General features: G+C 71.0%; 34 protein-coding genes and 1 pseudogene (2 of these 35 running past the window's edge). 10 read left to right on the forward strand and 25 right to left on the reverse strand.

Annotated elements, in window-relative coordinates:
- Positions 1–644, reverse strand: the 5' end (the start) of a protein-coding gene (locus tag V1227_RS11810) for a multicopper oxidase family protein (RefSeq protein WP_329792556.1). 838 nt of this gene lie to the left of the window's left edge; only the first 644 of its 1,482 coding nucleotides appear in the window; the start codon lies at positions 642–644; the stop codon falls past the left edge of the window.
- A 41-nt stretch (positions 645–685) separates the two neighbouring features.
- Here V1227_RS11810 and V1227_RS11815 point away from each other — a divergent pair, with 41 nt between their 5' ends.
- Positions 686–1,069: a hypothetical protein gene (locus V1227_RS11815; protein WP_329792557.1), complete on the forward strand. Its 384-nt coding sequence runs from the start codon at positions 686–688 to the stop codon at positions 1,067–1,069.
- A 162-nt stretch (positions 1,070–1,231) separates the two neighbouring features.
- Here V1227_RS11815 and V1227_RS11820 read toward each other — a convergent pair whose 3' ends face one another.
- The 8 genes and pseudogenes from V1227_RS11820 to V1227_RS11860 all read right to left on the reverse strand — a co-directional run bounded on the left by V1227_RS11820 (position 1,232) and on the right by V1227_RS11860 (position 11,342).
- Positions 1,232–2,137 carry a nuclear transport factor 2 family protein gene (locus tag V1227_RS11820; protein ID WP_329792558.1) on the reverse strand — a complete coding sequence of 302 codons (906 nt, stop codon included), beginning with the start codon at positions 2,135–2,137 and terminating at the stop codon, positions 1,232–1,234.
- A gap of 111 nt (positions 2,138–2,248) precedes the next feature.
- Positions 2,249–3,283 (reverse strand): zinc-binding dehydrogenase, encoded by a 1,035-nt coding sequence (locus tag V1227_RS11825; RefSeq protein ID WP_329792559.1) that lies wholly within the window; start codon positions 3,281–3,283, stop codon positions 2,249–2,251.
- A complete protein-coding gene (locus tag V1227_RS11830; protein WP_329792560.1) occupies positions 3,280–5,541 on the reverse strand; it encodes an SDR family NAD(P)-dependent oxidoreductase in 2,262 nt (753 codons plus the stop codon). The genes V1227_RS11825 and V1227_RS11830 overlap by 4 nt, the downstream gene beginning before the upstream one ends.
- Positions 5,542–5,578: 37 nt before the next feature.
- Positions 5,579–6,265: an O-methyltransferase gene (locus tag V1227_RS11835; protein ID WP_236225011.1), complete on the reverse strand. Its 687-nt coding sequence runs from the start codon at positions 6,263–6,265 to the stop codon at positions 5,579–5,581.
- The gene (locus tag V1227_RS11840; RefSeq protein ID WP_329794006.1) at positions 6,262–7,026 is read right to left on the reverse strand and encodes an L-tyrosine 3-hydroxylase; all 765 of its coding nucleotides are present in this window, start codon (positions 7,024–7,026) and stop codon (positions 6,262–6,264) included. Before V1227_RS11840 ends, V1227_RS11835 begins: the two co-directional genes overlap by 4 nt.
- A pseudogene (locus V1227_RS40635) lies at positions 7,023–8,532 on the reverse strand (HAL/PAL/TAL family ammonia-lyase). The gene V1227_RS11840 and the pseudogene V1227_RS40635 overlap by 4 nt, the downstream one beginning before the upstream one ends.
- Before the next feature lie 677 nt (positions 8,533–9,209).
- Positions 9,210–10,139, reverse strand: a complete 930-nt coding sequence (locus tag V1227_RS11855) for a LysR family transcriptional regulator (protein ID WP_329792561.1) — start codon at positions 10,137–10,139, stop codon at positions 9,210–9,212.
- Positions 10,140–10,448: 309 nt separating this feature from the next.
- The gene (locus V1227_RS11860) at positions 10,449–11,342 is read right to left on the reverse strand and encodes a LysR family transcriptional regulator (RefSeq protein WP_329792562.1); all 894 of its coding nucleotides are present in this window, start codon (positions 11,340–11,342) and stop codon (positions 10,449–10,451) included.
- Between the two features lie 496 nt (positions 11,343–11,838).
- On the opposite strand from V1227_RS11860, the gene V1227_RS11865 reads away from it, so the two are divergent.
- Positions 11,839–12,450 (forward strand): TetR/AcrR family transcriptional regulator, encoded by a 612-nt coding sequence (locus V1227_RS11865; RefSeq protein ID WP_329792563.1) that lies wholly within the window; start codon positions 11,839–11,841, stop codon positions 12,448–12,450.
- Between the two features lie 12 nt (positions 12,451–12,462).
- On the opposite strand, the gene V1227_RS11870 is transcribed toward V1227_RS11865, so the two are convergent.
- A complete protein-coding gene (locus V1227_RS11870; RefSeq protein ID WP_329792564.1) occupies positions 12,463–13,167 on the reverse strand; it encodes a helix-turn-helix domain-containing protein in 705 nt (234 codons plus the stop codon).
- Positions 13,168–13,724: 557 nt separating this feature from the next.
- On the opposite strand from V1227_RS11870, the gene V1227_RS11875 reads away from it, so the two are divergent.
- The 3 genes from V1227_RS11875 to V1227_RS11885 all read left to right on the forward strand — a co-directional run bounded on the left by V1227_RS11875 (position 13,725) and on the right by V1227_RS11885 (position 17,964).
- Complete coding sequence (locus V1227_RS11875; protein WP_329792565.1) at positions 13,725–14,315, forward strand: aromatic amino acid lyase; 591 nt, start codon at positions 13,725–13,727, stop codon at positions 14,313–14,315.
- Positions 14,316–14,461: 146 nt separating this feature from the next.
- The gene (locus V1227_RS11880; protein WP_329792566.1) at positions 14,462–16,960 is read left to right on the forward strand and encodes an AMP-binding protein; all 2,499 of its coding nucleotides are present in this window, start codon (positions 14,462–14,464) and stop codon (positions 16,958–16,960) included.
- Positions 16,961–16,962: 2 nt separating this feature from the next.
- Positions 16,963–17,964, forward strand: coding sequence for an aldo/keto reductase (locus tag V1227_RS11885; RefSeq protein WP_329794008.1), 1,002 nt, complete (start codon positions 16,963–16,965; stop codon positions 17,962–17,964).
- A 165-nt stretch (positions 17,965–18,129) separates the two neighbouring features.
- Here the strand turns inward: V1227_RS11885 and V1227_RS11890 are convergent, their stop codons facing one another.
- The 6 genes from V1227_RS11890 to V1227_RS11915 form a co-directional block, all read right to left on the reverse strand.
- Positions 18,130–19,080, reverse strand: coding sequence for an LLM class F420-dependent oxidoreductase (locus V1227_RS11890; protein WP_329792567.1), 951 nt, complete (start codon positions 19,078–19,080; stop codon positions 18,130–18,132).
- A 48-nt stretch (positions 19,081–19,128) separates the two neighbouring features.
- Positions 19,129–19,740: a hypothetical protein gene (locus V1227_RS11895; protein WP_329792568.1), complete on the reverse strand. Its 612-nt coding sequence runs from the start codon at positions 19,738–19,740 to the stop codon at positions 19,129–19,131.
- A 49-nt stretch (positions 19,741–19,789) separates the two neighbouring features.
- Positions 19,790–20,626: a polysaccharide deacetylase family protein gene (locus tag V1227_RS11900; RefSeq protein ID WP_329792569.1), complete on the reverse strand. Its 837-nt coding sequence runs from the start codon at positions 20,624–20,626 to the stop codon at positions 19,790–19,792.
- An 816-nt stretch (positions 20,627–21,442) separates the two neighbouring features.
- A complete protein-coding gene (locus tag V1227_RS11905) occupies positions 21,443–26,644 on the reverse strand; it encodes a type I polyketide synthase (RefSeq protein WP_329792570.1) in 5,202 nt (1,733 codons plus the stop codon).
- 213 nt (positions 26,645–26,857) lie between these two features.
- Positions 26,858–32,437, reverse strand: a complete 5,580-nt coding sequence (locus V1227_RS11910) for an SDR family oxidoreductase (RefSeq protein ID WP_329792571.1) — start codon at positions 32,435–32,437, stop codon at positions 26,858–26,860.
- A complete protein-coding gene (locus V1227_RS11915; RefSeq protein WP_329792572.1) occupies positions 32,434–33,882 on the reverse strand; it encodes an acyltransferase domain-containing protein in 1,449 nt (482 codons plus the stop codon). Before V1227_RS11915 ends, V1227_RS11910 begins: the two co-directional genes overlap by 4 nt.
- Before the next feature lie 1,363 nt (positions 33,883–35,245).
- Here V1227_RS11915 and V1227_RS11920 point away from each other — a divergent pair.
- Complete coding sequence (locus tag V1227_RS11920) at positions 35,246–38,137, forward strand: helix-turn-helix transcriptional regulator (protein WP_329792573.1); 2,892 nt, start codon at positions 35,246–35,248, stop codon at positions 38,135–38,137.
- 127 nt (positions 38,138–38,264) lie between these two features.
- On the opposite strand, the gene V1227_RS11925 is transcribed toward V1227_RS11920, so the two are convergent.
- From V1227_RS11925 to V1227_RS11940, 4 genes are all read right to left on the reverse strand, one after another.
- Positions 38,265–39,038 (reverse strand): thioesterase II family protein, encoded by a 774-nt coding sequence (locus V1227_RS11925; RefSeq protein WP_329792574.1) that lies wholly within the window; start codon positions 39,036–39,038, stop codon positions 38,265–38,267.
- A 121-nt stretch (positions 39,039–39,159) separates the two neighbouring features.
- Positions 39,160–48,240, reverse strand: a complete 9,081-nt coding sequence (locus V1227_RS11930) for an SDR family NAD(P)-dependent oxidoreductase (protein ID WP_329792575.1) — start codon at positions 48,238–48,240, stop codon at positions 39,160–39,162.
- A 97-nt stretch (positions 48,241–48,337) separates the two neighbouring features.
- Positions 48,338–48,982, reverse strand: coding sequence for a hypothetical protein (locus V1227_RS11935; RefSeq protein WP_329792576.1), 645 nt, complete (start codon positions 48,980–48,982; stop codon positions 48,338–48,340).
- Complete coding sequence (locus V1227_RS11940; RefSeq protein ID WP_329792577.1) at positions 48,979–50,205, reverse strand: 2-isopropylmalate synthase; 1,227 nt, start codon at positions 50,203–50,205, stop codon at positions 48,979–48,981. Before V1227_RS11940 ends, V1227_RS11935 begins: the two co-directional genes overlap by 4 nt.
- A gap of 998 nt (positions 50,206–51,203) precedes the next feature.
- On the opposite strand from V1227_RS11940, the gene V1227_RS11945 reads away from it, so the two are divergent.
- Together V1227_RS11945 and V1227_RS11950 are read left to right on the forward strand one after the other, a co-directional pair.
- Positions 51,204–52,625 (forward strand): class II 3-deoxy-7-phosphoheptulonate synthase, encoded by a 1,422-nt coding sequence (locus tag V1227_RS11945; RefSeq protein WP_329792578.1) that lies wholly within the window; start codon positions 51,204–51,206, stop codon positions 52,623–52,625.
- Positions 52,626–52,681: 56 nt separating this feature from the next.
- Complete coding sequence (locus tag V1227_RS11950) at positions 52,682–53,272, forward strand: DUF6518 family protein (RefSeq protein ID WP_329794009.1); 591 nt, start codon at positions 52,682–52,684, stop codon at positions 53,270–53,272.
- 4 nt (positions 53,273–53,276) lie between these two features.
- Here V1227_RS11950 and V1227_RS11955 read toward each other — a convergent pair whose 3' ends face one another.
- The gene (locus V1227_RS11955) at positions 53,277–54,542 is read right to left on the reverse strand and encodes a glucuronoxylanase (RefSeq protein WP_329792579.1); all 1,266 of its coding nucleotides are present in this window, start codon (positions 54,540–54,542) and stop codon (positions 53,277–53,279) included.
- A 403-nt stretch (positions 54,543–54,945) separates the two neighbouring features.
- On the opposite strand from V1227_RS11955, the gene V1227_RS11960 reads away from it, so the two are divergent.
- The gene (locus V1227_RS11960) at positions 54,946–55,245 is read left to right on the forward strand and encodes a DUF6480 family protein (RefSeq protein ID WP_329792580.1); all 300 of its coding nucleotides are present in this window, start codon (positions 54,946–54,948) and stop codon (positions 55,243–55,245) included.
- A gap of 238 nt (positions 55,246–55,483) precedes the next feature.
- Here the strand turns inward: V1227_RS11960 and V1227_RS11965 are convergent, their stop codons facing one another.
- The 4 genes from V1227_RS11965 to V1227_RS11980 all read right to left on the reverse strand — a co-directional run bounded on the left by V1227_RS11965 (position 55,484) and on the right by V1227_RS11980 (position 56,812).
- Entirely contained in the window at positions 55,484–55,879 is a 396-nt protein-coding gene (locus tag V1227_RS11965) for a hypothetical protein (protein WP_329794010.1), read from the reverse strand.
- Positions 55,861–56,145, reverse strand: a complete 285-nt coding sequence (locus V1227_RS11970) for a beta-ketoacyl synthase N-terminal-like domain-containing protein (RefSeq protein WP_329792581.1) — start codon at positions 56,143–56,145, stop codon at positions 55,861–55,863. Before V1227_RS11970 ends, V1227_RS11965 begins: the two co-directional genes overlap by 19 nt.
- Before the next feature lie 119 nt (positions 56,146–56,264).
- A complete protein-coding gene (locus tag V1227_RS11975) occupies positions 56,265–56,510 on the reverse strand; it encodes an acyl carrier protein (RefSeq protein ID WP_329792582.1) in 246 nt (81 codons plus the stop codon).
- A gap of 44 nt (positions 56,511–56,554) precedes the next feature.
- Entirely contained in the window at positions 56,555–56,812 is a 258-nt protein-coding gene (locus V1227_RS11980) for a 3-oxoacyl-[acyl-carrier-protein] synthase III C-terminal domain-containing protein (RefSeq protein WP_329792583.1), read from the reverse strand.
- A gap of 640 nt (positions 56,813–57,452) precedes the next feature.
- On the opposite strand from V1227_RS11980, the gene V1227_RS11985 reads away from it, so the two are divergent.
- Positions 57,453–57,671 carry the beginning of an acyl-CoA carboxylase subunit beta gene (locus V1227_RS11985; RefSeq protein WP_329792584.1) on the forward strand. 1,239 nt of this gene lie beyond the right edge of the window, so the window shows 219 of its 1,458 coding nt (coding positions 1–219); the start codon lies at positions 57,453–57,455; its stop codon lies off the right edge, out of view.

Here is a 57,671-nt window from a genome sequence, read left to right on the forward strand (position 1 = left end):
AAGTCGTCCGGCACGAAGACGAGCTGGCCCCCGCTGTCGAACTTGGCGTCCCGGAGCATCAGGGGAACGTCGAATTCGCCAGTGGGCAGCGGAAGCAGCTCGTCCACGGGATCCGACAGCAGGTACGCGCCGGAAAGGCCGCGGTAGACCCGTTCGCCTTCGAAGTGGTGCGTGTGGTCGTGGTACCAGAGCGTCGCGGCCCGCTGGTCGTTCGGATACCGGTACTCCCTGGACTGGCCGGGTGCGATCGGGTCCATCGGATGCCCGTCGCTCGACGCCGGGACGTCAGCGCCGTGCAGGTGGACGGTCGCAGGGCCGGACAGGCCGTTGAACTGCCTGACCACCACGGCGCGACCACGCCGGGCGCGGAGGGTCGGACCGGGGAAGCTCCCGTTGAAGGTCAGGGTCTTGGTCCGGATACCGGGGAGGACCTCGAGCTCGGTCTCCGCGATCCGCATGTCGTAGAAGTCGGCGTCCGCCGTGCTCCGCGTGGGCTTCAGCACCGGGGGGATCGACAACGGCAGCGAGAAGGGCGGCACCCCCGGCGGGTCGTCAGAGAACGCGGACGCCAGCTGCTTCGTCGGGAAGACCAGGGCCGCGCCGACGACGGAACCGAGTTTGATCGCATCTCTTCTGTTCAGCACGTCGATCACCTTCAGGGAGTCGGGGAGCGAACCGCGGGTGCATGGCGACCGCGGCCAGCAGGGAGAGCACGAACGAGTACTGCAAGACGGTGGTCGCCGCGGACATCGTGTTGCCGCGTGAGATCGCGTTGCCGACGGTGAGCCCCGCCAGGGGGATCGTCATCGAGGCGCTGAGGACGGCCGACGTCGCCGCGAAGACCAGCACAGCGGTGATCCGCCTCGCCGCCGCCCACCGCCGGGTGGTGGCGGCGGCCAGCACCACGCTCGCCATCGTCACGTGCGCGGCGAGCATCGTGATGCCGGCGAAGTTGGGGACGGCGCTCGCCACGATGGCCGGGGGCGGGGTGAGAGACCCACCTGTTCCGGCGTGGTGCCCGGCACCGGCCGGGAGGTGGGACAGCGGCCGCGGCCTCACGTCCAAATAGGACGACCAGTCCCGGATCTGCCAGGCCACGACCGCCGCGAGGGCGATCGCGAGCACAACCAGTGGAGTCGTGGGCCAGCTGCGGCCCGATGACGACGAGGACGCGGGCCGGATTGCGATTTCGTCCTGCATAGAGCCGCCTTTCCCGCCCGCGTCCCTCGGATCAGTACATCGTGTTGGGGTTGGCCGACGTCGGCGGAGTGGGCTCGATGACCACCCAGTGCTCCAGCAGTTTTCCGTCTCGGACGCGGTACAGGTCGGCGCCGACGCCGTTGTCCATGTCGAAGAGGTTCTCCAGGTGGACGAAGACGGCGACCAGGTCTCCCTCCGCGACGACGGTCTTCACGTTGGCGCGGTAGTCCGGCCGCGCGGCGAACGCGTCGTGGATGAACTGCTGCAGCGCTCCGGTTCCGTTCGGGACGTCCGGGAAGTGCTGGTAGTAGGTGTTGTCCCCGATGTAGCGGTCGAGCGCCTCGAGGCGGAGCTCGTCATCGGGCTGGTTGACGATCTCGGCGAAGGCGGCTCGAGCCACGTGCGCGCTCTCGGCGTCCGTGGCGAACGGCAGCGACTTGGAGATCTTCGGCGAGCTGAGCGTGGAGAACATGTCGTTGCCGGTGCCCGCCGGCCGGACGGCCTCGTTGACCTCCCAGTGCTCGGCGATCCTGCCCCGGTCCAGGCGGAAGAGGTTGATCTTGGCGACACCCGCGTCGCCGGCCTTCCCGACGAAGTGGCTGTGCACCACGACCAGGTCGTTCTGGGCGATGGTCCGCTTCACGGTGAACTTGAGGCCGGGGTTCTGGCTCCGCAGGCCCGCGTGGTACGCGCGGAACGCGTCCCGGCCGTCGGCGATCGCGGGGTAGTGCTGGACGAGGTCGGGGCGCACCACCCTGTCGAGGTGGCCGAGGTCCCCGCGGTTCAGCGCGGTGTAGAAACCGAGGACGACCGCCCTGTTCGCCCTTTCCTTCGGGCTGGCGATCGACTCGAACGCACCCTGCGGGTGGTGGGCCGGTGCGGCGGTGACGGCCGGGCTGAGGGCGGCGATCACGGTGGCGGACAGGATGAGCGGCACGACCACACGTGAGCGGATTCGGGCTCGGTAGGTCCTTGTCGGCATCTGGCTTCTCGCTTCCTGCGATTGTCGAAAACCTGACTGCGCTTGGCAAAGGCAGCTTTCGGCGCGTTAGGGCCGCACGAGCACCTTGGTGGCCGTGCGCGCGGCCATCACCTCGTAGCCGGACACGATGTCGTCCAGTGCCACCTCCTTCTCGAAGATGGAACCGGGGGCGAGCGTGCCGGCCAGTACCCGTTCGACGAGATCGGGGAGGTAGGCGCGGGCCGGTGTGAGCCCGCCGGCGAGGGTGATGCCGCGGAAGAACACCGGCGTCACGTCGCCGATCGGCGGGCTGCCCATCACGCAGACGGTGCCGCCGGTCCGGCACACAGCGAAAGCCGTGTTCTGGGTCTGGGGACCGCCACCGCACTCCACCACCACATCGGCGCCACGCCCTTGTGTGGCTGCGCGGACGAAATCGATGGACTCGGCAGCGCTTTCGGGTCCTCGGGCCAGGAAGGTGTCGGTCGCGCCGAACTCTCGGCCCTTGCCCAACCGCGCCTCGTGCCTGCCCACGAGGATGATCCTGTCGGCGCCCGCCTCCCGGGCCGCGAGCGCGGCGCACATCCCGACCGGACCGTCACCGAGGACGGCGACCGACGAGCCCGGCGCGACCCGGCCCGTCCGGACGGCGTGCAAGCCGGTCGCCATCGTGTCGGTGAGGGCGAGGAGCGAGGACAGCCGTTCGTCGTTCTCGTCCACCGGCACCGCCACGAGGTTGGCGTCGGCGAAGGGGACGCGGACCGCTTCGGCCTGTGCGCCGTCACCGTCCACACCGAACATGCCGCCCGCGGCGCAGGCGCTGGGCAGACCGGCCTGACATGCGGCGCAGGTCCCGTCGGCGAAGTTGAACGGCGCGACGACCATCATCCCGGGGCGGAGCGTGGAGACCTCGGTGCCTACGTCCTCGACCACGCCGACGAACTCGTGCCCGCAGCGAGGCCCGGTGACCGGACCGGGAAGCCCGTTGTAGCCGTGCAGATCCGTGCCGCAGATCCCGGCGACGACAACGCGGACGACCGCGTCGCCGGGTGCCTGGAGCACCGCGTCCGGGACTGCTTCCACGGTCAACTCGTGCTTTCCGTGCAGGATTGCAGCCTTCATGAGGACACCTCTCGTCGGCCCGATCTGATCGATTCCGGCTCCCCCGGTTCGACGGACGGCAGCAGCCGCAGTCGTGGCAGCACGTCCTCCGTCCGGACGCACCCGCCCGCCGCGTGGTCCGCCGCGCCCGTGACGACGGAGACCAGCGCGGCCGCCGAGTCCTCGGCGGCGGTGAAACGCCCGGACAGCCGGGCCTTCACCGTCCACGCCAGGATGTCGTCCTCCCAGCGGTTCCCCGTCCGGCCGCGGTCCAGGTGGGACCGGGTCATCCCGGCGTCGACCAGGCCCGGGTCGAACGCCACCGCCACCCGCGCGGAGTCGGCCAGCTCGCCGGCCAGGCTCGCGGTCACCGAGATCAACCCCGCTTTGGTGGCGGCATAGGCGCTGGCGTGCGGCCAGCCGACCACACCCGCCCGGCTCACCACGTTCACCACGCGTCCGGTGAGCGAGGGCAGCACCGCCCGCGTCACCCGCACCGCTCCGAAGAGCCCGACCTCGAAGGCCCGCAGCCATTCCGCCTCGTCCACGGTCCACAAGGGACCGATCGGGCCACCGACACCCGCGTTGTTCACCAGCACGTCGACGCCACCCAGCTCGGCCACGACCTGCTCGACCCCGCGGGTCACCGAATCCTCGTCCGTCACGTCGAGGCGCACCCAGGTCGCGGTTCCACCGGCTCGCCGGATTCCGTCGACGGTCTCCGCCAGGGCGTCCCGGTGGCGGCCGGCGACGGCGACGGACAGCCCGGCGGCGGCCAGCGCCTCCGCGAACGTCCGTCCCAGCCCACGTCCGCCGCCGGTGACCAGCACCCGCAGCGCCGGGGGCCGCATCCGCTTGCCGGTCGAGGAGCGCGGGATCTCCCGCACCCGCTCGATGGCCCGCACCCGTTTGTGCGGAGAGACGCGGTCCGCGACGTAGGCCGTGATCTCCGCGAGGGGCACCGGCTCGTCCAGCACGACGTAGGCCTTCGGGATCTCCCCCGCGACCAGGTCGGGCACGCCCGCGACGCAGGCCTCGGCCACCGCGGGGTGGCTCGTGACCACTTCCTCCAGCTCGACCGGGGACACCTGGTGCCCCTTGTACTTGATCAGCGCCTTCGCCCGGCCGGTGATCCGCAGGAAGCCGTGCGCGTCGCGGCTCACCAGGTCGCCGGTGCGCAGCCAGCCGTCCGCGTCCGCCGCCCCGCGGGCGATCTGCGGTCCGCGCAGCCACAACTCGCCCGACTCCGCGTCCGCGCCGCCGGTGAACCGCACCTCGGTGCCCGGGACGAGCACGCCGGTGGAGCCGGGCGGAACCCGGACTCCGTCCGGGCTGAAGCTCACGCACCCCGCCTCGGTCATCCCGAACCCCTGCACCACCGGGACGCCCAGGACCGCGGCGCAGCGGTCGGCGTCCACCGAGGGCAGCGGCGCGCCACCCGAGACGACCAGTCGCAGCGACGGCAGCGGCTCCCCGGCCGCGCCGAGCTCGGTCACCACGCTGGGCACCAGGTACGCCAGCGACACGCCGTCCTCGGTGACGTCGCGGGTGAAGTCGGCGGCCGAGAACGGGGTCGCGCCGATGACCAGGGTGGCGCCCGCCCGCAGCGCCGGGTTCATCGCCATCTGCATCCCGTAGACGTGCCGCAGCGGCGGCACCGACAGGACGACGTCGTCGCCGCGCACCCGGTGCAGGTGGGCGATCTGCCCGAGGTTGGCGGTCAGGTTGCGGTGCGACACCGCCACGAGCTGCGGTGTGCCCAGCGTGCCGCTGGAGCTCATCAGCACCGCCGTCCGGTCACCCCCGCGCGGAGACAGCGGCAACGGTGGCGTGGCCACCGCCTCGTCCCACGGAGTGCCGTTCGACGTGAGAGCGCCGACGCAGACGGTCGGCAGCGACACCTCCGGCGGTCCGAGGGCCGTCTCCGCGATCAGTGCCTTCGCCCCGGTGCCGTCGATCGCGGCGCGCCACCGCTCGGCGGTGTCCCGCGGGTCGAGCGCGAGCACCACCGCGCCGGCCGCGAGGATCCCGTGGTAGGCGACCACGAACTCGGCGCTGTTCTCGGTCAGCACCAGCACGGTGTCGTCGTCGCCGACCCCCGACCCGCGCAACCAGGCCGCGAGCCCGGCGACGGCCGCGCGCAGCCGCCCGTACGTCCATTCGACACGCCCACCCCGGGAGCGGTCCACCACCGCGACCCGGTCGTCGTCCGGGGCGCCCGGCCGCAGGACGTAGTCGCCGAGGTGCGCGTCGGCGGGCACCTCCCAGGCCGCCGTCACGGCCGCACCGGCACTTCAGCGGCTTCCCGTCCGGCCCTCACCGCTCCCCCGGGCCCTTCTTGCGGGCCAGGGTGAGCCCGTCCGCGACGGTCAGCAGGACCGACTCGACGCGGTCGTCGTTGCGGACGTGTTCGTTGAACTCGCGGATGGCGCGGGCGTTGCCCTCGGCGTCGGGTGAAGCGGCCTCGCCGGCGTAGAGCACGTTGTCGGCCACGATCAGGCCGTTGGGGCGCAGCCGGGGCACGAGCTCTTCCCAGTAGGTGCGGTAGCCGACCTTGTCGGCGTCGAGGAAGGCCAGGTCGACGAACGGCTCTTCCGGAAGGCCCCGCAGGGTGTCGGCGGCGGGCCCGAACCGCTGCTCCACCCGCTCGGCGACACCGGCCCGGTTCCAGGCGGCGGTGGCGATCCCGGCCCAGCGGTCGGTCACGTCACAGGTGATCACCCGGCCGGCCGGACCCACACCCTCGGCCAGCGCGAGCGTCGAGTACCCGGTGAACGTGCCCACCTCGACGGCCACGCGGGCGCCGGTCAGCCGGGCCAGCAGCGTGAGCAGCGCCCCCTGTTCCGGAGGTACCTGCATCTCGGCCACCTGGCCGAGGGCGAGCGTGGCGTCGATCAGTTCGCGCTGGACGTCGGTGAACGGCGGGAGCTGACCCCGGACGTACTCGAGCACCTGCGGGGTGAGCAGCACCGCCTTGTCGGGCTGTTCCGCTGTTGTCGTCATGCGTTGGCTCCATCCGCGAGAGCCGCCTCGGCGATCGGGACGAGGCGGCCGATGTACACCGGCAGGTCGGTCTGGAAGTGGTTCACCGCGTCGCGGTCGTAGATCGCGTGCACCGGCCGCTCCGCCAGGTCCGCCAGCAGCGCCGCCACCCGCGCCCGCAGCGCCGCGGTGAAGACGTGCGCGCAGACCGGGGCCCGGTCGACGAGGAAGAAGTCGTCGAGCAGCGCCTGCTCGTCCTCGGTGGGCGCCTGGTGGGCGTCCCGCCCGGCATCGCGCAGCAGCGACCCGCCGACCGGCACGAGCCGGGCGGCGACCGTCATGTGCACGAGGCGGTTGAACTTCACCGCCTCCTTCAGCGCCGAACCGGGGGCGGGTCGCGCTCCGGCGAGCAGCGCGGCGGCGTGGCGGTGGTCGCGCGCCCACGTCCCGCTCATCGCCGGGTGCCGCGCCGCCATCCGGGGCCGGATGACCGAGTGGTAGACCTCGGGGCGGCAGCTGCCCGAGTAGAGCAGCAGTGCCGAGTAGGTGTCGTGCAGGACGGCGGCCTCGTCTAGGTCACCGCGGCCGAGAGCGGCCGAGAGCAGCCGCCACACGCAGAAGGCGCCGTGGTGGCCCAGCAACCAGCGGTACCAGGCGATCTCCGCCTCGCTGTCGAACGGCGGGCCGACGGCCCCGTCGGGTTCACCGGGGTGCCAGCCACACGGGGCGAGCGGGTCCTGCGGTAACGGGACGGTGAGCCTGGGCAGCGGCGGAGCGATCACGACAGCACCTCCGCGACGTGCTCGTCCAGCACATCGGCGGCCGCGCGGATGTCCTCGTCGAGCGGACGGTCGTGGGTGATCGGCGCCACCCGCTCGGCCAGCGCCGCGATGAGGTCGGCACAGTGCGGCGCGGTCGGTTCGCGGTCGCCGATGTGGGCGGCTTGGCGCACCGCGACGCCGAGGCAGCCGTGCAGCAGCCGCAGGAGACGAGCCTGCTCGTAGGCGGTCAGCGCGGCTTGGGTGCCGAAGGGGACGACGTCCTGGTTGTGCAGGTTGGTGGGAATGCTCTGCATCGCCGCGGGCGTGCACGCCCGGCGCATCGCCACGACGACCGACGTCGCCAGCACCTGCAAGCCCTGGATGGCGTGCTGCTTGCCCGGCTCGGCCGCGAGCATCGGGGGCCGCCCGCCGTTGCGGCCGGGGTCCACCAGCAGGTCGACCTGCCGCTCGGCGAGGTTGCCGACCTGGGTCACCGCCGAGGACAGCAGGTCGGCGGCGAAGGCGGCGGGCTGGCCGAAGAAGTTCCCCGTGCGCGACGAGGTCTTCGTCCGGGAAGAACAGCGGGTTGTCGCTGACCCCGCGGAGGTCGTCGGCGACGGTCCGGGCCGACCACCCGGCCGCCGACCGGGCGGCGCCGAGCAGCTGCGGCACGCACCGGATGCTGTAGGGCTCCTGCAGCGGCCTCCCCGTCACCGGCGTCGTTCCCCCGAGCCACCACGACAGCTCACGGCCGACCGCCGCGGCCTCGGGATGACCGAACGCCTCGAGCAGGGACGGCGCCAGGAACGCGGGCGTCGCACCGAGCAGGTCGGCCAGTGCCGCCGTCAGCGCGGCAGCGACCTTGAGGGAACGTTGCGCCGACAGCACGGCGAGACCGGCGGCCGCTGTCGTCACCGACGTCCCGTTGACCAGTGCCAACGCGTCCCGGCCGTCCAGCTCGAGCGGGGCCAGGCCCGCCGCGCGCAGGGCGTCGCCGGCGGGCATCCGATCGCCGTCGAAGTAGGCGTACCCGTGTCCGCGCAGGCTCTGGACGGCGTGCGCCAGGGGGACGAGGTCTCCGCTGGCTCCGACCGAGCCCCAGGTCGGTATGGCGGGGGCGAAGCCGGTGTCGAGCATCCGGACCAATGCGTCCACTGTGGACAGGGACGCGCCGGACAGGCCGCGGGCCAGGGACCGGGCGCGCACGAGCACCGCCGCGCGGGCGACGGGGACCGGCAGGTCAGGCCCCTGTCCGACGGTGAGGTGCTGCAGCACGTTCTCGCACTGCGCGGTGCTGCTTTCCCGGCCGTCGAAGACGACCAGGGGGCCGAATCCCGTGGTGGCGCCGTAGACCGGGCGTTCGCACTGTTCCAGCGTCGCCTCGACGAAGCGCCTCCCGCGCTCGACGTCCGCCACGACCTGTGCGGACAACGCGATTCGCATCGGCCGGGCCGCGGCCTCCAGGTGGGTCAACTCCACGGGGGCCGAGAGATCGAGGGTGGTGGTCGCGGAATCGATCGGGCTCATCGTGTCATCGCCCCTAGTTCAGCCGAAGTGGGTGTGGAGCTCGTCATCAGCCGCGTCGGGCAGGTCAGCGGCCCATCCGAAGTGGTCGCGCCGGTCACCGGAAGAAGTCGACCTGTCGGCGGTGAGACCGGCGCGCCGACCTGCTCTGTGAGCGCACCAGCGGAATCCGCCACCGTTCGCCGGCCTGCTTTCCCGCCTGGGGAGGCAACCTCGACCTGTCCTCGCAACGATTTGCGCCGCAAGTATGTAGCGGTGGAGCCGCCGTACAAACGAGCATTCCAACTGTCGGAACGATGCCGCCGACGAGGCAGCAATGTCCACAAGAGACAGTCACGGCCAGTCGCCGGTGAATGGTGAGCCGAACCGCCGGCGCTCCACGTGGCGCGGACTCGCGAGTTGGTCAGCAGTGCGCCTGCGGATGTCCGCAGCGCTGCCGCGTGTCCACAGGTCGACCCACCCGCGAGCCCTGGGCGCGGTGGCCGCGGGCGAGACTCGTTCATCCGAGTGATCGCCTTGCGGTGAGGATGCCGGGACATCGCTGTCACCGGTGGTGAGCGGCTATGTCCTCCCGGCGGCAGAACCGCTGGAACTCCCGCGGTTCGCATGGGCTCCGCGGTTGTCCGCAGCACAGGTCATCGAGGACACCTCACGACGAACAGCCGAGGGCGACACCTCTGCTAGCCGACCGCCCGCGTGTCATCATCAGTTTGCTCGCGCTGGGCAATGCTCGCGCCAAACACCTTCAGCACGTTGGTCATCAGGGGCGAGCGCTGCGACTTGAGCCACGCCAGGGCGATCCCCACGGTCGACGCGTCCTCGAGGGACCGGACCGTGATGCCCGGCAAGGGGATGGAACGGGCGGACTCCGGTACGACACCGATCCCGAGACCGGCCGCGACCAGCGCGAGGAGCGTCGGCATGTTCGACACCACGTGCTTGCGCTTCGGGTTGAAGCCGGCCTTGAGGCACATCTGCAGCACCGCCTTGGCGATGCCCGCCTCCGATTTCACCTCGGTGATGAAGGCTTCGTCGCGGAGGTCCACCACGCGCAGCGACCTTCTCCCCGCGAGCGGGTGGTCGACGGGGAGGACGACGACCAACCGCTCGTCGCGGAGGGGGAGCAGCTCCACGTCGTCGCAGTGCACCGGCGGGTGCACGACCCCGAGGTCGAGCGTCTCCTCCCGGAGCCTGACGCACTGCTCCTCGGTCGAGAGGTCCGAGTGCACCTCGAACTCGAGGCCGGGCAGCTGCTTGCGGAGCGCCTGGACGATGCACGGCATGTGCGTCAAGGCGACCGATCCCGTGAGAGCGATCCGCAGGAGCCCCGACTGGCCTTCTCCCAGAAGCCGAACGCTGCTGACCCCGGCATCGATCCGGCTCAGCGTGTTCAAAGCCTCGTCGAGGAAGAACCTGCCCGCCTCGGTGAGCTCCACCCTTCGCGTCGTCCGCGCCAAAAGGCACACACCGAGCTCGTCCTCCAACTGCCGAATGGCGTGCGACAGGGCCGGCTGGGCCATGTTCAGCTTTTCGGCGGCCTGACCGAAATGACAGGTTTCGGCAACTGCGGCGAAGTACCTGAGGTGCCGGAGTTCCACCCTGTTCGCCATGAAGCACCTCAATCATCCGGCCACGACATCCAGGCTCTTCGATTGCCGTTCCTCATGACCGGAATCGAAGAGCGCATTCGAAGCGGCGAACCGCCACCACCGTGTTGCGCACCACTTCATCGTCACGTTCAGTTTCCATCCGATGACAGTATGTACATCTCCGGGCCCACGGCGCAAGCAGGGGAAATGTTAGCGCTCTCATTCAAGTGCGCATGCCTCCTGAAAACATCTTTCGAATCGAAACGGATTCTTCTCACTGATGCGACGTGCGCCTGGTCGCGCTCGGGACGGCGTGGCTCGCGTCCGCGGCTACGCCTTCGACAGGAGGCTCTCGAACGTCTTCACCACGCCGGCGAGCACCGGGGACTGCTTCGAGCTGAGCCACGCGAGCGCCACCGGAACCATCGGCGCGTTGCTGAGCGGGCGGAACGTGACGCCCGGAACGGGAACCGAGCGGGCGCCGTCCGGCACCACGCCGATCCCGAGGCCGGAGGCGACCAGCGCGAGAAGAGTCGGCATGTTCGAGACCACGTGCTTCTTCTTCAGGCTGAAATCGGCGTTCAGGCACATCTTCATCACCGCGTTGGCGATGCCCGACTCCGGCTTCACCCCGGTGATGAAGGACTCGTCCCGCAGGTCCGCGATGCCGAGCGACTCCTTCTCCGCGAGCGGGTGGTCGAGCGGGAGAACGACGATCAGGGGCTCCTCGCAGATCGGGATCAGTTCCACGCCGTCGGGAACCGGCGGGTGCACGACCCCGAGGTCGAGCGTCTCCTCCCGGAGCCTGACGCACTGCTCCTCGGTCGAGAGGTCCGAGTGCACCTCGAACTCGAGGCCGGGCAGCTCCCTGCGGATCGACTGGATCAGGAACGGCATGTGCGCGAAGGTGACCGAGCAGGTGAGCCCGATGCGCACGAGCCCCGACTGCCCCTCGTTCAGCAGCCTGGCACCGTGGATCCCCGCGTCGACGCGGTCCAGCGTGTGCAGTGCCTCGTCGAGGAAGAACTTGCCGGCCTCGGTGAGCACCACCCGCCGCGTGGTGCGGACCAGGAGGCAGACGCCGAGCTCGTCCTCCAACTGCCGGATGGCGTTCGACAGCGCGGGCTGGGCCATGTTGAGCCGTTTCGCGGCCTGACCGAAGTGGCACGTTTCGGCCACCGCGGCGAAATAGCGCAGATGCCGGAGTTCCACCCCGTTGCCCACGAAACCACCCGTTCATGTCGCGACGCCGGACCACCGAATTCGACCCCTCGCAGTCGACGGCCACCGGACCGGTCGTCGGAAGAACGGGACCGCCGGCTTCACCTGCCCTTGCCCGCTGTCACCTCCCGTCCCACCCGAACCACCACAGAGCGGGGAACGCCACTGCTGACGTCACGTTCAGTTGTCAGTTCCCCGCAGTATGTCCGGGGCGCAGGGGGTCCGCAATAGTCCGGAACGTGAACGTTCTTGATTGAATTGCCTGTTCCAGGCATTATGGCCGTTCCAATCGACTAGAAGATTCACCCGTTTGGGTGGTCCAGAAGTGACATCGCAGCGGCAAACCAGAACGCTGTCGTTCCCGATCGGCGACGCGGTACGACGACAACGAGCGCACAGCTCCGCTGTCCGGAACGCCGGTGGCGCAGATCCGCTGCCGGTGATAGGCAACTGGACACGAGGACCACTTCGAGCCGGAAGGACACCGGGCACCCCGCCGATGAAGCCACGAGGAGACTCCTACGGCGGCCTGTCCCGCCTCGAACGGTCCGCTCAGCGACGGGAACGGCTGGTCGAGGCCGCGGTGGAACTGTTCTCGGCGCGTGCGTACGACGATGTCACGGTCGCGGACGTGTGCATTCGGGCGCAGGTGTCGAAGCGCTACTTCTACGAGCACTTCACCGATCGCGGCGACCTGGTCTTCCAGGTGCACACCGAACAGAACAGATGGCTGCTCGACGGCATGGTCGCGGCCTCGCCGCGAAACCCGTCCGGTCCGCGCGAACTCGTCTTCCCGATGATGAAGGCGCTGGCCACCATGCTGTCGGAACACCCGCAGCGGGCGCGGATCATCTACATCGACGCGCCGCGCCTCGAGTCACTGCGCCGGGAGTCCCTGCGCAGGCAGGCGGAGTTCCTCGGCCGCCTGATCCGCGAGGTCGTCGGTCCTCAGCACGACCGGGTGCTGTTCCAACGGGTGTCGCTGGCGCTCGTCGCCGGGATCTCCCAGGTGGTGACCGAATGGGTGACCAGGGGGATGACCGATCCCGTCGACCCCCTGGTCGAGCACCTCACCAGGATCGTCTGCGCCGTGCTGCACGACCTCGGCTGAACACCGACCGGCTCAGCTCGCCAGACCGGCGCACAACGGTTCGTACAAGCGCCCCACGTGCGCCAACGCGGTCTGGACTTCCCCCCGCGCGACGAACGCCTGCGGCCCGCTCACCGACACCGCGGCGAAGAGGGGACCGTCCGCGACGACCGGCACGGCGGAGGTGCGCAGCCCCCGGTGGGTGACTCCGTCGTCGTGCGCGACCCGGGAGGCGGGCCGGCCGGTGGAGGCTCGATGCGCCTTCAGCGTCAGCACCGCCTTACCGGCGGCGGTCTCCAGCGCGGACCACGACCGGTCGAAGTCGACCGGTCGGGACAGCAGGCCGGCACCAGGAGGCTCGAACTGCTCCACGCAGCGGACCTCGTTGTCCTCGACGACCATCAGCTGCACGAGCAGGTGCGTCAGCTCGTACAGGCGCAGCATGCCCTTCAGCGCGTGCCGCCGCAGCAGGGCGTGGTCATCGCTGGTCAGCCCGGCCGTGAGTCGCAGGTCGCCCAGTTCGTACCCGTTGGCGGTCCGCCGGACGGCCTGCTCCGCCTCCAGGGTGCGCAACAGCCGGTGCGCGGTCGTCTTGGCGAGCTGCAGGTCCCGCGCGATGTCGGCGAGTGCGCAGACCCCGCCCTTTGCCCCCAGATAGCGGATGATCAGCACCGCCTTCTCGACCGCGCCCTGGGTCTTTTCCGAGGAGCACGTCCCGTCCACCAACGTCGTGCTCACCGTGGAAACGCGCGCAGACGTCATCCGAACCTCCGATGACCGGGATTTCGAGAAATCCATGAACGCGGCGACCCTAACCGGCGTATTCCACTTGGATCAACATGCGATCGCCATATATCGACGACCCGAATGGACTGATCGGTCGCCTCCGGAATCGAGGGGCGCTCATGATCACCGCGACGCCGGACGCCACGCCGCAGGGCAGGCCTCCGCGGTGGCCGAGGACGGTGACGACCGGTTCGCCGCCGCCTTCGAGGGTCCGCGGTCGCAGCACGTGACGACCCAGCCGGCAGGGACGTCCTCCTGCCCTGCCGACTGCCGCGGCTGTTGCTCCGGAACACCCGTGCCCCTTGCCGCTCGCGGCCTTGTCGCTGCCCGCCGGAACGTGCGGCGGGTGGAAACTCCGCCACCAGAGGCGTTCCATGTGCCGGAACGTCCCCGAGGGCGGTCGTTCCGGTGAGCGGAACGGCGCGGGAACACGCCCTTCCGCTTCCTGAAGTCCCTGGTACACAAGGCGATGGGTGCCGATCCACGCCACCCGGCACAGCGGAGGCGTCTTGACTCAGGCAGCGGAGAAGACGGTCCTGGACACCGGCGAGGTGCTCACGACCGACATGCTCGAAAACTTCTTCGGGCAGCCGGTCGCGTTCGCGGGAGACGTGCTCGCGATGACCGCCACCCAGATGGGCAACCTCGCCGAACGGCAGCTCGACCTGCTGGTCGATCCCGTGCGCAGCAGCGGGCTCCCGCCGATGCTCACGACCCGGCCGGGCCGGCAGCACGGCGTCCAGGGCGTGCAGATCGCCACCACGGCGATCGTCGCGGCCATGCGCCGGGCGTGCGTGCCCGCCAGTGTCCAGAGCCTTCCGACGAACCTGCACAACCAGGACATCGTGCCGTTCGGCACTCAGGCTGCTCTCACCGCTCTGGAGCAGGCGCACAACCTGAGGATCCTGCACGGCAGCCTGGCGGTGGGCCTGCGCCAAGCCGCACACCTGCGTCCCCACGGCGCTCGTGCACACCAGTGCGCGGAACTCGTCGACGCGCTGGCGCGGGAGATCCCGCCGATCGACGAGGACCGCGGGCTGGACGTGGACGTCCGCACCGCCGCGGACGTGCCCGACCGGTTCGTCACCGGCCGGGTCTGAGGCTGCCGCGGCGGCAGCCCTCACGGAACTCGCCGTACTCCGGTGGCGGCGTCCGGTCCGGTCGCGCGGATCGACGAACCGACCGCAGTGTCCAATGTAGACCAGCACGTGACGCTCGCGAGCACACGACTCGAACGGAGTGGACGATGAACACCACCGCGGTCGCCCGGGCACCGATACCGTCCGCAGGAGAAAGGCAGGGGCTCACCTTCCCCGCCTTGTTCGCCGCGGCGGCCGCCGCAAGCCCCTCTTCGGTCGCCGTGACCGACGGCGACCGCTCGTGGACCTGGGCGCGGTGGCGGTCCGACGCGGACGCCGTCGCGAAAGGGCTCCAGGACCGCGGTGTGGAGCCCGGCGACGTGGTCGCGGCAAGGCTGCCCAACAGCTGGGAGTTCCTCACCCTCCACGTCGCTCTCGCCCGGCTGGGGGCCGTCCTGCTGCCCCTGCACCTCGCTCACGGCCCGGCCGACGTCGACGCGCTGCTCGGTCTCGCCCGGCCCGTGGCGGTCGTCGACCGGGACGAGTGGACGCGGATCCGTGCCGAGGGAGCGGGCGGTGTGCCGCGCCCCGTCGCGGTCGAACCGTCCATGCCGTTCGTGGCGCTGCCGTCGTCGGGCACCACCTCGACCCGGCCGAAGATCTGCCTGCACAGCCACGACGGGCTGCTCTCCAACGCCGCCGCGCTGGCCTCGACCAGTCCCCTGACCCGCGACGACGTCGTGGTCAGCGCGAGCCCGTTCTCCCACCTGTTCGGCCTGCACTCGGTTCACCAAGGTCTGTTCGGCGGTGCGGTGGTCGCCCTGCTGCCCGGCTGGGACGCCGACGACTTCCTCGCACTGGCGGACAAAGCAGCGGTCACGGCTCTCTGCGCTGTGCCGGCGCAGCTGCACGACGTGCTCTCCCGGCTCGGCCGGCGGACGCTGCCCGCGCTGCGCACCGTCCGGACCTCCGGCGCACCCGTGCCGGCCCGGCTGGTCAGGGATCTCCGTGCGGCGGTGAACGCTCCCGTGCTCGTGACGTGGGGCATGTCGGAGATCGGCGCCGGCACGTCCACCCGGCCGGACGACCCCGACGAGGCGGCGTCGTCCACCGTGGGCCACCCCCTTCCCGGTGCCGAGGTCCGCGTGCGGAACGGTGAGCTGCAGTTCCGCAGCGCGACGACGTTCCTCGGCTACCTGGCCGACCCGGAGCTGACCCGCGCGTCCTTCACCGGCGACGGCTGGCTGCGCACCGGCGACCTCGCCCGGCTCGACGACGACGGACGGGTGGTGCACCTGGGCAGGACGGGCGACCTGATCAACGTCGGCGGCCGCAAGGTCGTCGCCCGCGAGATCGAGGACCTCCTGGCGCACCGCGCCCGCGTCGCGGTCGTGGGCGTGCCCGACGAGCGGCTCGGCGAGTACCCGTGCCTGATCACGGACGACCCCCACCTCACCCTCGACGACGCCGTGGCGGCCCTGGGGGAAGCCGGTGTGGCGGACTACAAGCTGCCGCTGGAACTGGTCACCGTCGACGCGATCCCGTTGACGCCGTCCGGCAAGATCCGCCGCGGCAAGCTCGCGGAGCTGGTCGCCTCGCGCACCGCGGCCCCCCGGCAGGGCGCGGCCGCGGAGGATCTCCTCCGGGTCGTGCGCGAGTGCGCGTCACGCCTTCTCGGCGGCGCGGAACTCATCGACCCGCACAGGACATTTCGCGACTACGGTTTCGACTCCGCGTTGTCCGTCCGGTTCCGCAACGAACTCGCCTCCGAGACCGGCCTGTCCCTGCCCGGCGGCGTCGTGTTCGACCACCCCACCCCGGCGGCGTTGGCGCGGCACCTCGGGGCAGCGGCGGCGAACACCCTGCCCACCGGCTTCGAACAGCTCTACCGCCTGGTCTGCAGGGAGGAACCGCGTGCCGCCGCGGACATGATCCGTGCCGCGTCGCTCGCGCGTCCGGTGTTCACGGCGAGCGATCCGGTCGTGGGAGAAGTGGTTCCGCTCGCGAGCGGGCCCGGCCGGGTTGCGGTCGTGTGCTTCTCGTCGGTGCTGCCCATGACCACCCCGACGAAGTTCACCGAGTTCGCCCGGGCCTTCGCCGGCGTCGCGGACGTGCACGGCGTCGCCCACCCCGGTTTCGCGGAGGGGCAGCCACTCCCCGCGGACGCGGACGCCCTGGCAGCCGCGCACATCGCCGTACTCGCCTCGATCGTGGGAGAGAAGCCCTACGTGCTGTGCGGCTACTCGTCCGGCGGCTGGATCGCGCACCTGCTCGCCGAGCGGCTCGCGAACGACCCCTCGGCCGGTCTGCGCGGTGTGGTGCTCCTCGACTCCTCGTGGCCGTCACCGGACTTCATCCGCGACAAGGCCTCCACCGCCCTCGCCGGCTCGGTGCAACGGGAGGAGGCGCTCGGCATCGACGAGGTCGGCCTGACCCGGCTCACCGCCACCGGCGCGTACCTGCGCCTGCTCGACGACTGGACGCCCTCCCCGCCCGACGTTCCGGTGCTGCACGTCGGAGCCGAGATCGCAGGCGCGAGCTGGGAGCTTCCCCACGAGGCGGCCACCGCGTCCGGCGACCACCTGACCATGCTGCCCGCGGCCGGACACGTGGTGGCGGCGTGGCTGAGCGGACTTCCGGGAAATGGCGCACCGTGCGATCTGTGAGAATGGGCAAGAGCGGTCTCACCGTGTCGGGAATCGTGCTGGGCTGCATGGGTTTCGGTGATCCCGACGGCGGCACCCACCCGTGGGCGGTGGGGATCGACGACGCGCGGCCGTTGTTCCGGCACGCGGTCGAGTCCGGCATCACCACGTTCGACACCGCGAACGTGTACTCGCACGGCGCCAGCGAGGAGATCACCGGGAAGCTGGTGCGCGAGTTCACCCGGCGCGACGACGTGGTCATCGCGACCAAGGTGTTCGGCAACATGAGCCAGGGCCCCAAGGGCGGTGGCCTGTCCCGCACCGCGATCCTCACCCAGGTCGACGAGAGCCTGCGCCGTCTCGGCACCGACTACGTCGACCTCTACCAGGTGCACCGGTTCGACCCGGACGTCACCGTCGAGGAGACGATGTCCGCGCTGCACGACGTGGTGCGCGCCGGCAAGGCGCGCTACCTCGGCGCCTGCTCGATGTCCGCCTGGCAGTTCGCCGAGATGCAGCACGCGGCGGACCTCCACGGCTGGACGAGGTTCGTGTCCATGCAGAACCAGTACAACCTCCTGCAGCGCGAGGAGGAACGGGAGATGCTGCCCTTCTGCCGCCACCAGGGCGTCGGTGTCATCCCCTGGAGCCCACTCGCCCGAGGACGGCTCACGCGGGCCTCGGACACCGAGACCACGCGCAGCCGTGTCGACGAGTCCGCCCGGCGCCTCTACGACGCGACGGCGACGGCCGACAAGGCGATCATCGACGCCGTCGCCGCGGTCGCGGAGGCCCGCGGGGTCACTCGCGCCCGGGTGGCCCTGGCGTGGGTGGCGCGGCAGCCCGGCATCACCGCGCCGATCCTGGGGGTGACCAGGCCGCACCACCTCACCGACGCCGTCGCCGCCCTCGACCTCGAACTGACCCCCGCGGAACAGGTCCAGCTCACCGAGCACTACACCCCGCGCCTCCCCACCGGTATCAACCGGTCGCGCACGGGAGCGGCGCCCACGGCACCTTCCTGAGTCCGGCACGGCGCCGAGTGCTGGCGAGGTACCCGGCCGACGGGCAGGAGCGGGTCAGGCGACCCCGGCAGGGGAAGGACGCCTGGACCGCGGTTTCCCCGCGACCAGAAGCCGGTGCGCTGAACCGGCCTGCTCGCCCGGCGACCACCTCGTGCCGGCGCGGCGCTAAGCCGGTCCCAGGCTCCTGACGTGGCCGACAGGATCGTCCCCGGTCGGGACCAAGGCGATGATCGGCGTCGACAGGCCGCTGTCCACATAGGACTGGATCCGATCGCGGCAGACCTCCGGCGCTCCGTGCACGACGAGGTCGTCGACCACGTCGTCGGGGATCAGCTCCAGCGCCTCGCGCCTGTCACCGCGGCTCCAGGCGTCGTGCATCGGCCCGAGCGCCTCACCGCGGCCGAGCCAGTCCTGGAACGCGGCGTAGGCCGGAACGGTCAGGTAGCTCGCGACGAGCCGCCGGCCGAGCCGGCGCGCCAGCGCCCTGTCGGTGGTGGGACAGACGAAGATTCGTGCGGACAGCTCGATTCCGTGACCGATCTCCTCCCGTATCCGGCGCACGTCACCGGGAGCGAGCCAGTTGGTTATCGCACCGTCGGCCTCCTTCGCGGCCAACCGCAGCATCTCCGGTCGCAGGGCGGCCAACGCGATCGGCGGCACCGGATCGACCGGGTTCTCCAGGCGGAAACCGCTGACCGAGAACGTCTCGTACGTCTCGGTCACCTTCTCGCCGCCCAACGCGGACCGCAGGAACAGCAGCGTGTCCCGGACCCTGCGGAGAGGGGTGGTGAACTCCGCGGCGTTCCACTCCTGCACGATCACCTTCGACGACGCGCCGATGCCCAGGACGAACCGGCCGGGGGCCAGCCCCGCGACGGTGGCCGCGTTCATCGCCAGGAGCGCCGGACCGCGGGTGTACACGGACGCCACCGCGGTGCCCAGCCGCAGCCGCTCAGCCCACTGGGAGGCCAGCACCAACGGCGTGAAGGCGTCGGTGCCCGCCTTCTCGGAGGTCCAGACATCGGTGTACCCGAGGTCCGGGAGCTCCTCGACGATCCTCCGGTGCAGCGCGAGAGGCATCCCGGGCAAAGGAATGGTGACACCCCACCGGCTCATGTGCCCTCCTCGGGTTCCGCCGCCGGCCCGTCCGAACGCTCGGCGTCCTCAGGACCTCCCGGCGCGTTCACTCGCCCGCGGCCGCCAGATCGGGTACAGCGACGGACCGCCCCGCAAGGTGATCGCCTCGCCCAGCCGCACCTGCCCGAGCCGCTCGTACAGCGCCAGGTTGCGAAGGCAGCTGGCTTCGCCGTACACGCCGGCGTCCGCACCGTCGGCGAGGGCGAACTGGGCCTTCTTCAGCTTGGTCCCGAGACCCTCCCCCTGCCGCTCCGGCACTGTCGAGAGAAACGTGCCGTAGAGGTGCGGCGGTACGTTTCGCGGGTGGTTGTCGTTGAGCAGGTTCATGAACGCCACCGCCCGCTCGGCCTGGTCGCCCAGCCGTTCCTCCAGCCGGCCGATGAGTTCGGCGTGCTCCTCCGCGCTGGGCAGGACGGACGGCGGGTAGAACAGCGAGACGGCGCCGAAGTCCTCGACCTGGAGGGCGAGGCCGCCACCGGCGAACGTCGACTCCACGACCACCGTGAAGAACCGCCGGTTGCACTCCGCGCGGCGTTCGGGGTCGGGGAAGATCCAGGAGAACACGGGGTCGTCGTGGAAGGCTCGGGTGTAGACGTCGACCAGGCGGACGGTCTCGTCCTCGTGAACCTCTTCGATCATCGGCACGGTGCTCGGTCCTCTCGGTTCGGGACAGGGGTCGGGACGGTCATCACTTCGCCGGAGATGTCCGGTGCACCGCCGCGTGTCGCGCGATCTCGGCGTGGGTGGCCCACCAGACGCCGGTGTGGGAGGCGATGTGCGCCAGCAGCCCGTCGAGCACCTTGACGCGTGATCGGTGCCCGATGATGTGCGGGTGGAGCGCGAGGGTGAACAGGCCACCTTCGGCGTAGGCCGCGTCGAACTCGTCCTGCCAGACGCGCAGCACTTCACGCGGCGCCAGGACCTGCTTTCCCAGGGCGTCGTCGGGGAAGTAGGGGGCGTCGTCCCGGATCCAGGACACCGGGACCTCGGTCACCCCGGTCGCCTCACCCCGGTGCACGAGCTCGTAGGGCTGGTCGTCGGCCATCAGGGACGAGTCGTACTCGAGCCCGAGCTCCCTGATGACCGGCAGCGTGTGCACCGTGAAGTCCCAGTACGGAGTGCGCAGACCGACCGGCCGGACACCGGTGGCGGCCTCCAGCGCGTCCGCGCTGCGCAGAGCGAGCTCCCGCTCCTGGTCCGCGGTCAGCTCACCGCACTTCTCGTGAATCCAGCCGTGCAACCCGATCTCGTGCCCGTCAGCTCGTACCGCGGCGAGCCCCGCGGGGTCGAGCATGGTGGAGACGACCGGGTAGAAGAACGTCGCGGGTGCGGAATGCCGGCGAAGTGCCTCCAGAACGCGCGGCAGGCCGACACGCGCACCGTACTGGCCTTGCGACAGGAGCCCGGGCCCCGTCTCGCCGCGGGAGAGGGGCAGCGTCTCGTTGTCGACGTCGACCGAGATCGCGACGGCCACGCTCGCGTTCTGCGGCCAGTTCTCCGGGGCCAGCCGGACACCGGCCTCCACCTCACCGACCGCGGATCGCCATTGCCACTCCGACCACTCCCAAGGTGAAGAACTCGCATTCGGCAAGTTTCAGAACCTTCCTCGCTCGAGCGGCACGGTGTCGGTAACGGTGACGGAAGAACCTCACCGCCGGCAGGCGCCGACCGCTCCTGGATCGGTGCTATGACCTTCCGACCGGATGCAAACGACGCTATCCAGCTGTGCGGCTACCGGGCTGTGGAAGCCCGCAGTCCGATTGCCGAGCCGGGGCGCACGCGGTCACCGTCACCAGGACGATCCACGTTCACCCGCGGTTACGGCATCGCAGGTCCCGCACCGAGGCTGAAGGACAGCCCACCCGCCGCGGGAGAACCGCGCAGATCGCCACTCCGGACACTGCGGTTGTCCACAGCACGGATCCGCCGCTGTTGTGATCACATCGGCCGACCGGAATCAGTCCACTTCGGACACTGGGCCGCGGGTGAGTCCACCTCAGGCGCGTCGACGGCTGGGGCCACTGCCGACGGGGCTGCCGCCACGTCAGGACCGAACTGCCCGGCTGTGAGCGACCACCGGCCAGCGGTTCCAGCGCACCCGACGAAGTGCGGAGCCACTCGAGAACCGGCCGAAACGGCACTGTCGCGAGTGGACTGTCCGCTGCTGATCTCACACGTGACCGGACTGCAAGGCCTCGGACTCCGGCTGGAGACCCGGTCCACCGGGCCTGCGGCACGACCACTCCGTCGTGCCGCAGGCGGCTTCTCCTCACTGCCGGACTTGGCCCACCCGACTCCTGTCCGACGCCACCAGCTTGATCATTCTCTCGCGGTCACGAGCTCAACGCGCCGCTGCCGTGGCGAGGTAGCGACTCAGGGCCGCCGGTGTGGGATGCGTCCAGAGGATGCCTGCGGGCAGCTCGACTCCGGTGCCCTGCTGCAGCTTGCCCCGGATGGCGATGCCCATGACCGAGTCCAGGCCGATGTCCGAGAACGGCCGTTCGGGTTCGATCCGGTTCTCCGGCACACCGGTCTCGGCCGCCACCACGCTCCGGATCACGGCCATCGCCGCGTCGAACACCTCGTCCTCGGGCAGATCGCGCAGGAGGGTGATCGACTCCGCCGCCGCCCCCTCGCGCGACTCGCCGTTCTGGGGATCGCGGACGTGTTCGAACAGCGCGCGGCGTCCTCCCGGCGGCGGCGTGGTCGGCCTGACCACGAGCGCGTAGCCGTCATCCGTGGTGTGCAGGCAGTTCCAGACGCGCAGCGCCTCGGACGGGGTGATGTCGCCGAAGCCTTGGGCCTCCATGCTCTGCAGTCCGTCGGCGCTGAGCTTGCCCATGCCGGTGTCGCGCCAGACCGTCCAGGCGATCGAGGTGGTGTTGCCTCCTCGGTGCCGGCGGTGTGCGGCCAGGCCGTCCAGGAACGAGTTGGCCGCGGCGTAGGCGGTGCAGCCGGGCAGCACGACCAGCGGTGCGGTGGAGGAGAACAGCACCATCTCGTCGATGCTTCCCGGCGGGAAGAGCTCGTGCAGCACCAGCGCACCCAGCACCTTGGCGTGCAGCGTTTCCCGGATCGACTCCTCGTCCAGGTCGTCCACCAGGCGGCCGTGCACGGCTCCGGCCGTGTGGACCACGCCTCGGATGGGCGGCATGCGCAGGAAGTCGGGTGTCAGCATCGCCCGTGCGGCGTCGGCGTCGGTCACGTCGAGGGCGAGCGGGAGGACGTTCACCCCCTGGCTCTCGAGCTCCTCGACGACGCCGATGGCGCGCCGGGTCGCGTCGTCGTGCTGCTCCTTCCACGTGGACCGCGGAGGCAGTCCGCGCCGGCTGGTCAGGACCAGCCTGCGGGCGCCCCGGGAGGAGAGGTGCCGCGCCGCCTCCAGCCCGAGTGCTCCCAGCCCGCCGGTCACCACGTAGGTGGCGTCGGGTCGCAGGGGCACCGGCGGGGTCTGGCCGCGGTCCGGGCGGGGGACGACGCGACCGGCGAGCAGTTCACCGTTCCGGACGACCAGCCAGTCCTCGGCAGGCGGGTCGTTGAGGACTCGCGCCACCAGCTCGAACGCGGCGTCGTCGTCACCTTCCTCCAGGTCGAGCACGCCACCGCGCAGCTCCGGGTGTTCGGAGGCGATCACCCGTGCGGCTCCCCACAGGGGCCGGTGCGTGAGACCGGAGGGGGTGTCGCAGGCCAGGGCTTCCTGGGTGAGGACCCACAACCTGGTCCCCGGACGGTCGGCCCCGGCCGCGGAGCGGGTCACGTCGGCGAGATCGGTCAGGTGGCGGACGGTGGCGTCGTACTCGTGTCCCGGTCCGGAGTAGGGGGCCAGGTACACCACGTGATGCGGCCCGTCGCCCGTGGGCAGGGAGATGTCCTGTGCGGCTTTGACGAGCGAGCACAGCAGACCGGCCCGCACCAGGTGCTCCGCGAGCCGTTCCGCGGTGACCGAGGGTTCGGGCGAGACCAGGGTGACCGCGGCCGCGGGCGTCTCGACGGCCGGGACCTCCAGCGGCTGCCAGGAAAGCCCGTGCAGGAACGTCCTCGGGTCGGCGATCAACGTCTGGTCCGCGTCGAGAACGCCGAACCGGAGGCCGGTGACCCTGGCGGAGGACTGCCCGTCGGTCCCTTGCAGGTCCAGGTCGATGGTGTCGGTGGTGCCGCTGCGCAGACGTGCGACCAGGTGGACCGAGGACGGAGCGGGACCGGTCCACTCGACCGACTCGATGGAAGCGGGCATGCGGTAGATGCCCTGCCGGGCCAGCGGAAGCGAGGACAGCGTGGTCGCGGCGTCGAGGACCACCGCCCAGTGGGACGCACGGCCGGGCGTCGACACGGTCGCGTGCACCACGTCGTCGTCGTGCCGCAGGTGGTCCACCTGCCAGTCGAAGGCCAGCCCCGACACCCCCAGCGGCCGGAGCAGCTCGAGCACCTCGTCGGCGCCGGCGGGGAGCATCGGCAGCACCGGGTCTCCGACCACCTCGACCGAGTCCGCACGCGCCGTGCCCTCACCGCCACCGCGAGCGGAGGTGTGCGTGGTCCAGGACGTCTCTTCGGACGCCTCCTGCAGGCGGGAGGAGAGCACCGCCCTGCCGTCTTGGCGGACGACCTGGACGGCGCGGTTCTGCTCGGCAGGCAGAGGTGTGCGCAGGACGATGTCGCGGAGGTGGCGCGGCTTGTCCGCGTCACCGGTGATCGCGTCGGCGAGCGTGCACAACAGCACGGCAGCGGGAACGATGTCCACGCCGTGCACGGTGTGCGGAGCGTCGTACGGCCTGTTCTCGGGCGACAGGGTCGTCTGCCACACGGCCGAAGGCGGCACGGTGGCAGCCGCCAGCCGGGAACCGAGCAGGGTGAAGGACGCCGGGTCGTGACCTCCCGTCCCCCGGTCCACGGGAGCCTCGGGAAGCCAGTACCGGCTGTGCTGCCACGCCGTGCGCGGCAGCGCGACCGCTGCCGACCGGGGCCAGCGGGCTCGCCAGTCGACGCGGACTCCGGCGCTGTGCAGCCTGCCCAGCTGTTCGGTGAGCTCCGGAAGCGCCGGCCGCGCGCGACGCAGCGAGTGCGCCGCGGTGACCGCCGGGACCGACAGCGACTCCGCGATCTGGGCGATGTTGTGGACGACGACGGGGTGCGGTGCGATCTCCAGGAAGTGGCGGTGTCCATCTTGGACCGCGGCTTCCACGCCCGCCGCGAACCGCACGGGGCGCCTGAGGTTCTGCTGCCAGTAGGCGGCATCCCGTGGTGCGTCGGAACGCGGGTCGTCCAGGATCGTGCCGTACAGCCGCAACGACGCCGGGCCGATCGACAGCCCGTGCACGGCGGCGCCGAGGTCGTCGACGAGCTCGTCCATGTGCGAGCTGTGGAAAGCGACGTCGGAGGCCACTCGGCGGACCACGCGGCCCTCGCCGGCCAGCACGGTCGCGTACTCCTCCACCGCGGCCACGTCGCCCGCCAGCACGGACCAGCCGCGGGCCGGTTCGATCGCCGCTGTCAGGCCGGGCTTGCCCGCGAGGCGTTCCTCCAGCTCGTCGAACGGCACGTCGAGCAGGACCATGGCACCGCGTCCCGCCACGGTCTCGAGCAAGGCCGCGCGGCGGCAGGCGAACCGGGCGGCGTCTTCCGCGCTCCACACGCCCGCGGTCACCGCCGCGGCGATCTCGCCCATCGAGTGACCGAGTGCCGCCACCGGTTCGACGCCCCAGGACCGCCACACCTCGGCCAGGCCCAGGTGCATGGCGAACAACGTCGCCTGGATGCGGTCCGTCCGCGTGCAGTCCCCTTCGTCGATCTCGGTGATCAGCGAGTACCCGGCCTCCTCGCGGAAGACCGGGTCGAGCCGCTCGCACAGGGCCGCGAACGGCTTGCTCGAGCGGAGCAGCTCGTGTCCCATGCCCGCCCACTGGGAACCGTGCCCGGAGAAGACGAACACCGGTCCGGCGGCCGGCTCGGTCGCCCGGCCGTGCACCACCCCCGGAGCCTTCTCCGTCGCGGACCACGCCCGGAGGCGGTCGACCGCCTCGGCGCGATCGGCGGCGACCACGGCGGTCCGCCACGGCAGGTGCGACCTGTGCAGCGCCAGCGTGGCCGCCACCGCGTTGACGTCCTGCTCCCCCGTCTCCAGCGCGTCCGCGAGCCTGGACGCCGTCGGCGCGAGCGCCTCCTGGGTGGCGGCGGACAGGACGAGCAGGGACGGGGCGCCGGTGGCGTCCCGCTCCACGTGCGGTTCCAGCGGGTCGCCCTCGGCCAGGCAGACGTGCGCGATGGTGCCCCCGTAGCCGAAACTGGACACCCCGGCCAGTTTCTGCTTTCCGGCGACCTCGGGCCAGGCGGTCGGCTCGGTCACCACCTTGACCGACCGCTCCGCCTCGACCGCGGGGTTGACACCGTCCCGCGCCCCCACCGTGGGCGGCAGGACACCGGCACGCATGGCCAGCACCGTCTTGATGATCCCGACCACCCCGGCGCCTGCCTCGAGGTGCCCCACGTTGCCCTTCACCGATCCGATGAGCAGGGGCGAGTCCGGCGCCCGGCCGGCACCGAGGACGGCCGCGGCCGCGGCCGCCTCCGTCGGATCACCGAGAGGGGTACCGGTGCCGTGCGCTTCCAGGTAGTCCACAGCGGACGGATCGATGCCGGCCCCGGCGTACATGGATCGGAGCATCTCCTGCTGTGCGTCGCCGTTGGGCGCCATGATCCCGTTGGTGCGGCCGTCCTGCCGGACCGCGCTCGCGCGGACGACGGCCAGGACGTTGTTGCCGTCGCGCCGGGCGTGATCCAGCCTCTTGAGCACCACGACACCGGCACCCTCGCCCCGCCCGTACCCGTTGGCCGAAGCTGAGAACGGCTTGCTCCTGCCGTCGGCCGACAACGCTCCCGACGCCCCCAGCGACAGGGTCTGCGCGGGTGCGGCGATCAGGTTCACCCCGCCCGCGATCACGACGTCGCACTCCCCGGAGAGCAGCGCCTGCCGTCCGAAGTGGATCGCCGCGAGCGAGGACGAGCACGCGGAGTCCAGCGCCAGGCTGGGACCGCGCAGGTCGAGGAAGTACGAAACCCGGTTCGCGACGGCGCAGTAGGCCCCGCCGATGCTGCTCCACGGACCGATCCGCTCGGGGTCGTTCAGCAGCATCTGCCCGTACTCACCGCCGCCGACGCCGATCAGCACGGCGGAGTTGCTGCCGGCGAGCGAGAGAGGCGGGATTCCGGCGTGTTCGAGCGCTTCCCACACCACTTCCAGCACGAGGCGCTGTTGCGGGTCCATCAGGACCGCTTCTCTGGGTGTGACGCCGAAGAACTCGGCGTCGAAGTTCGCGGCGTCCTCCAGGTAGGCGGCGCGGCTGACGGCCCTGTTCACCGCGGCGGCGGCCGCGGGGCCGTGTGCCGGGTACGACGACCACCGATCTTGGGGAAGGTCCCCGACCTCACTGCGTGCCGCGATCAAACCGGCCCAGAAGTCCGCCGGTTCGCTGATGCCACCGGCCAGCCTCATGCCCAGACCCACGACGGCTACGTCGTTGCCGGGGTTGCCAACGTTCAAACGCGTCATTGCTACCTCACAGTTTTCGGTCAGGCCGCCTGCATGTCACGGGATCTCCCAGCCAGCTCCAGGAGCCGGCCGCAGCGGATGCGGCCGGGCGGTGATGACGAGCGCGGAGCCCACCGGCGCGACGACCTCAGTCGCCGGGCCGGTGGGAGCCGGGCACCCGGTTCGGGCCGGGTGCCGTGACGGCCCCGATCGCGGTGATCGGGGCCGTCCCGCTCAGCTGGTGTCGCCGACGTCGAACGTCTCGCAACCGGAGATGCGGATGAGGACCCGGCCGTCCGCGTTCACCGCCTCCTCGACGTTCGCGTCGTCGACGTGGATGAGCAGGATGCCGTCCGGGTTGGACTTGCTCACCGCCGCGTCGCTGCCCGTCGTGAAGAACTCGATGCGGTCGATGAAGCGGGGTACCGCGACCAGGTGGACGCCGTTGCCGTCGGTGCGCAGCAACCGGGTCCGGGCCAGTGCGTCCAGCATCACCGTGGGAACCGGCGGGTTCTCCAGGAGCGCGTGGTCGGCTTCGGTCGCGGGCGGGACCAGCACCCAGCGGGAACTGGTGCCGTCCGGGCCTTCCCTGCCGTCGGTGCTCGCCTGGTAGACCCCGCGCAGGACGACGGCGCTGTCATCGCGGTAGTAGGGGTCCTCCGACGGCCGGTCGGTGACGACGTTCCTGGCGAGCGGGGGAACCGGGAGGGCACCCAGCACCACGTCGCATGCGAAGTGCTGGCGGTCCGCGCGCAGCACCCGGCCACGCCGGTCCACCACGTCGCTGGTGATCCGGACGTGCACGCGGTCAGGGCCGTCCGGCCGCGCCGTCACCCGGTAGGGGTTGCCCGGCCCGGCCTTCGGCGCGACGAACGCCGAGAACCGCAGGTTCTCCAGGGTGCGGACGGGCAGGCCGGGCACCACCGCGGTCGCCGCTTCGGCCGCGATGGTGGCCAGACCGGTGCCGTGCATGGTCGGTTTGCCGTTCACCGTGTGGTCGACCAGGAAACCCGCGGTGCGCTCGCCGAGGTCCAGCAGCCACTGGGTGGTGCCGCGCGTGATGCGGTGCGGGGTGCCGAGCATCCACCGGGTGCGTTCCGGCACCGGGTGCACGAAGCCGGGGAACTGCTCGCCGAACGTCGCGCGTTCCTTCGCGTTGAGGAACGCCACCAGCGGCTGGGCCACCGACGGCGTGCTCAGCTCGGCGGCCAGGTGCCGCACGCCCTCGGACGGGGCGAGCGGAGCCATGATCCCCGCTCGTTCGTTGTTGCCCTGCATCAGTTCCGACCCGCCCATGCCGATCTCCGCCCAGATGGGCCAGATCAGCGTGCGCTCGTCCGCGCCGCGCACCAGCGCCGCCTGGCGGGCCGCGCCGTGCAGGAAGTCGTTGCCGGGCGCGTAGTCGGTCTCGCCGGGCAGGCCCACGAGGCCCGCCACCGAGCCGAAGTTGCACCACTGGGCGGGCTGGGCGGTGCCGAACGCCGCCTTGAGGTTGCGGTACCCGTCGACCTTGACCCCGCGGATGTGCCGCAGCCCGTCGACCGTCAGCCGGGAGATGTCGCCGCCGTTGTGCAGGCCGGCCCCGTGCACGAGCAGGTCGACCTCCGGGGTGACCTGCCGGATCGTCTCGACGGCCGAGCGGACTGCCTCGGCGTCGGTGAGGTCGCAGCTCAGGTAGTCGACCGCGTCCTCGCCGCAGAGCGCGCGCAGTTCCCGCAGGTTCCGCTGCGACTCACGGGCGTTGAGCAGGCGGTCGAACCGGGCCATGACCTCGCGCACCGAGGCACCGGGGGTACGGGCGCGTTCGGACTTGAGGAACTCCGCCCGCAGGCCCGGGAGTTGCTCGTCGCCCGCGTACAGCAAGTTCTCCGGCACGTCCTGCAGTCGCGAGGAGCCCAGCAGCCACAACCGCAACGGCGTCCGGGAGGCGAGCTCCTTGGCGCAGGCCGCCGTGATCCCCCGCGCGCCACCGGTGACCACGACCACCGAACCCGGCCGCAGCGGCGACACGTTCGAGGTCAGGTCGAGCGGAGCGGGCACCAGCTTGGTGCGCAGCCGCACACCGTCGTGGTGGACCACCGCCGGGTAGCCGCGGTAGCCGGCCAGTTCCCGGTTCAGGGTGTCCCAGCCACCGGTCTCCGAGCTGATCACCACGGCCAGCCGCGCCCCGCGGAGGTCCCAGGCGAGACTGCTGACGATGCCGGTGAACAGACCGGCGGAGGAGTGCGGGACGCCGCTGCGCAGCTCGTCGACGAGGTGCACGCCGAGCGAGCCACCGGCGTCGATCCGGTCGCGGCAGGACTTCGCCGCGAGGAACAGCGCTTCGTGCGCGCGGAGGGTCCCCTCCGGAACGGCCTCGCCGGGCGCCGACCCACCGGTGGAGGCGAAGAGGCGGACGTGGCTGAACCGGCCCGCGCCCGTCGCGGCGTCGGGGAACTGGGCTTCGACCGGCGCGGTCTCGTCCAGCACGTGGACGTGGGCACCGGAGCCGCGCACCTGTGCGGGCACCGACTCCTCGCAGCCGGGCTGCACGACGACGAGCCAGTCCGGCCCGGGAGCGGTGGTCCACTCGGCGTCGGAAGCGGGTTCCTCGACGTAGGTGCAGACGTAGCGCTCGTTGCGCGGCGCCGACCGGGTGGGCCGGTGCGGTGTCAGCACGATCCCGGGCGCCGAAGTGCCGGCAGTGATCACCTGTGGCTTCTCCCCCAGCCGGGCGAGCTCGCCGATGAGGTCGCACGCGCCGTTGGCGCCGAGGTAGTCCAGCGGCCGTGGGACTCGGGCTCCGGCGCCGCCGGTGGCGACCGAGACCTGGCAGAGCACGGGCCACCCGGCGGCCGCCGCGGTGCTCTCCCGCGCCAGGGCGAACAGGAAGGCGCCTTCGCCGAGAGGACCGCGACCGAGCAGGGTGCGCAGTTCATCGGTGCTGTTGCCGTTGAGGCTGAGCACGAGCGCCAGGTCCAGCGCTCCGCCACGGAGGTGCCGCACCGCCGTCTGGACCGCGTGCGCGGTCGCGTCCGGCCCGGCGTCGGCGAGCTGCACCGCACCGTTGAGGTTGTAGCGGTTGGCGATGCGCGAAGCGATGACGTTGCCCATCAGACCGGGCTGGGTGTCCGGGGTGGACTCGGGGGTTCCTGCCCTCACCGCGCGACCGACGGCTTGCGCGGCCTGCGTGAACTCGCCCGCGTCGAGCTCTCCCGGCGCCACGGCGAGCAGGTCGTCGGCGTAGCAGCGCAGCGCCGACTGGTACCACGACAGGGTCGGTCCGTAGTGCGCGGCGATGACGCCGGTGGTCTCCTCGCGGCCCTCCCACAGCTGCCCGTGTTCGGCCAGGAAGCGCTCGGCCACGTCCAGCGCCATCAGCTGGGTGCGGTCGATGGCGTCCGACACCGCGGCGGGCAGCCTGCTCACCTTCCACTCCGGCGCCGGGTAGGGCATCGGGAAACCGGCGTTGTCAGCGGGTGCACGCCCCTCGCTCAGGCGCGCCGCGACGTCGGCCGCGGTCGGCGCGCCCGGCAGGTGAGCGCTCCACGCGACCAGGACGATGCGCTCGTCCTTCGCCGCCGGCCGCGAGGCGGGCACGGGCTCACCCGGACCGGGCTCGTCACGCAGCAGCAGGTGCCCGTTGGTCCCGCCGAACCCGAACCCGGAGACGCCGACCAGGCGTGGTCCGGCGGGCAGCGGCGTGTCCTGCGTGGGGACGGTGACGTGCTCCGCGGTCGCCGCCGCACCGGGTTGTGGCCGCTGGGCGGGGATCACACCGTGGCGCAGGGCAAGCAGCGCGTGGATCACCGACACCGCGCCCGCAGCCCACCCCGTGTGCCCGATCAGCGACTTGTTGCTGGTGCACAACACCTCCCGGCCGTCCGCCGACCGGTTCAGCGCGGTCAGCTCGACCTCGTCGCCCGCCCTGGTGCCGGTACCGTGCCCGACCACCCAGACCGGGGCGCGCTCCTGCCCGTACCCGGCGCGGGCGATCGCCAGTTCCTGCCCGCGGCGGTTGGGGGCGGCGATGGCCTTGCCCCGGCCGTCGGCCGCGGCACCGAACCCCGCCAGCACACCGAGCACCTGCTGGCCGTCGCGGCGCGCGTCACCCAGCCGTCGCAGTGCCACGACCGCCGCACCGTCGGAGAAGAGCGTGCCGTCCGCGGAGCCGTCGAACGCGTTGACCGCTCCCCGGCGGCTGAGGCCGCCGAGCTTGCCGAACAGCACGTTGAACCGCGGGGTGACCATGAAGTAGCCCCCGCACAGCGCCAGGTCGGTGCTGCCTTCCTGGAGAGCGGCCACGCCCAGGTCGATGGCGTAGAGCGACGAGGAGCACGCGGTGTCCACGATCGTCACGGGCGTGGTGTCCGGCAGCAGGCCGCGCACCGCGTTGCGGACGACCCCGTCCGGCAGGTGGTTCTCGGGACTGCCCGCGGCCAGCCGGTACCGCTCCCGCAGCAGGGAGCGCAGCCGTTCCGCGTCCGGGCCCGCGGGCGTCGGCCAAGCCTCGGCCAGCATGCGGGCGTACCCCTCGACCACCATCGCCTGCTCGAAGTGCTGATCGCCGTCGGAGCAGGCGCCGATGAACAGCGAGGAGCGGGACGACGGCCCGTCCGGCAACGCCTGCCCCAGAGCATGGCGCAGCCAGGACGACGAGAGGCTGGCGCCGGGAGCGACGCCCTCGTGCCGTCCCATCCGGACGAATCCCGCGGTGCGCGCATACGTGCGGTCGCGGTCGCCCGGATCGGCGGCCCAGAAGGTGTCGAGCGGGTAGCGGTCCCCCGGTTCGCTGAACGCGGGCTCGCCGGCGCGCAGCAGTTCCCAGAACTGCTCGGGCGACTCCGCGCCGGGAACGACCAGCCCCATCCCGACGACGGCGATGGCACCGTCGTCCTCCGCGGGACCGGGAGTGCGTTCCGCCGCCCGGTCGGAGGTGCGGGCGGGCGCACTGCCCGAGGTGTGGGCGGGCGCTTCCTGAACCGGCGCTTCCGGCGTGCCGGGTTCGACGACGTCCGCGACGGGCCGCGGGGCGTCGCCCCACGTGCCGCCGGCGCGGATCAGCGCACCGCCCAGCCGGATCCCGCCGTCGTTGACGACGTTCTCCCCCGTGATCCACGACGCTTCCGGCGAGGCGAGGAAGGCGACGAGCTTCGCGTGCTCCTCGACCGTGCCCAGGCGGCCGAGCGGGGTGCCCGCGACCGTCGCCTCCAGGACCTCTTCGCTGCGGGGGAACAACTCAACGGTCTTGCTGACGAGCATTCCCGCGGACGCCATGTTCACCCGGATGCCGTGCGGCCCGAACTCCACGGCCAGGTACTTCGTCAGCTGCTCGAGGGCACCCTTGCACACCGCCACGCAGCTGTAGTTGTCGATGACGACGCTGGTGCCGATCGAACCGAGGTTCACGATCGCGCCGCCGCGGTCCTTCATGAGCGGGAAGGCGGCACGGCAGCAACGGCGCGGGCCGTGCACGTTGGTGTCGATCGCCCTTTCCCAGTCGCGGTCGGTCAGCACGTGACCGGGTTCGAACACCCCGCGCGCGGCGTTGTTGACGAGCACGTCGAGCCGCCCGTGCCGACGCGCGACGTCGGCGAACATCTCCTCGACCGCGTCCTGCTTGGCCACGCTCGCCCGCAGGTGCTCCGCGGAACCGCCTTCCGCGAGGATGTCCGCCACGGTCTGCCGCGCGGCGTCGATGTCGTGGAACCAGTTCACGATCACATGGCCGCCACCTCGGGCCAGCTCGCGCGCGATGGCCCGGCCCTGCCCCTTGGAGCCTCCCGTCACCAGGCAGATCCGGTCGGCGAAAGCACCGGTGCGTGGACTGTTCACGCCTTCACCCGGCCAGCCCCGAGCTGGGTGAGCAGCTCGGCGATCGACTCCAGGGTGGTGTAGTCGGTGATCCGGATGTCGGCCTCGGGGAGGTCGTACTTCTGGCGGGCGCGCTGGAGCAGCTCGGTCTGCCGGATGGAGTCGATGCCCAGGTCCGCCTCGAGTTCGATGTCAGCCTCGAACACCTCCTCCGGATAGCCGACGGCGGAGGCGTAGAGGGTGCGCAGCTCGTCCACCAGGCCCGGCACGTCCGCGCCCGCGGACGGCGCGGGTTCAGCGGGCGCGGGTGCTGTCGCGGGGACGGCAGCGGTGGGAACGGCGACCTGCTGCGTGCCCAATCGGGCAGGCTCGACCGGCGCCGCGTCAGCTCGGGCGCTCGCGACCGGCGCCCCGTTCGACCCGGTGGTCGCAATCGACGATCCGTTCGACCCGGTCTGCGCCACCGACGATCCGTTCGACCCGGCCTCGGAGCTGGAGGACGTGGCGAACGCGCCGCGCAGTTCGTCGAGGGTCCGGCGCTGCCGCAACGGTGCCGCGGTCTGCACGCCGGGCAGGCACGCGCTCACGAGGTCGGTCAGGGCGGCGCGCGCACCGCACTCGAGGAAGTGGGTGTACCCGTCACCCCGCACCGACACCAGGGCCGGCATGAACCCGACCTCTCGTTCGAGGTGGCTGGTCAGGATCTCCCGGCTGTCCTGCTCGGTCTCGACGTAACGGCCCAGCACCGGCGAGTACATCGGCACCCGCGGAGCCCGCACCCGGACCTCGGCCACCTCCGCCTCGAACAACCGGTTCGCCGCCGCCAGCAGCCGGTTGTGGAACGGGTACGGGACACGCAGGCGCGTCGCCTCGATGCCGAGCAGGCCGGCCAGGGCCGTCAGCCGGTCCAACGACTCGTGCGGGCCCGAGACCACGACCTGGTCGTACCCGTTGTGGGCCGCGACCGCCAGGCCGCGGTCAGCCAGAGAGCCGACGACGGCGTTCGCCCGCTGCCGTCCGACGCGCAGCGCGACCATTCCCCCCTCGGCGTCGGGCGAAGCGCGCAGCGCGCGGTCACGCGCGATCACGAGCCGGACCCCGTCCGCCAGGCCGAGCGCTCCCGCGGCGGTCAGCGCGGCGAACTCGCCGAAGCTGTGGCCGATCACGAGACCCGGTGTGACGCCGGCGAGCTCGCGGGCCAGGTCCAGGACCGCCAGTTCGGTGGCGAAGATGGCCAGGCTCAGAGCGGGGACGTCACTGGCCAGCAGCATGTCCAGGGTCGGCGCGTCCGCGCTCTCCAGCAGCGTGGAGATCGTGGGGCCGCCGTACCGCAGCGAGATCGCGTCCACCTGACCGACGACAGCCGGCAGTGAACGGTCGGCGCACACACGCGAAAGGCCACCGGGCAGGTACCCGCCCTGTCCTGGGAACAGGAAGACCGGCTCGGAAGACGACGAAGAAGACACGATGAGATCCTTTTGGTGGAGCGGGAGAACGGTTTCAGGGCACCGGGGAGGGGACGGGGCCGGCTTCGGGTGAGGCCGGAGGATCGCTCGGCCGCCAGAATGTCAGCGGCGCGCGTGCCACCACGAGTACGCGTTCCGGCTGGCGGATCGGCCCCCTTCTCGCCGTCTGCGCCGAGTACTCTCACCGCAGGCTGCTGCCGGTTCAGGCGAGAACACCGGCGGAAGTCCCGACGACCGGAACGCGCCTGCCGGAAAATCAGTGATCACTGTCCGTCGTCGCCAATCTGTTCTCGCCGTCTCCGACGTCCGCATGTCACCGTTCAGGGCGCCGGAGGATTCGGCCTGCCCTGCCGGTCGGCCTCGATGTTCGTCGCGCTGGAGGAACTCTTCTGGTCGCTTCGATGAATTTCTCCGCATCGACCGGCCCGATCCCGAAGCCCGCACGTCGCCGAAATCCTCGACGACCTCGGGTTCCCGCCTCCGCGCGACCGCACTGCGGCATCATCGCCGCGAACGACATTTCAATCCGGTGCGACGAAATGGTGAGGGCGGAGCGACCCGCGACCTCCCACCGCACCCGCTGGACGACACCGCCCGGCGGAACAGCCGGGGACACCGGGAGTCGTCCGCCGGCGGTTCTCCGAAGGTCCGATCACCCTCCGGCTGGGACGCCAACGAGGCTAAACAGCTCAGCGCCGAGCGGACTGCGGAAGTCCGCAGTCCGCTCGGCGGACTCCGCTGTCCGCGACGATCACTCCAAGGCCGTGGATGCTCACCAGCGGCAACGGCACCGCGCCACCCTCACCGGAAGGCGGACAGACAGCTCACCCGCCACGGAAGAGTGACGTAGATCGCCGATCGCCGAACAAGACACTACGGTTGTCCGCAGCACATACCCGCCACATCGGTGATCCCACTCGCCGATCACCTGATGCCGCGACCTATCGGCCGACCCGGCCGACGATGCGAACCGTCGCTCTTGGATCACAAATTGGAGCACCGTTTGTACGGCCCCGTTCGATCCTGTTTGCGCGGACCCGTGCGGCGACGTTTGTACGGGCCCGTGCGACATAGTTGGTACGGACCCGTGCGACTGCATGCCCGGTTTTCGCCCGATCTGGATATTTTGCGGCGGGGTGTGACAAATCTCGACGTCACTCGCGCCCAGGTACGACGTTGTCGGCGTCCTGAGCGGACCTGAGTTGTTCTCACCTGCAGATTCACCGACAACAAGTCTTTTTGCCGCAACCGGGTGAAGAACTTGACCCGACGGGTATCCGTAACGTGGAATCGATAGGAGCCCGATAAGCCGAGTTGAGACACAACCACCCGAATGGCTTAGTTACAACTACGGAGCGCACAAATGGTCGCCCAGGCATACCAACATCCGGGCAGCAGTGCCGATCTCGTTGGTCGCGGTGCGGAGTTGAAACGGATCGTCGATGCTCTCGAATCAGCGAAGGGCGCGATACCTGTCACGATCCTGGTGGAGGGCACGCCCGGCGTCGGCAAGACCGCCCTCCTGGACGCGGCGTGCGATCTCGCCCACGAACGCGGGTTCGTGGTGTGCCGGGCGAAACCATCGCCGATGGAGTCGGAAACGCCCTTCGCCGTCGTCCAGCAGCTCTTCGGCCACCTGCGCGAGGAAGCGCCTCCCTGCCGGCACGCCGAAGCCGCACCGCACGGGTACGACCTGATCGCCGGGCACCTCACCGCCGAGGCGGAAGACTTGGAGGAGTTCCAAGTCCAGCGGGCGATCCAGGACATCTACCGCTTCGTGGCCGAGTTCGCACAGTGCGCACCGCTCTGCCTGATCATCGACGACGTGCAGTGGACGGACGTGCAGTCGTTGCGCTGGCTGAACTACCTCGTCCACCGCATCGTCAGATTCCCGGTCGCGATCCTGCTGACCCGCACGCCCGGTCTCCGGCCGACCGATCCACTGCTGATCGCGGAGCTGGAGCTCTACGCCGAGCGCATGAGGGTCGAGGTCTTCTCCGCCCAGCAGCTCGTGCAGCTCACCGAGCAGGTGCTCGGCCGCACACCGGACGAGAAGTTCACCCAGTCCTTCCTCGACGCCACCGGCGGCTGTCCCACGGTGACGCGTCACATCCTGGGTCTGATGCGGGAAAAATCGGTACCGCCGGACGAGGACGCCGTGAGCAACCTGCTCCGCCCCGAAGCCGAGAAGCTCGGCCACTCGATGCTCGCGCGGCTCAACCGCCAGGCACCCGACCTCGTCGAGATCGCCAAGGTGATCGCGGTCGTGGAACCCGACGACCTGGACCTGCTGAACGCTGTCATGGGCGCCGGCGCCGAGGAGGTCGCCGATCGGGTGCGGCAGCTGGAAGGGATGGGAGTGCTCACACCGGAGGGCAAGCTGACGTTCACGCACTCGGTGATCAAGAACACGATCGAGAGCGCGGTCGGCTACTGGGAACGCGAGGAGATGCACGCCAAGGCGGCGCGGTTCCTGCACCACACGCGAGCCCCCTCTCTCCTGCTGGCACGCCACGTCCTGCAAACGCCCACCCGGTTGGGCGTCTGGGCGGTGGAAGCGCTGCGCGCCGCCGCCAACACCGTGATCGCCGAGGGCGATGCCCGCTTCGGTGCGAAGCTCCTCACCAGGGCCCTCGCCGAGAACCTCTCCGCCGCCGAGAGGAGAGGGCTGCTGCTGCAGCTCGGTCTCGCCGAGGTCTACTTCGACCCGCGGATGGCCGTGGTGCACCTCCAGGAGGGGATGACAGGGCTGGACGACCCGGAGACGGTTCTGACGGTCGCCTGCCGACTCTCCCAGATCTTCTACTTCGACGGTGCGTACGACGACGCGAGCGAGGTGCTGCGCCGGACCATCGCCGAGATCGGTCCGGAAATCCCGACGGCCGTCGACATGTTGCGCCTGCTGGAAAGGATCACCGTGCCGTCCCGGGACCCGGAAGCCTGGCAGGTGGACTTCCGCCAGTTCGACGAGCGGGAGTGGCGCCGCGGTGACGCGCGCGGCCGCGCGCTCGCGGGTCTGGTCGCCGACGACGCGAGCAGCCGGGGCGTCGACCTGCCGACCTGCCGGAAGGCGGCGCTCGCGGCGCTGTCCGGTGGTGCGACCGACATCCTGCAACAGCCGCAGCTGATGGTCGGAGTGCTGAACTCCCTCCTCCGCGCCGACGAGGTGGATCTCGTGATGCGGTACTGCGACGAGATCCTGGAGGAGGCCCGTCGGGAGGGGCTGACGTTGATCGCGATGCTCGGCCACATCCTCCGGTCGCGGGCGCACCACCACCGCGGGTCCTTCACGGAGGCGGTCGCGGACGCGGAGCTCGCGTTGTCCGCGGCGAAGACGGCGAAACTACCCGAGGACCACTTCGGACAGGTCTACGCCATCGACGCCCAGGTTCGCGCTCAGCTGGCGCTGGGCGACGTCGACGCGGCGGAGAACGCGCTCATCCCGTTCCACAGGACCAGGGAGTTGCCGCACACCTGGCACCACACGGTGCTCCTGCACGCCAGGGGCGCGGTGCGCATGGAGCTCGGCGACACCGGGGGAGCGCTAGCCGACCAGCTCGAGTGCGGCGAGCGGTTCCAGGCGTGGGGCCGGCCCAGCCCGACGCTGCGCCCCTGGCGGTCCTACGCGGCGCTGGCGCACCTCCGGCTCGGACAACCGAGGCCCGCTCTCGACCTGGCGCTGGAGGAGCTGAAGCTGGCACGGGAGTGGGGTGCGCCGAGCGTGATCGGCCGTGCGCTGCTGACCGTGGGCATCGTGACCGGCGACGCCGCCGCCACCCCGTGGCTGACCGAGGCCGACTCGGTGCTGCGCCGGTCACCCGCGCGGATGCTGCACGCACAGGTACTGCTGGAACTCGCTGCGACACGGTGGGAGAAAGGGCAGCACGACGCCGCCCGGCAACACTTCGAGGAGGCGAGGAAGCTCGGCGAGCAGTGCGGCGTCGTCGTGGAGCCGGGAGAGCGGCTCGCCGGCCTGACCTCCGCCGGCACACCGCGCACACCGGTCCCGCGCCCCGCCGAACCGACGAACGTCGCGCCACCCGCCCCCCGGCTCAGCGTGCTCGCGCTGACGCCGCACGAGTACCGCGTCGCCACCTTGGTGGTCGAAGGCAACTCGAACGACGAGATCGCGCACAAGCTCAGCGTCTCGCGACGCACCGTCGAGTTCCACCTCACGAACATCTACCGCAAGCTCGGCGTACGCCGCCGGACCCAGCTGTCCTCCGCGCTGGCGGGCTTCGTCCCGCGGAGGTGACGCCTCCGCGGGATGGCACATCGGGCACTGCGCTCCCCCGCGGTGTCCGAGACGTGCCACGACGAACTCGACCTGTACGTCACACCGTCCACGCAGGACCTGTCCCTTGTGGACAGGAACACACCGGTCAGGCTCCTGCGGCTGCGTCTTCGCCGTGTTGTCCGCCGCAGAGCTCGCGTCGCACGAGGTCCGCGATGGTCCCCCAGTGGTTCACCGGGAAGAAGTGCCCCCCGGGAAGCTTCTCCACGGCGAAAGACCCGGTGGTGTGACGCGCCCAGTCGCTCGCGTCCTGCAGTGGCACGATCGGGTCGTCGGTGCCGGCCAGAACGGTGATCGGCGCGGTGATCGACGCGGAGGGTTCGCACGTGTAGGTCTCGATCGCCCGGTAGTCGTTGCGCACGACGGGCAGCACCATCGCGCGGAGGTCAGCGTTGCTCAGCACGCCCGGTTCGACGCCACCCAGCGACTCGATCACCGTGACCATGTCGTCGTCGGACATGAGGTGCACACCCGCGTTGCGCTGCAGGTGCGGTGCCGCCCGGCCGGACGCGAAGAAGTGTGAGACGGGGACGGAGGCGGCCTGCAGCCGTCGCGCCACCTCGAACGCCACCACGGCGCCCATGCTGTGCCCGAAGAGCGCCAGCGGCCGGCTCTTGTCCAGCACCGCGAACACCTCGTCCGCCAGCACGTGCAGGTCGTCGATCGGTTGGTCGCGGAGGCGGTCCAGCCGCCCCGGGTACTGGACCGCGGACAGCTGGACCTCGCCGGCGAGGTCCATGCGGAGCCTGGTGAACCATCCGGCGGAGCCGCCCGCGTACGGGAAGCACACCAGTTGCGGAGCTTCTTCGGACGTGGCGCGGAACTTCCTCAACCAGCGGCCGCCTTCAGCGACGTTCGCCATGATCTCCCTTTTCCGATCTTGTTGCTGTGAAGTCGAACCGTCGTCGGCGCCGAGCCTCTGCCGCACCGGTTGAGCTCGAGGAGAGGCCCGGACCGCGCGGTGGCGCGGTCCGGGCACTCGATCAGCCGCCGAGCAGGCGGCCCAGCTCGTCCTCCGGGGTGAGGTAGCTGCCGGACAACGCGTCCGCCTCACCGGCCACCAGCCGCACGAGCATCTCCGAGGAGTCCTCGGGCGTGGTGAACCGGCCGCTGTCGCGCTGGTCGGCCATCCACGCACCCACCCCGTCGATGTGGCGGTCGCCGGTCTTCCCGGCCTCCAGCTGCCTGCGGGTCAGGCCGAGGTCGACCAGTCCGGGGTGGTAGTTGAGCACCGACACCCCGGTGCCCGCCAGCTCCAGCGCGAGGTTCTCACCGAGCTTGATGGCGGCGGCCTTGGACACCGAGTAGCCGGAGACGTTGGGCCAGCGGTGCTTTCCGGCCGAGCTCACGATGTTGATCACTCGTCCGCGTCCGCGCTCCACCATGCCCGGCAACGCCGCCCGGCAGGCGCGCATGGTCCCGCGCACGTTCACCTCCATCGCCTGCCACCAGTGGTCCTCGTCCACCTCCCACAGGGGGCCGGCCGGACCGCTGACACCGGCGTTGTTGATCAGCACGTCGACCGAGCCGAACTCCTGCTCCGCCCGCTCGACGGCGCGGGTCAACGCCGTGCCGTCGGTGACGTCGGCCACCAGCGCCAGAGAAGGTGCGCCGATGGAGTCCGCCAGTTCGTCGAGCGCGGCCTGGTCGCGTCCGGTCAGGACCAGGTTCGCTCCGGCCTCGGCGAGCTCCCTGGCGAAGAGCCGCCCGAGACCGCCCGTCGCACCGGTCAGCAGCACCGTCGTCCCGGCCAGCGAAGGCCTCCCCACCTCGTGCGATCGCTCCGCTTCCTGTGCGCCGCCGAGGTGGATCCGCAGGTACTTCGCGAGGGCACCCGGCGTGGAGTGGTCGAAGATCGCCGTGGGCGGCACCGACTGCCCCGTCGCCTTCTCGACGCGGTTGCGCAGCTCCAGCACCGTGAGCGAGTCGAACCCGATTTCGAAGAAGCCGCGGTCGGGCTCCACCTCGCCCGCGCTCGCAAAGCCGAGCACCTGGGACACCAGCTTGCAGACCAGGTCGCGCAGGAAGGCCTCCTGGGCACCTTCGTCCTTGCCCGCCAGTTCGCCCCTGATGGACGGCACGGGCGCCGATTCCACCGCCGGACGCGACTTCACGTGCTCGCGCAGCAGCGGGGTCAGCGGCGCCGACTCGCTGTCGACGAGCTGACGGGTGTCCAGCCCGATCGGGGCGAGCATCGGCTCCTTCGAGCGCAACGCGACGTCGAACGTGGCCAGCGCGTCCTCTGTGGACAGAGCCTTGAGCCCGAGCCGGGCGAGCCGGCGCAGGTCCGCCTCGTCGAGGTGACCGGACAACTCGCTGCGCTCGGCCCACAGTCCCCACGCCAGCGACAGCGCGTGCTGCCCGGCGTTGTGCCTGCGCCGTGCGATGGCGTCGATGCAGGCGTTGGCGGCGGCGTAGTTGGCCTGGCCGGCCGTGCCCCACCAGGCGGCAGCGGAGGAGCAGACGACGAACCAGGTGAGGCCCGCGTCCCTCGTGAGCTCGTCGAGGTGCGTCACGGCGTCCACCTTGGCCGGCAGAACGGCCTCCAGCGCCTCCGCGGTCAGCGACTGGATCGTCGCGTCCCGCGAGGTTCCGGCGGCGTGGATCACGCCGGCCAGCGGCCGATCCGACGGGATCCGCGCGAGGACCCCGGCCAGCTGCTCGCGATCTGCCGCGTCGCAGGCCTCCACGGTGACGGAGGCCCCGAGCTCACGGAGTTCCGCGGACAGCCGGGCCATGCCGGGTGCGTCTGCTCCTCGGCGGCTCAGCAGGACCACGTCCCGAACCCCGTGCTCGCGCACGGCGTGCCGGGTCAACGCGGAGCCGACGACTCCGCCCGCACCGGTCACGAGCAACGAACCACCACGCCACTCGGGGGTGGACGGCCCGGCGGGTCCGGCACCGGCGAGCCTCGGCACGCGGACCTGTCCGCCGCGCACAGCGAGCTGCGGCTCGTCCGTGCCGACCAGGTCCCGCCAGGCCTTGTCCGACGCGGCGCTGCCGTCGAGGTCGATCAGCTGCAGCCTGCCGGGGTGCTCGGTCTGCGCGGAGCGCACCAGACCCCACACCGCCGCCGCGACCGGGTCGCCGTCCACCGCACCCCGGGTGAGCACGGCCAGCCGGGCACCGGGCTCGTGGTCCCGCTCCAGCCAGCCGCGCACGGAAGCCAGTGCCGCGTCCAGCGCGGTCCGGACCCGTCGCGGCAGTGGCATCGCAGGGTCACCGTTGTCGACGGTCAGCGTGAGGTGCCCGGTCCCTCGTGGCCCGGACAGCTTCTCCGGCGCCTTCCAGTCGATGCGGAACAGGGTCTCCTGCGCTTGTGCGGCACCGATCACCTGCAACTGCTCACGTACCACCGGCCGCGCGACGAGCTCGTCGGCGGAGAGGACCGGCATGCCCACGTTGTCCCAAGCGGTGATGCCGAACGAGTCCTGCCCCTCGCTCCGCAGGCGAACCCGCAGCGACGAGGCACCGGGTCCGTGCACCTCCACCCCCGCCCAGGAGAACGGCAGGCGCAGCACGTCCGCCGCCAGCGGGTGCAACGCCGAGTCCAGCAGCGCGGGGTGGACCAGGTAGTCGCCGGCTTCGTCCCGCACCGCCGCGGGCAGGGTCACCTCGGCGAAGACGTCGTCGCCGCGACGCCAGGCCCTGCGGACGCCCTGGAAGTCGGGTCCGTAGTCCAAGCCGTCCTCGGCGAGGCGGGAGTAGAGCCCGTCGAGGCCGACCGGCTCCGCGTTCGCGGGCGGCCACTCGGTCAGGTTCTCCCCCGAACCGGGCATGCCCGGAATGAGGCGGCCGGTGGCGTGCGCGGTCCACGGCGCGTCGGCCGAGGTGCGCGAGTGCAGTGTGAGGGCACGGCTGCCGTCACCCTGCGGCGCGGACACCTCCACCTGGACGTCCAGGGTGCCTTCAGCCGGGAGCACCACCGCGGACCGGAAGAGCAGTTCCGCCACCCGCGGGCAGCCGACCTGCCCACCGGCCTTGGCGGCCATCTCCAGCAGGGCCGTGCCGGGCACCACCGCGGCACCACCGACGCGGTGGCCACCGGCCCAGGCGGGACGCGCGGTGGACAACTGTCCGATGAGGACAGTGGTGTCGCTGCCGGCCAGGGACATCGAGGCGGTCAGCAACGGGTGCCCGACCGCGTCGAGGCCGGTACCCGTGACGCCTCGGGTGGCACGCGGGGTGTCGAGCCAGAAACGCTGCCGCTGGAAGGCGTAGGTGGGCAGCTCGACGTGCGGCAGCGTGACCTCGCCCAGGACCGCCGACCAGTCGACGGAGGTACCGCGGACGAACAGCTTGGCGACGGTGTCCAGCAGTGCTCGTGTCTCCACGCGGTCCTTGCGCAGCAGCGGCAGCGACACGGCCGACGGGGACAGGCTCGCCGACGCCGACGCCGAGAGCACGCTGTCGGGGCCCAGCTCCACGAAGGTCTTGACGCCACCGGCTTCGAGCACGCGCACGGCGTCCTCGAACCTCACCGACTCGCGCACGTGGCGGACCCAGTACTCCGCGGTGGTGAAGTCGCCCGCCCCGGCGTCCTGGCCGGTCAGCGTCGACACCATCGGGATGCTCGGCGCCGAGAACTCGATGCGGGACACGACGTCCCGGAACTGCTCCAGCATCGGCCCCATCAGGGGCGAGTGGAACGCGTGGCTGACCCGCAGGGCCTTCGTGCGGTGGCCGCGCGACCGCAGCTGCTCGGTGATCGCCTGCACTCCGGCGGCGGCACCGGACAGGACGGTGGCCCCGGGCCCGTTGACCGCGGCGATCCCCACCTCGTGCTCGCGACCGGCGAGCAGGTCGGTCACCTCGGCGGCGGCCGCCTCCACGGCCACCATGACGCCGCCTTCGGGCAGTTCGCCCATCAGCCTGCCGCGAGCGGCGACGAGCGTCGCGGCGTCGCGCAACGACATGACGCCGGCCACGTGGGCCGCGGCGATCTCGCCGATGGAGTGCCCGGCCACGCGGTCCGGTCGCACTCCCCACGCCTCCAGCAGGCGGAACAGCGAGACCTCGAGCGCGAACAGCGCGGGCTGCGCGTGCTCGGTCCGGTCCAGGCTGTCACCGGTGAAGACCAGGTCGCGCAGGCTGACGCCGAGCAGCGGGTCGAGCACCTCGGCCGCTTCGTCGAACGCGGCCGCGAAGGGCGGGTACGCCTCGTACAGCTCCCGTCCCATGCCGGCGCGCTGGCTGCCCTGACCGGCGAACAGGAAGGCGGTCCTGCCCGCCTGCTTCTCGGCCGCGACCACCAGGTTCGGCGCGTCGTCGCCGTGTGCGGCGGCGGTGAGGCCCGCCAGCAGCGAGTCACGATCGCCACCGAGGACGACGGCACGCTGGTCGAAGCGCGACCGCCTCATGAGGGCCGCCGCGACCGCGCGGTCGTCGTGGCCGGGCTCCCGGTCGAGGAAGTCCGCCAGCTTGGCCGCCTGCGCCCGCAGCGCCGCCGGGGTCCTGGCGCTGAGCACCCACGGCGTGATCGCCCCTGCTCGCGGCTCAGTCGCCGGGACGGCCGCTTCTGCCGGGCTTTCGAGGATGACGTGCGCGTTCGTGCCACTGATGCCGAACGACGACACCGCGGCTCGACGGGTCCCTTCCGGCCACGGCCGCGCCTCGGTCAGCAGCTCGACCGATCCGGCAGTCCAGTCCGCGTGCGGCGAAGGCTTGCTCACGTGGAGGGTCTTCGGCAGGACACCGTGCCGCATCGCCATGATCATTTTGATGATCCCGCCGACGCCCGCGGCGGCCTGGGTGTGGCCGGTGTTGGACTTCAGCGAACCAAGCCACAGCGGCCGGTCGCGGTTCTGGCCGTAGGTGCGGAGCACGGCCTGTGCCTCGATCGGGTCGCCCAGGGGCGTTCCTGTGCCGTGCGCCTCGACGACGTCGACGTCGGACGCGGTCAGCCGCGCGTCGGCCAGGGCTTGCTCGATGAGCCGGCGCTGAGCGGAGCCGCTCGGCGCGGTGAGGCCGTTGGAGGCGCCGTCGGAGTTGACCGCGCTGCCGCGGACCACCGCGAGCACCCGGTGCCCGTTGCGCCGTGCGTCGGAGAGCCGCTCCACCACGAGCATGCCCGCGCCTTCGGCCCAGCTGGTCCCGCTCGCGTCCGCGGAGAACGACCGGCAGCGCCCGTCGGCGGCGAGTGCGCGCTGGCGGCTGAACTCGACGAAGGTGACCGGGGTGGACATCACCGCCACACCGCCGACCAGCGCCATCGAGCACTCGCCGGTGCGCAGCGCCTGCGTGGCCAGGTGCAGGGCCACCAGGGAGGACGAACACGCGGTGTCGACCGACATCGTGGGCCCCTGCAGCCCGAAGACGTAGGAGATGCGGCCGGACGCGACGCTGCCGTGGCTGCCGACGGTCAGCATCCCCTCCATGCCGTCCGGGATGTCGCGGACGTCGCCGACGCGGGTGGAGTAGTCGTGGAACATCACGCCGGCGTAGACGCCGGTGCGGGATCCCTTCAGCGACAGCGGATCGATGCCGGCGTTCTCCAGTGCCTCCCACGACGTCTCCAGCAGCAGCCGCTGCTGCGGGTCGGTGGCCAGCGCCTCGCGGGGCGCGATGCCGAAGAACGAGGCGTCGAAGTCGGCGGCGTCGTGCAGGAACCCACCTTCACGGGCGTAGCTGGTGCCGCGGTGGGCGGGATCGTCGTGGAAGAGGGTGTCGAGGTCCCAGCCGCGGTTGTCGGGGAACGCCGTGATCGCGTCGGTACCGGTGGCGACCAGGTCCCACAGCTCCTGCGGTGAGCTGACCCCGCCGGGGAAGCGGGCCGCCATGCCGACGATCACGACCGGGTCGTCCCCGGCCTCTTCGGGTTCGGGATCGGGTTCGGTCGGCTGGATCACGTGGGTCACAGTGGTGTCCTTCTCGATCGAAAGTTCTTCCACGACGTGGTCGATCACGTCCAGTGGGCTGGGCCGGTCGAACAGCAGGGTCGGCGACAGGCGCAGGCCGGTCGCCTCGCGGAGGCGGTTGCGCAGTTCCAGTGCGGTCAGCGAGTCCATTCCCAGCGCGGAGAACGGCTGTCCGACCTGGTCGTCGCGCAGCCGGGCGTGGCCCAGCGCGGCCGCGGCGCTGGTGAGCACCAGCCGGGTCAGCTCTGCCCGGAGCTCGTCGCCGGTCAGTTCACCGAAGTCCGCGGAGGGCTCCGGTTCCGCCGCGGCGGGCTCGGTCACGACCGGCGTGCGGACGAGGTCGGCCGGCAGCGGCACGGGCTGTCCGGTGACGGACCGGAGGTCCAGGCGGACGGGCGCCAGCACCGGCTCGGTCGAGCGCAACGCACCGCCGAACGCCGCGACGGCGTCCGCTGTGGACAGTGGTGCGATTCCCACCCCGGCCATCCGCTGGAGGTCGGCGTCACCGAGGTCGATCCCGTGCAGCACCGGTCCCGTGTCGACCGGTGCCTCCTCCTCGTCGCCGATCCAGAACCGCTGCCGCTGGAAGGGGTAGGTCGGCAGGTCGGCGGCACGCACCCGCGTGCGCGTCGAGGGGACCGCGGTCGACCAGTCGACGTCCATCCCGCCTGTGAACGCCTCCGCGGCCGAAGTGAGGAAGCGGCGGAAGTCGCCCTCGTCGCGCCGGAGCGAGCCGACGACGACCGCGTCGTCGACGTCCGCGGCGGTCACCGTGTCCCCGACGGCGCCGACGAGCACGGGGTGCGAGCTGACTTCGACGAAGTGGCGGAAGCCCTCGGCCAGCAGCGCTTCGGTGGCCTCACCGAAGCGGACGGGCGCTCGCAGGTTGTGCGCCCGGTACGCGGCGTCCAGGCGGTCCGTCCAGGCGCAGTCCGCGGTGGAGAAGAACGGGGTGCTGCCCTGCCGCGGGCGGATCCCGGCGAGAGCCTCGACGACCTGCTCGCGGACGGAGTCGACGTGCGGGCTGTGCGAGGCGTAGTCCACGGCGATCCGCCGCGCCCGCAGGCCCTCCTGCTTCCACTGCGCCACCAGGGCCTCGACCGCGTCCTGGTCTCCGGAGACGACGGTCGAGCGAGCGCTGTTGACCACCGCGACCTCGACGCCGGGATGGCCGGCCAGGCGTGAACGGACCTCGTCGGCGGGCATGTCGACCGACGCCATCGCGCCGTGACCGGCCAGCTCGGCGGCGATGATCTTGCTGCGCAGGGCGACGACGGTCGCGGCGTCGTCGAGATCGAGCTTCCCGGAGACCACCGCGGCGGCGATCTCGCCCTGGGAGTGCCCCAGCACGGCGGCGGGCCGAACGCCCGCCGATGCCCACAGCCGGGCCAGCGACACCATCACGGCCCAGGACGCGGGCTGCACCACGTCGACGCGGTTGAGGCCGTCGCCGGTGCGCAGGACCTCGGTCAGGGACCAGTCCACGTGCGGTGCCAGCGCCTTCTCGCAGGCGGCGACGGAGTCTGCGAACACCTCGGAGACGTCGAGGAGGTCGCGGCTCATCCCCGCCCACTGCGCCTGCCCGGGGAAGACGAAAACGGGACCGGCGTCGGACTTCTCGCTGCGGCCCAGGACGACGCCCGCGCCGGGAACACCCTGTTCGATCCCGGCGAGACCGGCATCGAGCTCATCGGCGGTGGCGGCGAGCACGACGGCGCGGTGGTCGAAGAGCGTGCGCCGGGTGAGCAGCGCCTGAGCGAGGCCGGCGCGGTCGAGGTCCCGGCCGCGCAGGTTCCGGGCCTGGGCGCGCAGCGCCTCGGGCGTCTTCGCGCTCAGCACGAACGGCAGGGTCGCCTCGGTGTGGTCCGAGCTGGTCTCTCCGTCCTTTCCGGACCGAGGCGGTCCGGAGAGGACGACGTGGCAGTTCGCCCCGCCCACGCCGAAGGAGCTGACGCCGGCCAGCCGGGGCTCGGCGCTCCAGTCCTCGGTCTCGGTCTGGACCCTGATGCCCAGCTCGTCGAACGCGATGTCCGGGTTCGGCTCGGTGAAGTTGAGGCTGGGCGGGAGCTGTCCCCTGCTGATCGAGAGCACCGTCTTGAGCAGCCCCGCGATACCGGCCGCCCCTTCGAGGTGGCCGATGTTGGTCTTGACCGAGCCCACGCGCAGCGCGTCGGCCGGAGCGCGGCCGGCACCGAGCACCCGGCCCAGCGCCGAGGCCTCGACCGGGTCGCCCACCCTGGTGCCGGTGCCGTGCAGCTCTACGTACCGCACCTGCCGCGGGTCGACGTCCGCGGCGCGGTAGGCCGCGCGCAGGACCTCCGCCTGCGCGGTGGCGTCCGGGGTGGTGAGACCGTCGCTCGCGCCGTCGTTGTTGACCGCGCTGCCGCGGATCACGCAGAGGATGTCGTCCTGGTCGGCCAGCGCCTTCGCGAGCGGCTTGAGGACGACCACGCCGCCGCCCTCGCCGCGCACGTACCCGTTCGCCCTGGCGTCGAAGGTGTGGCAGCGCCCGTCCGGGGAAAGACCACCGAACTTGGCGGCACCGGCAGTGCTCTCCGGTGCGAGGTTCAGGTGCACGCCACCGGCCAGCGCGACCTCGCACTCACCGGTGCGGATGCTCTGGGCGGCGAGGTGCACCGCGACGAGCGCGGACGACTGGGCGGAGTCGACGGTGAAGCTGGGGCCCCGCAGCCCGAGGGTGTAGGAGATGCGGTTGGCGATGAGGGCGCGGCTGAGACCGGTGACCGTGTGGTGCCCGATTTCCTCGATCCCCTCGCGCTGCGCGAGCGTGGCGTAGTCGGATCCGAAGGCGCCCATGAACACACCGACGGCGTGCTCGCGCAGCGCAGCCGGAACCACGCCGGCGTTCTCCAGTGCTTCCCAGGCCAGCTCCAGCGCGAGCCGCTGCTGCGGGTCCATGTCCGCGGCTTCGCGCGGGGAGATGCCGAAGAACGCCGCGTCGAACCGGTCGACCTCGTCGAGGTAGCCGCCCCAGCGTGAGTTCGCCCGGCCGGGCCGCGACAGGTCGGCGTCGTACAGGGCGTTCGCGTCCCACCGCGTGGCAGGGGTCTCGGTGACGGCGCTTGCACCCGCGACGAGCAGTCTCCAGAAGGCGTCCGGGTTCTCCGCCCGGGGAAGGCGGCAGGACAGGCCGATGACGGCGATCCCATCCTGTGCGGCGGCAGCGGCGTGGTCGGGCGTGATCATGTGTGACTGAGTTCCTTCAACTGGCGGCGACGGTGCGCGAAGGCGGTGCTTTCTCGCGGTACCAGGGGGTTCACCGTTGAACGCCACAGGGATCCGATCAAGGCTCGGCGTAACGGGAACGCAGGTGCCGCAGGTAGGCGGCGGCGTCGCGGTGAGGGTGGTCCTGAGCACCGCGGCGGTGCAGGTCGAGGCTGCCGCCGGGGTGCAGGCGCAGCGTCGTGGTGGCTCGCCGGACGGGCTCGGACCGGCTGCTGTCCGCGAGGTCCAGCACGGGCGTGCCGGGCGGGAACATCGCGAGGGCGTCGGCGGCCGAGGCCACCGGCGGGTGGCCGGTGCGGTTCGCGCTGCTCACGTAGAGCAGCGGGAACGGGTCCAGCACCGGGCGCACCGGCGTCCAGCGAGCGCCGAACAGCAGCGTCCAGGCGTCCCTGGTGGCGGGCGCCAGCCAGCCGGGGACGCCGGGCGACGTCGGTACGAGCAGGGTGACGTGCTCGTCGCCGAGCAGCCGGTGGGCCAGGGCGGCCGCCGCCGGCTCGAGCGTCGTCGCCGAGATGATCTCGGTGAGGACGTCGGGGCTGTGCGCCCACACCGCGACGGCCTGGTCGACCGGACGGCCCTTGGCGGCGTTGACCGCGGCCGGGGTGGTGGCGGTGACGACGTGCGTCAGCGGGGCGGGGTTCGGCAGCACCACCGCCTCCCCCCTGCCCAGCGCGTCTCGCACGTCTTCGAGGTCGACGATCACCGCTGTCCCGCTCCGGCGCGCAGCCCGTCGAGGTAGTGGGCGAACGCCTGGTCGTCCACCACCGCGTGGCCCTGCTGGTAGGCGCGGGACTTGACCCAGGCCATCGCCGTGCGCGCGCCGGCGGCGTCGAGCTCGTGGCCGAGGCGGCCGGCGACAGCGGTGACGACACGGGCGCTGGCCAGATGGGTGAGCACGACGCTCGGCGTGATGCCCAGCTGCTCCGGGGCGAAGGGCTGGAACAGCTCCGGGTGCACGAACGGGGTGCCGGTGGAGATCGTGCCGACACCGGTGCCCACCACCGGGGTGGTCACCCCCAGCGGGACACCGATCTCCTCGGCCACGGCCTGGGCCAGGCGGGGCAGCCGGGTCAGGTCCGGGGGCGTGCTCCACGCGTCGGCGTCCTCGCCGAGCAGCACCTTGGTCCGGTCGGCGCGGTAGGCCAGCAGGAACAGCACCTGCTCGGTCGCCACCAGACCGGAGCGCTCGGCAACGCCCAGCCACGAGGAGGACACCACCCGCGCACCACTGCTCAAGGCTTCGAGTGTGTTGGCCAGCCCCAGGCCGAGGTCGTTGTGCGCGTGCGAAGCGAGCACCACGCCTTCGGAGCGCGCGGCCGCGAACATCGCGCCCGACTCGGCGGGCAACTGGTCTCCCACGGTGTCCGCGAGGAACACCACCCCCGCTCCCGCGGCCGTCAGCTCACGCGCGGCGTCCGCGAGCAGACCGTGATCGGCACGAGACGCGTCGGCCAGGCACACGTCCACCGCGACCCCGGCACCCAGCGAGTCGCTCACCAGGGCGGCACCGGCGCGCACGGCCTCGGCGGCCCGCCGGTGCGTCATGACCTCCGCCATGGCCTCCGACGCCGGGACCACGAGCATGACCCGCGCATGCGCGATGCCGTGCACGGAAGCGATCGCCTGTCGTACGTCCGCGGCCGTCCCCCGGCAGACCGCCGCGGGACTCACCGTTCCCTCGGCCTCCACCGCGACCCGGCGCACGGCCTCGAACTCCTCCTTGCACACCGCCGGGAAACCTGCGGCGAACACGACGTGCCGAGGACCGTCCTCACCGAACATCGCCCCCTGCTCGCGCGCCAGCCGCACCCGGAATTCGGGGCTCATCAAGGTCTTGCCCTGCGCCCCGTCCCGCGCCGACTCCTCCCAGAGCACGACCCTGCCGGCCAACGCCGATTCCCGCACCACATCCGGCTCAGCGATCATTGTGCACCGTTGCCAATCTGTTCTCGTCGACTCTGACGCCTGCACGCCACCGTTCCGCGGTGTTCTCCCGGCAAACTCGGTCCGTCGCCTGGTGAAGCCGATTCTGCATTGATGTCCGTTGCGCAGAAGGAGCTGTTCGCCTGGATGCGGTGAATTCTCTTTGCGCCGACATCTCGATCCTGGAGCAGATCGACCGCCCGCACATCACGGAAAACCGCAACGACAAAAACATCCGTCGCGACCGATCTTCGGCATCATCGACGCGTACAGCGTTTCACCTGGTAGGCGACAGAACGGCTGAGATCACCACGTACGAGCCGTCCGCCCCCGGCAGATGCTCGGACGTGCGTCACCTTCGGCTGGCGCACATCCAGGCTAACCAGTTCCGCATCGGCCCCACTGCGGAAGTCCGCAGTGCCGACGGCGGGAGCCGGACGCCTTCGGGTGAAGACCTCGAGGACACGCCCAGCCCTGCCGGCGGTGGTGACGTCGAGGCTTTCTCACCGGAAGATGAATGGACATCCTCACTCCAGTCGCGCGAGCGTGACGCAGAGCGCAGACCAGTTGGGTGCCGGGCCTCTCGGCCGGCACCAGCGTGCGGTCGTCGAGAACCAGGACGAGCCGAGCGGATCCCGCGTGGTGACGCGCCGCACAGTCCCCGGCTCGGTCGCGGTGGCGAGGAATGCCAGCGGTGCCAGGGAGGTCAGGGTTCACGCGTGCCGGTCGGCCCGATCGATGACCTCGCTCCGCACCTCGGGCGGCGGTTCACCGATGATCTCGGGCCTCGAGGCCCGAGATCACGAAGTCGTCCCGCCGTGCGCCCCACTCGGCTTCGCTCACGGTCCGCTCCTTCGCGCGACGCTCGGCACGCAGACGGTAGACCGCGCCTGACAACAGGAGAAGGATCGCGTTCTGCTGGGCGGAACCGGCGGCGGATCGGTGTTCAGCCCTGCGGAACGAAGGACGACGTGCTCAACGCGCTGTCGTAGCCTCGCCCTGTGAACTGGACCGTGGACGTGCCGGTGGACGCGTTGCCAGAACTTCCACCTCTGCCTGGGCCACTGCTGCGGAAGCTGACGGACGCCCTGTCGCGTCCGGCTGCTCAGCAGCCCGAATGGCCTGACGCCGAACAGGTGCGTCGTGTGCGGACCGTGCTCGAGAGCGTGCCGCCGATCACCGTGCCCGCCGAGATCGACCGGCTGCACACGCAACTGGCGCAGGTCGCGAACGGTGAGGCGTTTCTGCTGCAGGGCGGTGACTGCGCGGAGACGTTCGCCGACAACACCGAGCCGCACATCCGCGCGAACATCCGGACCCTGCTGCAGATGGCCGTGGTGCTGACCTACGGCGCGAGCCTGCCCGTGGTGAAGGTCGGCCGCATCGCCGGCCAGTACGCCAAGCCGCGTTCGTCGAACATCGACGCGCTGGGGCTGCCGTCCTACCGCGGCGACATCATCAACTCCCTGGTGGCCACGCCCGAGGCCCGTGTTCCGGACCCGGGTCGCATGATCCGCGCCTACGCCAACGCGGGTGCGGCCATGAACCTGCTGCGGGCGCTGACCGGCGCGGGTCTGGCGGACCTGCACCGGGTGCACGACTGGAACCGCGACTTCGTGCGCACCTCGCCCGCGGGCGAGCGCTACGAGGCCCTGGCCGGCGAGATCGACCGCAGCCTGAAATTCATGGCTGCCTGTGACATGTACGACCAGTCGCTGCACGGCACGGAGATCTTCGCCTCGCACGAGGCGCTGCTGCTGGACTACGAGCGCGCGCTGCTGCGCCTGGACACCACCGGCGACGAGCCCCGCCTCTACGACCTGTCGGCGCACTTCGTGTGGATCGGTGAGCGCACCCGCCAGCTCGACGGCGCGCACATCGCCTTCGCCGAGATGCTGGCGAACCCGATCGGTCTGAAGATCGGGCCGTCGACGTCGCCGGAGATGGCCGTCGAGTACGTCGAGCGCCTCGACCCCCGCAACGAACCGGGCCGTCTGACGCTCATCTCGCGCATGGGCAACCAGAAGGTGCGCGACGTGCTGCCCGCCATCGTGGAGAAGGTCGAGGCCAGCGGCCACAAGGTCATCTGGCAGTGCGACCCGATGCACGGCAACACCCACGAGTCGTCCACCGGCTACAAGACCCGGCACTTCGACCGCATCGTCGACGAGGTCCAGGGCTTCTTCGAGGTGCACCGCCGCCTCGGCACGCATCCCGGCGGCATCCACATCGAACTCACCGGTGAGGACGTCACCGAGTGCCTCGGCGGCGCCCAGGAAATCTCCGACGCCGACCTCGCCGGCCGCTACGAAACCGCCTGCGACCCACGCCTGAACACCCAGCAGTCGCTCGAGCTCGCGTTCCTCGTCGCCGAGATGCTGCGAACCGAATCCCGTCCTCGGTACGAAGCCCTCACCGCCTGATCGCTCCGCGGCGTCCGGCCAGGCGCAAAGTCTCCCGAAAATCGGCCGAAATGCCGATGTCGCGATTGGACGGTCACAGGAACCCTGATCACATGATCTTCAGTTTTCCCGCCGGGCTGCTGCTCGGCGTGCTGACCAACCTCGGACAAGGCGTTCTCCCCGGCAGCTTCAACTCCCTCGCCAACTCCGGCGCCATCTGGGTCGTCGCGGCGTTCATCGCCGGCGCCCGGTCGCGACGACCGATCCTCGCCGGCACGCTGACCCAGGTCGGCGCTGTTGCCGGCTACTACGGGTACGCCGAGCTCTTCCGCGACGGCATGGGCGACCTCTACGCCCCGTCGGTGTGGCTGGCACTGGCTTTCGTCGCGGGGCCTCTCTTCGGGACAGCCGGCAGCTGGTGGCGGCAAGACCGGGGTTGGCGGCACTGGACAGGCGCGGGAGCCCTGGGCGCGGTGTTCGGCATGGAAGGCTTGTGGCACCTGTTCGTGCTCGGCTACCGCGACACAGGGATCACCGCCTGCGCACTCGCGGTGGTGTTGCCGTTGCTGATCTCGCGCAGCCGTTGGCAGGCCCTCGCGGTCTCAGCGGCGCTCTCGTTCGTCGCCCTGGGTTGCCTGCTGCTGATCTCGCACGTGACCGGCCTGTGAGCGATCAGTTCAGGACGAACGTCCTGATGCTGCGAGCCGGCAGCTGAGCGTTGAACGTCCCGCCGGAGATCGTGAAGTTGTTGTAGTGGGCGAGGTTCGCGCCGGCGTTCGTCAACCAGGTCGAGGCTGTCGCCGAACCGGTGTCGCGGATGGTGAACACGTGGTCCACCGGCGACGTGTTCTTGTTGATGGCCACGATCACGATCCTGGCCCCGCTCTTGAACGCCGAGATGTAGACGTTCGCCTGCGGGTTCGCGGTCGCGGTGATCCGCGAGTAGCCGGGGCGCACCCACCTCGCGAAGTGCGCCATGTTGGCCCCGCGCTTGCTGATCTGCCCGTCCTCGCGCATGGGGCCGTAGGAGCGGCGGATGTACCACCACACGTAGGTCTGGAACCGGCCGTCCACCAACGCCCGGTGGATGTGCTCGCCCACGTCGAGGGCCTGCGGCCACAGATCGGCGGAGTCGCTGCTGTTGGGGTGGTAGACCTCCGTCATCCACAGCTCCTTGCCGGCACCCTTCTGCCGGAAGAGCGGGTAGGGGAAGTCCGCGGGCTGGGTGCCGTAGAGGTGCGCGCCGATGATGTCCACGTTCGCCAGCGCGGCGGGGTCGTTGAGGATGGGGTCGGAGAGGTTCTTGCGGTACTGGAACGACTCGGGGGCGATGACCCTCGTGTTGATCGCCCCCGCGTTCTCGCGCAGGAACCGCACGATCTCGCTGGACGTCCACGCCGTCCACTCATGCGCGTAGTCCGGCTCGTTCTGGACCGAGATGCCGTACAGGTTCACCCCGTTGCCCGCCATGAAGGCGACGAAGTCGTTGAGGTGCTGCGCATAGGCGCCGTATGAGGCGTAACGCAGCCTCTTTCCCCCGGAGAAGGTCTCGGTCATCGACGCCGGCGGGTTCCACGGCGAGGCGATGACCTTGGCCCCGAGCTCGACCGCACGCCGCGCCGTGGCCACCTCGCGACTCCAGTTGGCCCGGTCCTCGTGCACGGGGATGCGCAGCACGGTGAAGCCGAGCTGCCCCGCGCCGTTGCCGAAGGCGGTGTCGCGCTGGGCGGCGGTCAGGTCGTTGATCCAGACGGTGTGGTTCATCCCGCCGAAGCCGAGGATCGTCTGCTGCACGTTCGACGGTTCGACGACCACCGATGTCGCCGCGGAAGCCGGTGTCGCCGTCGCGAGCACCGGCAGTGCGGCGCCCGCGGCCAGCAGCGTGCGCCGGTGCACGAGCGGCGATTTGTCCTCCGAATGGTCTCGACCTGCCGTCATCACGTCTCCAGGGAGTTCATCTCATTCAAGACTCAAACAATTCGGATTCCGCGACTCAGTCGTAACAGCGCCCGCAACTGCGGTCAAGGCGTTCGACAGTCGAACAAGTCGAATACCGGAAATGCGCTGCGGCAATGTCCTCTGCGCTTTTCGACACGGCCTGGGGGCGAAGTCGCCCAGTGCGACGGCACCGGCCACCACGAGCCGACTGCGCGGTCGTCGAAGGCATCCAGAACCGCGGTGGTCCCCGGCAGGGTCGCTGAACCCGGCTCCCCGCTGGACCGGCTCCGTTCACCCGGTCGAGCGACGACCGCGGAGTCCCGGTGTGGACCGTTCGGCGAAGATCACCGCTTGCGCTGTTCCGGCGGCGGTTCGCGCTGGTACAGCGGGGTACTCGGAGAGCATGACCGCAAATCCCGCACATTCGGATCCCAACCGCAACGCCGGGCTGAAGGGTGGCGGTGCTCCCCGGGACACGCCGCCCGACCCGGATCCCGCCCGTACGCCGGGCCTGGAGCGAGGCGGCGGCGTCGCACCGGGCGACACCCCGCCCGACTCCGGCCAGACGTCCGGCCTGTCCCATCCGCAACCGATGCCGTCGCGCAAGGCTCCGATCGTGACGCTGGTGGCGATCGTGATCGTGACCCTGCTGACGCTCGCCTTCATGGTCGCGTCGGTGATGGGCTGGTTCAACGCGTTCTGAGTGCGATCGGCCGTCGGCGGCAGGGAAGGTCCGGTGGCATGACGCCGCGCCGGAGGGAAGTCGACATCACGAGCCGGGCCGGGCCGCAGCGGCTGCGGTCGATGCCGCCTGCACCGCGTCGGCGGCTAATCGTCGCGCCGCGAAGTCGATTTCGCCACATTCGACAGAATTCCTGTCTCTCCAAATTCGTGCGGGCCACAACCGCAGTCCGCGCTTTTTCCCCATGCGATTCGTCAGCTCAGTGGAGCAACAACACAGCCCGCGACATCATGGTGCGGTCACGACGAGAACCGCGTTTTGACCACCGAACCCGAACGAGTTGCTGACCGCCACCCTGTGCGACGCGAGTCGAGGAGCCTTCGCCACGACGTCGAGCCCGATCTCCGGGTCGAGCGTTTCGAAGTTCGCCGTCGGCGGGACGACGCCCTCGCAGCGCCAGAACCGTGCACATGGCCTCGATCGCCCCGGCAGCACCCAAAGCGTGTCCCATTACACCCTTGGTGGAGGTCATAGCCACTCGGTCGCCGAACACGCGCTGGATCAGCCTCGTCTCGGTGGCGTCGTTGATCTTCGTCGACGTGCCGTGCGCGTTGACGTGGTCGACGTCCGCCGCCGTCAGGCCCGCGTCGTCCAGCGCCGAGCGGACCGCCGCTCCACCGCGTCACCGGACGGGTCGGGAGTCGTCGCGTGATGGGCGTCCGCCGACGCGCCGTACCCGCTGATCATCCCGTGCACGCGGGCACCTCCTGCCCTTGCGTCGGCGACGCGCTCCAGCACGAGGACCGCGGCTCCCTCAGCCGCCACGAAACCGTCACGACCGGCGTCGAAAGGCCTCGGCGCGGCGTTCGGGTCCGAGGCGCGGCGGGACAGCGCGCCCATCCTGGCGAACCCCGTGATCATCGTCGACCGATCGCGGCCTCCGCGCCTCCGGTGATCACCACGTCGCAGCGTCCGCCGCGCAACAGATCTCGTGCCGAGTCCGGTCACCGCCACTGCGAAACCCGCACCCGGCCACGACATCAGGCGGCGACAGTCCTGGCGTCGATCAGCTCCGCGACGTCCTGGACGGACTGGTCGGGAGTGATCTCCTGCTCGTCCACCTCGACGCCGAACTCCTTCTGCGCCACCATCGCGAGCTCCACCAGCGCGAGCGAGTCGAAGTCAAGCTCCTCGAAGGTGACCGTGCCGCTGACCCGCTGCTCGGACGCGCCGAAGTGCGAGACGAGCAGCGTGGTCAACCGGTTCAAAGTGTCGTTGTTGCTCATGGTGTGGTCCTCCGGGATGTGAGCGGAATGAGTTCGCGGCCGGGTCAGCCGAGGTCGATGCCCGGCCAGGTGATCACAGTGGAGCCCCAGCCGAGACCCGCGCCGAAAGAGGTGATGAGGACGCGGTGGCCGGGGAGGACGTCTCCTGCCGCGGCCGCGTCGGCGAGGACGAGAGGGATGGAGGCGGCGACGGTGTTGCCCACGCGGTCGACGTTCATGACGACACGTTCTCCGGGCACCTCGAGAGTGCGCGCCACCGCCGCGAGGTCCGGGCGTGCGGCAAGGCGGTGATCCGCTGCCATGCGTTCTCCCGTTGCTCGACTGCACCAGCGCCTCGACTGATGCGCAGGGCGGCACACGACGGCACCGGCGCCCTCCACGTCGGCGGGACCTCACGAGACTAGGTCAGAGCTGAGCCGAGCCGGACTGCGGAAATCCGCAATCCTCGCTCGTGAGGTCAGTCGTTCATGCCTCACCAGCCAAGTCAGTTCTCGTTGGAAATCAAACGACGCGACAAGGTCCTAAATGGACCTTCTACTGGACCGCTTTCATTGGACCGAAAGGATGAAACCTTTCCGCAACCTTGCTTCCTGACACAGATTCTGCTCCACCGGTTCGCCGCCAGACGACTGCGGTTCTCCACAGTGCCGAATCGCTTCCTCCACCGCACTGTCGTTCTTGCCCCTGCCGCTCAGCGCACCCGTGATCCCACCGCGGCGGGAGAAGACCCGGACGGAAACGCCACACCGCTGACCGGCCTGCCCCGATCTCCATGCCCGACAAGAAAAGGATCGAACGCGTGGCTTCGCACGAGGCCCCCCGCCCGCGATGTCGCACGCGTTCCCGTCCGTCATCGGACTGCGCACAGACCCAGGAAGGCCTGTCGCTCCTGTCCGATCCGCCGCCGGTCCGACCTCGAGAGCTGACAGGAACAGGAATTCCTTGACAACGACGACGAACACGACCGACGTGCCGACGCCGGTCAAGCTCGGCGCCCGCGACGCGCTGGGCGCGCTCGTGGATCCGGGCAGCCTGCTGGAGTTCGGCGCCGAGGCGACCCACCAGTGCACCGCCTTCGGCATGCAGGCCAAGCGGCCCGCCGGTGACGCCGTGATCACCGGCACCGCCGAGATCGACGCGCGGCCCGCGGCCGTGTTCGCC

It is taken from the genome of Lentzea sp. DG1S-22 (assembly GCF_036321065.1).
Lineage (GTDB): Bacteria > Actinomycetota > Actinomycetes > Mycobacteriales > Pseudonocardiaceae > Lentzea > Lentzea jiangxiensis.

Coding starts and splice junctions, on each gene's coding strand:
- V1227_RS11815 (WP_329792557.1), top strand. CDS start 686: ATGGCGACCGCGGCCAGCAGGGAGAGCACGAACGAGTACTGCAAGACG.
- V1227_RS11825 (WP_329792559.1), bottom strand. CDS start 3,283: ATGAAGGCTGCAATCCTGCACGGAAAGCACGAGTTGACCGTGGAAGCA.
- V1227_RS11835 (WP_236225011.1), bottom strand. CDS start 6,265: ATGACGACAACAGCGGAACAGCCCGACAAGGCGGTGCTGCTCACCCCG.
- V1227_RS11855 (WP_329792561.1), bottom strand. CDS start 10,139: ATGGCGAACAGGGTGGAACTCCGGCACCTCAGGTACTTCGCCGCAGTT.
- V1227_RS11865 (WP_329792563.1), top strand. CDS start 11,839: ATGAAGCCACGAGGAGACTCCTACGGCGGCCTGTCCCGCCTCGAACGG.
- V1227_RS11880 (WP_329792566.1), top strand. CDS start 14,462: ATGAACACCACCGCGGTCGCCCGGGCACCGATACCGTCCGCAGGAGAA.
- V1227_RS11885 (WP_329794008.1), top strand. CDS start 16,963: ATGGGCAAGAGCGGTCTCACCGTGTCGGGAATCGTGCTGGGCTGCATG.
- V1227_RS11890 (WP_329792567.1), bottom strand. CDS start 19,080: ATGAGCCGGTGGGGTGTCACCATTCCTTTGCCCGGGATGCCTCTCGCG.
- V1227_RS11895 (WP_329792568.1), bottom strand. CDS start 19,740: ATGATCGAAGAGGTTCACGAGGACGAGACCGTCCGCCTGGTCGACGTC.
- V1227_RS11905 (WP_329792570.1), bottom strand. CDS start 26,644: ATGACGCGTTTGAACGTTGGCAACCCCGGCAACGACGTAGCCGTCGTG.
- V1227_RS11920 (WP_329792573.1), top strand. CDS start 35,246: ATGGTCGCCCAGGCATACCAACATCCGGGCAGCAGTGCCGATCTCGTT.
- V1227_RS11925 (WP_329792574.1), bottom strand. CDS start 39,038: ATGGCGAACGTCGCTGAAGGCGGCCGCTGGTTGAGGAAGTTCCGCGCC.
- V1227_RS11930 (WP_329792575.1), bottom strand. CDS start 48,240: ATGATCACGCCCGACCACGCCGCTGCCGCCGCACAGGATGGGATCGCC.
- V1227_RS11940 (WP_329792577.1), bottom strand. CDS start 50,205: ATGATCGCTGAGCCGGATGTGGTGCGGGAATCGGCGTTGGCCGGCAGG.
- V1227_RS11950 (WP_329794009.1), top strand. CDS start 52,682: ATGTCGCGATTGGACGGTCACAGGAACCCTGATCACATGATCTTCAGT.
- V1227_RS11955 (WP_329792579.1), bottom strand. CDS start 54,542: ATGACGGCAGGTCGAGACCATTCGGAGGACAAATCGCCGCTCGTGCAC.
- V1227_RS11960 (WP_329792580.1), top strand. CDS start 54,946: ATGACCGCAAATCCCGCACATTCGGATCCCAACCGCAACGCCGGGCTG.
- V1227_RS11970 (WP_329792581.1), bottom strand. CDS start 56,145: ATGATCACGGGGTTCGCCAGGATGGGCGCGCTGTCCCGCCGCGCCTCG.
- V1227_RS11975 (WP_329792582.1), bottom strand. CDS start 56,510: ATGAGCAACAACGACACTTTGAACCGGTTGACCACGCTGCTCGTCTCG.
- V1227_RS11980 (WP_329792583.1), bottom strand. CDS start 56,812: ATGGCAGCGGATCACCGCCTTGCCGCACGCCCGGACCTCGCGGCGGTG.